Source organism: Blastococcus saxobsidens DD2, from assembly GCF_000284015.1.
Classification (GTDB): domain Bacteria; phylum Actinomycetota; class Actinomycetes; order Mycobacteriales; family Geodermatophilaceae; genus Blastococcus; species Blastococcus saxobsidens_A.
Genome location: NC_016943.1, coordinates 971,489 through 1,027,785, shown reverse-complemented (window position 1 = coordinate 1,027,785; position 56,297 = coordinate 971,489). Strand labels below are relative to the sequence as shown.

Annotated in this window: 55 protein-coding genes, 1 other RNA gene and 1 pseudogene (2 of these 57 running past the window's edge); 15 read left to right on the top strand and 42 right to left on the bottom strand. The window is 74.1% G+C overall.

The genetic code is table 11. The features are described from left to right. Window positions 1–41 carry the 3' end of a sulfite exporter TauE/SafE family protein gene (locus BLASA_RS04870; protein WP_014374917.1) on the top strand. It extends 928 nt beyond the left edge of the window, so the window shows 41 of its 969 coding nt (coding positions 929–969); its start codon lies off the left edge, out of view; it ends in the stop codon at window positions 39–41. A gap of 158 nt (window positions 42–199) precedes the next feature. Here BLASA_RS04870 and BLASA_RS04865 read toward each other — a convergent pair whose 3' ends face one another. From BLASA_RS04865 to BLASA_RS04850, 4 genes are all read right to left on the bottom strand, one after another. After that, window positions 200–688 carry a DUF5994 family protein gene (locus tag BLASA_RS04865; protein ID WP_014374916.1) on the bottom strand — a complete coding sequence of 163 codons (489 nt, stop codon included), beginning with the start codon at window positions 686–688 and terminating at the stop codon, window positions 200–202. Between the two features lie 277 nt (window positions 689–965). Continuing rightward, complete coding sequence (typA, locus tag BLASA_RS04860; RefSeq protein WP_014374915.1) at window positions 966–2,858, bottom strand: translational GTPase TypA; 1,893 nt, start codon at window positions 2,856–2,858, stop codon at window positions 966–968. A gap of 101 nt (window positions 2,859–2,959) precedes the next feature. Continuing rightward, entirely contained in the window at window positions 2,960–3,301 is a 342-nt protein-coding gene (locus BLASA_RS04855) for a hypothetical protein (RefSeq protein WP_014374914.1), read from the bottom strand. 161 nt (window positions 3,302–3,462) lie between these two features. After that, complete coding sequence (locus BLASA_RS04850; RefSeq protein WP_014374913.1) at window positions 3,463–4,023, bottom strand: YceI family protein; 561 nt, start codon at window positions 4,021–4,023, stop codon at window positions 3,463–3,465. An 86-nt stretch (window positions 4,024–4,109) separates the two neighbouring features. Here BLASA_RS04850 and BLASA_RS04845 point away from each other — a divergent pair, with 86 nt between their 5' ends. Further along, window positions 4,110–4,610: a MarR family winged helix-turn-helix transcriptional regulator gene (locus BLASA_RS04845; RefSeq protein WP_014374912.1), complete on the top strand. Its 501-nt coding sequence runs from the start codon at window positions 4,110–4,112 to the stop codon at window positions 4,608–4,610. Between the two features lie 7 nt (window positions 4,611–4,617). Here BLASA_RS04845 and BLASA_RS04840 read toward each other — a convergent pair whose 3' ends face one another. Then, complete coding sequence (locus BLASA_RS04840) at window positions 4,618–5,298, bottom strand: response regulator (RefSeq protein WP_014374911.1); 681 nt, start codon at window positions 5,296–5,298, stop codon at window positions 4,618–4,620. Continuing rightward, window positions 5,295–6,446 (bottom strand): sensor histidine kinase, encoded by a 1,152-nt coding sequence (locus BLASA_RS04835; RefSeq protein WP_014374910.1) that lies wholly within the window; start codon window positions 6,444–6,446, stop codon window positions 5,295–5,297. The genes BLASA_RS04840 and BLASA_RS04835 overlap by 4 nt, the downstream gene beginning before the upstream one ends. Window positions 6,447–6,629: 183 nt before the next feature. On the opposite strand from BLASA_RS04835, the gene BLASA_RS04830 reads away from it, so the two are divergent. From BLASA_RS04830 to BLASA_RS04815, 4 genes are all read left to right on the top strand, one after another. Continuing rightward, window positions 6,630–7,241, top strand: a complete 612-nt coding sequence (locus tag BLASA_RS04830) for a hypothetical protein (protein ID WP_014374909.1) — start codon at window positions 6,630–6,632, stop codon at window positions 7,239–7,241. A gap of 119 nt (window positions 7,242–7,360) precedes the next feature. After that, window positions 7,361–8,005 (top strand): hypothetical protein, encoded by a 645-nt coding sequence (locus BLASA_RS04825; RefSeq protein WP_014374908.1) that lies wholly within the window; start codon window positions 7,361–7,363, stop codon window positions 8,003–8,005. Between the two features lie 98 nt (window positions 8,006–8,103). Further along, entirely contained in the window at window positions 8,104–10,182 is a 2,079-nt protein-coding gene (locus BLASA_RS04820; RefSeq protein ID WP_014374907.1) for a sensor histidine kinase, read from the top strand. A gap of 1 nt (window position 10,183) precedes the next feature. Continuing rightward, window positions 10,184–10,822 (top strand): response regulator, encoded by a 639-nt coding sequence (locus tag BLASA_RS04815; protein ID WP_041775610.1) that lies wholly within the window; start codon window positions 10,184–10,186, stop codon window positions 10,820–10,822. A 3-nt stretch (window positions 10,823–10,825) separates the two neighbouring features. Here BLASA_RS04815 and BLASA_RS04810 read toward each other — a convergent pair whose 3' ends face one another. Genes BLASA_RS04810 through BLASA_RS04800 form a run of 3 tightly spaced genes read right to left on the bottom strand, consistent with a single transcriptional unit; the run spans window position 10,826 to window position 13,958 of the window. Next, window positions 10,826–11,737 carry an enoyl-CoA hydratase-related protein gene (locus BLASA_RS04810; RefSeq protein WP_014374905.1) on the bottom strand — a complete coding sequence of 304 codons (912 nt, stop codon included), beginning with the start codon at window positions 11,735–11,737 and terminating at the stop codon, window positions 10,826–10,828. Beyond that, on the bottom strand, window positions 11,734–12,726 hold the full coding sequence (locus tag BLASA_RS04805; protein ID WP_014374904.1) for an acyl-CoA dehydrogenase family protein: 993 nt from the start codon (window positions 12,724–12,726) through the stop codon (window positions 11,734–11,736). Before BLASA_RS04805 ends, BLASA_RS04810 begins: the two co-directional genes overlap by 4 nt. Beyond that, window positions 12,723–13,958 (bottom strand): acyl-CoA dehydrogenase family protein, encoded by a 1,236-nt coding sequence (locus BLASA_RS04800; protein ID WP_014374903.1) that lies wholly within the window; start codon window positions 13,956–13,958, stop codon window positions 12,723–12,725. The genes BLASA_RS04805 and BLASA_RS04800 overlap by 4 nt, the downstream gene beginning before the upstream one ends. Before the next feature lie 107 nt (window positions 13,959–14,065). Between BLASA_RS04800 and BLASA_RS04795 the strand changes: the two genes are divergently transcribed. Both BLASA_RS04795 and BLASA_RS04790 read left to right on the top strand, forming a co-directional pair. Then, entirely contained in the window at window positions 14,066–14,719 is a 654-nt protein-coding gene (locus BLASA_RS04795; protein WP_014374902.1) for a TetR/AcrR family transcriptional regulator, read from the top strand. A gap of 65 nt (window positions 14,720–14,784) precedes the next feature. Beyond that, a complete protein-coding gene (locus BLASA_RS04790; RefSeq protein ID WP_014374901.1) occupies window positions 14,785–16,356 on the top strand; it encodes a long-chain-fatty-acid--CoA ligase in 1,572 nt (523 codons plus the stop codon). An 88-nt stretch (window positions 16,357–16,444) separates the two neighbouring features. Here BLASA_RS04790 and BLASA_RS04785 read toward each other — a convergent pair whose 3' ends face one another. Next, window positions 16,445–17,110 carry a response regulator gene (locus tag BLASA_RS04785; protein ID WP_014374900.1) on the bottom strand — a complete coding sequence of 222 codons (666 nt, stop codon included), beginning with the start codon at window positions 17,108–17,110 and terminating at the stop codon, window positions 16,445–16,447. Then, complete coding sequence (locus BLASA_RS23300) at window positions 17,107–18,294, bottom strand: sensor histidine kinase (RefSeq protein WP_014374899.1); 1,188 nt, start codon at window positions 18,292–18,294, stop codon at window positions 17,107–17,109. The genes BLASA_RS04785 and BLASA_RS23300 overlap by 4 nt, the downstream gene beginning before the upstream one ends. 192 nt (window positions 18,295–18,486) lie before the next feature. Between BLASA_RS23300 and BLASA_RS04775 the strand changes: the two genes are divergently transcribed. Continuing rightward, the gene (locus BLASA_RS04775) at window positions 18,487–19,131 is read left to right on the top strand and encodes a hypothetical protein (protein WP_014374898.1); all 645 of its coding nucleotides are present in this window, start codon (window positions 18,487–18,489) and stop codon (window positions 19,129–19,131) included. Window positions 19,132–19,157: 26 nt separating this feature from the next. On the opposite strand, the gene BLASA_RS04770 is transcribed toward BLASA_RS04775, so the two are convergent. Then, the gene (locus BLASA_RS04770) at window positions 19,158–20,009 is read right to left on the bottom strand and encodes a patatin-like phospholipase family protein (protein WP_014374897.1); all 852 of its coding nucleotides are present in this window, start codon (window positions 20,007–20,009) and stop codon (window positions 19,158–19,160) included. Window positions 20,010–20,091: 82 nt separating this feature from the next. On the opposite strand from BLASA_RS04770, the gene BLASA_RS04765 reads away from it, so the two are divergent. Together BLASA_RS04765 and BLASA_RS04760 are read left to right on the top strand one after the other, a co-directional pair. Continuing rightward, window positions 20,092–21,834, top strand: a complete 1,743-nt coding sequence (locus BLASA_RS04765) for a class I adenylate-forming enzyme family protein (RefSeq protein ID WP_014374896.1) — start codon at window positions 20,092–20,094, stop codon at window positions 21,832–21,834. A gap of 74 nt (window positions 21,835–21,908) precedes the next feature. Then, complete coding sequence (locus BLASA_RS04760) at window positions 21,909–22,934, top strand: potassium channel family protein (RefSeq protein WP_014374895.1); 1,026 nt, start codon at window positions 21,909–21,911, stop codon at window positions 22,932–22,934. Here the strand turns inward: BLASA_RS04760 and BLASA_RS04755 are convergent. From BLASA_RS04755 to prfB, 23 genes are all read right to left on the bottom strand, one after another. Beyond that, complete coding sequence (locus tag BLASA_RS04755) at window positions 22,926–24,452, bottom strand: adenylate/guanylate cyclase domain-containing protein (protein ID WP_014374894.1); 1,527 nt, start codon at window positions 24,450–24,452, stop codon at window positions 22,926–22,928. The two genes, BLASA_RS04760 and BLASA_RS04755, sit on opposite strands and share 9 nt — an antisense overlap. Before the next feature lie 132 nt (window positions 24,453–24,584). Beyond that, window positions 24,585–25,022: a hydroxyphenylacetyl-CoA thioesterase PaaI gene (gene paaI, locus BLASA_RS04750; protein ID WP_014374893.1), complete on the bottom strand. Its 438-nt coding sequence runs from the start codon at window positions 25,020–25,022 to the stop codon at window positions 24,585–24,587. 120 nt (window positions 25,023–25,142) lie between these two features. Continuing rightward, the gene (locus BLASA_RS04745; protein ID WP_014374892.1) at window positions 25,143–26,357 is read right to left on the bottom strand and encodes an MFS transporter; all 1,215 of its coding nucleotides are present in this window, start codon (window positions 26,355–26,357) and stop codon (window positions 25,143–25,145) included. A 21-nt stretch (window positions 26,358–26,378) separates the two neighbouring features. Continuing rightward, entirely contained in the window at window positions 26,379–26,942 is a 564-nt protein-coding gene (locus tag BLASA_RS04740; protein WP_014374891.1) for a TetR/AcrR family transcriptional regulator, read from the bottom strand. Further along, window positions 26,939–27,529 carry a sugar O-acetyltransferase gene (locus BLASA_RS04735; RefSeq protein ID WP_014374890.1) on the bottom strand — a complete coding sequence of 197 codons (591 nt, stop codon included), beginning with the start codon at window positions 27,527–27,529 and terminating at the stop codon, window positions 26,939–26,941. The genes BLASA_RS04740 and BLASA_RS04735 overlap by 4 nt, the downstream gene beginning before the upstream one ends. 72 nt (window positions 27,530–27,601) lie before the next feature. Next, window positions 27,602–27,736 (bottom strand): methionine/alanine import family NSS transporter small subunit, encoded by a 135-nt coding sequence (locus BLASA_RS24000; RefSeq protein ID WP_014374889.1) that lies wholly within the window; start codon window positions 27,734–27,736, stop codon window positions 27,602–27,604. Beyond that, the gene (locus BLASA_RS04730; protein WP_014374888.1) at window positions 27,733–29,367 is read right to left on the bottom strand and encodes a sodium-dependent transporter; all 1,635 of its coding nucleotides are present in this window, start codon (window positions 29,365–29,367) and stop codon (window positions 27,733–27,735) included. Before BLASA_RS04730 ends, BLASA_RS24000 begins: the two co-directional genes overlap by 4 nt. A 435-nt stretch (window positions 29,368–29,802) precedes the next feature. After that, window positions 29,803–30,178, bottom strand: a transfer-messenger RNA (tmRNA) gene (gene ssrA / locus BLASA_RS23995). A 37-nt stretch (window positions 30,179–30,215) separates the two neighbouring features. After that, on the bottom strand, window positions 30,216–31,988 hold the full coding sequence (gene recD, locus BLASA_RS04725; protein WP_014374886.1) for an exodeoxyribonuclease V subunit alpha: 1,773 nt from the start codon (window positions 31,986–31,988) through the stop codon (window positions 30,216–30,218). After that, the gene (locus tag BLASA_RS25785; protein WP_269446700.1) at window positions 31,985–33,475 is read right to left on the bottom strand and encodes a 3'-5' exonuclease; all 1,491 of its coding nucleotides are present in this window, start codon (window positions 33,473–33,475) and stop codon (window positions 31,985–31,987) included. The genes recD and BLASA_RS25785 overlap by 4 nt, the downstream gene beginning before the upstream one ends. A 107-nt stretch (window positions 33,476–33,582) precedes the next feature. Next, on the bottom strand, window positions 33,583–35,241 hold the full coding sequence (locus tag BLASA_RS25780) for a UvrD-helicase domain-containing protein (protein WP_014374884.1): 1,659 nt from the start codon (window positions 35,239–35,241) through the stop codon (window positions 33,583–33,585). Continuing rightward, window positions 35,238–38,459, bottom strand: coding sequence for an exodeoxyribonuclease V subunit gamma (gene recC, locus BLASA_RS04715; RefSeq protein ID WP_014374883.1), 3,222 nt, complete (start codon window positions 38,457–38,459; stop codon window positions 35,238–35,240). Before recC ends, BLASA_RS25780 begins: the two co-directional genes overlap by 4 nt. 65 nt (window positions 38,460–38,524) lie before the next feature. After that, complete coding sequence (locus tag BLASA_RS04710) at window positions 38,525–39,658, bottom strand: magnesium and cobalt transport protein CorA (RefSeq protein ID WP_041776126.1); 1,134 nt, start codon at window positions 39,656–39,658, stop codon at window positions 38,525–38,527. Between the two features lie 473 nt (window positions 39,659–40,131). Continuing rightward, the gene (locus tag BLASA_RS04705) at window positions 40,132–40,671 is read right to left on the bottom strand and encodes a carboxymuconolactone decarboxylase family protein (RefSeq protein ID WP_014374879.1); all 540 of its coding nucleotides are present in this window, start codon (window positions 40,669–40,671) and stop codon (window positions 40,132–40,134) included. 7 nt (window positions 40,672–40,678) lie between these two features. Then, complete coding sequence (locus BLASA_RS04700; RefSeq protein WP_014374878.1) at window positions 40,679–41,557, bottom strand: SCO6745 family protein; 879 nt, start codon at window positions 41,555–41,557, stop codon at window positions 40,679–40,681. Window positions 41,558–41,566: 9 nt separating this feature from the next. Further along, a complete protein-coding gene (locus BLASA_RS04695; protein WP_014374877.1) occupies window positions 41,567–42,565 on the bottom strand; it encodes a GNAT family N-acetyltransferase in 999 nt (332 codons plus the stop codon). Between the two features lie 44 nt (window positions 42,566–42,609). After that, complete coding sequence (locus BLASA_RS04690; RefSeq protein WP_014374876.1) at window positions 42,610–42,990, bottom strand: VOC family protein; 381 nt, start codon at window positions 42,988–42,990, stop codon at window positions 42,610–42,612. Further along, window positions 42,987–43,880: an amidohydrolase family protein gene (locus tag BLASA_RS04685; protein WP_014374875.1), complete on the bottom strand. Its 894-nt coding sequence runs from the start codon at window positions 43,878–43,880 to the stop codon at window positions 42,987–42,989. The genes BLASA_RS04690 and BLASA_RS04685 overlap by 4 nt, the downstream gene beginning before the upstream one ends. Continuing rightward, a complete protein-coding gene (locus BLASA_RS04680) occupies window positions 43,877–44,800 on the bottom strand; it encodes an NADP-dependent oxidoreductase (RefSeq protein WP_014374874.1) in 924 nt (307 codons plus the stop codon). Before BLASA_RS04680 ends, BLASA_RS04685 begins: the two co-directional genes overlap by 4 nt. Further along, entirely contained in the window at window positions 44,797–45,273 is a 477-nt protein-coding gene (smpB, locus tag BLASA_RS04675; RefSeq protein ID WP_014374873.1) for an SsrA-binding protein SmpB, read from the bottom strand. The genes BLASA_RS04680 and smpB overlap by 4 nt, the downstream gene beginning before the upstream one ends. Window positions 45,274–45,423: 150 nt before the next feature. After that, complete coding sequence (gene ftsX, locus BLASA_RS04670; protein WP_014374872.1) at window positions 45,424–46,308, bottom strand: permease-like cell division protein FtsX; 885 nt, start codon at window positions 46,306–46,308, stop codon at window positions 45,424–45,426. 66 nt (window positions 46,309–46,374) lie between these two features. Continuing rightward, window positions 46,375–47,064, bottom strand: coding sequence for a cell division ATP-binding protein FtsE (ftsE, locus tag BLASA_RS04665; protein ID WP_014374871.1), 690 nt, complete (start codon window positions 47,062–47,064; stop codon window positions 46,375–46,377). A gap of 94 nt (window positions 47,065–47,158) precedes the next feature. Next, the gene (prfB, locus tag BLASA_RS04660) at window positions 47,159–48,271 is read right to left on the bottom strand and encodes a peptide chain release factor 2 (protein ID WP_014374870.1); all 1,113 of its coding nucleotides are present in this window, start codon (window positions 48,269–48,271) and stop codon (window positions 47,159–47,161) included. A gap of 46 nt (window positions 48,272–48,317) precedes the next feature. On the opposite strand from prfB, the gene BLASA_RS04655 reads away from it, so the two are divergent. Beyond that, window positions 48,318–48,605, top strand: a complete 288-nt coding sequence (locus tag BLASA_RS04655; RefSeq protein WP_041776123.1) for a DUF6343 family protein — start codon at window positions 48,318–48,320, stop codon at window positions 48,603–48,605. A 6-nt stretch (window positions 48,606–48,611) separates the two neighbouring features. Here the strand turns inward: BLASA_RS04655 and BLASA_RS04650 are convergent, their stop codons facing one another. Both BLASA_RS04650 and cutA read right to left on the bottom strand, forming a co-directional pair. Then, entirely contained in the window at window positions 48,612–50,423 is a 1,812-nt protein-coding gene (locus BLASA_RS04650) for a putative bifunctional diguanylate cyclase/phosphodiesterase (RefSeq protein ID WP_014374868.1), read from the bottom strand. A gap of 126 nt (window positions 50,424–50,549) precedes the next feature. Continuing rightward, window positions 50,550–50,876, bottom strand: a complete 327-nt coding sequence (gene cutA / locus BLASA_RS04645; protein WP_041775609.1) for a divalent-cation tolerance protein CutA — start codon at window positions 50,874–50,876, stop codon at window positions 50,550–50,552. A 71-nt stretch (window positions 50,877–50,947) separates the two neighbouring features. Here cutA and BLASA_RS04640 point away from each other — a divergent pair, with 71 nt between their 5' ends. Beyond that, window positions 50,948–51,184 (top strand): hypothetical protein, encoded by a 237-nt coding sequence (locus BLASA_RS04640; protein ID WP_014374867.1) that lies wholly within the window; start codon window positions 50,948–50,950, stop codon window positions 51,182–51,184. A 61-nt stretch (window positions 51,185–51,245) separates the two neighbouring features. On the opposite strand, the gene BLASA_RS04635 is transcribed toward BLASA_RS04640, so the two are convergent. From BLASA_RS04635 to BLASA_RS04620, 5 genes and pseudogenes are all read right to left on the bottom strand, one after another. Then, window positions 51,246–52,280 carry a lipase family alpha/beta hydrolase gene (locus BLASA_RS04635; RefSeq protein WP_014374866.1) on the bottom strand — a complete coding sequence of 345 codons (1,035 nt, stop codon included), beginning with the start codon at window positions 52,278–52,280 and terminating at the stop codon, window positions 51,246–51,248. 108 nt (window positions 52,281–52,388) lie between these two features. Further along, a complete protein-coding gene (locus tag BLASA_RS04630; protein ID WP_014374865.1) occupies window positions 52,389–53,063 on the bottom strand; it encodes a response regulator in 675 nt (224 codons plus the stop codon). Then, entirely contained in the window at window positions 53,060–53,239 is a 180-nt protein-coding gene (locus BLASA_RS24825; RefSeq protein WP_166486471.1) for a hypothetical protein, read from the bottom strand. Before BLASA_RS24825 ends, BLASA_RS04630 begins: the two co-directional genes overlap by 4 nt. A 149-nt stretch (window positions 53,240–53,388) precedes the next feature. Then, window positions 53,389–54,045 (bottom strand): annotated as a pseudogene (locus tag BLASA_RS26495) (histidine kinase); the annotation flags it as partial. A 141-nt stretch (window positions 54,046–54,186) separates the two neighbouring features. After that, window positions 54,187–54,810, bottom strand: a complete 624-nt coding sequence (locus BLASA_RS04620; RefSeq protein ID WP_014374863.1) for a hypothetical protein — start codon at window positions 54,808–54,810, stop codon at window positions 54,187–54,189. 231 nt (window positions 54,811–55,041) lie between these two features. Between BLASA_RS04620 and BLASA_RS04615 the strand changes: the two genes are divergently transcribed. Both BLASA_RS04615 and codB read left to right on the top strand, forming a co-directional pair. Further along, window positions 55,042–55,542: a nucleoside deaminase gene (locus BLASA_RS04615; RefSeq protein ID WP_041775607.1), complete on the top strand. Its 501-nt coding sequence runs from the start codon at window positions 55,042–55,044 to the stop codon at window positions 55,540–55,542. Further along, on the top strand, window positions 55,539–56,297 hold the 5' portion of the coding sequence (codB, locus tag BLASA_RS04610; protein WP_014374860.1) for a cytosine permease. The gene runs 534 nt beyond the window's last position; the window shows 759 of its 1,293 coding nt (coding positions 1–759); its start codon is at window positions 55,539–55,541; its stop codon lies beyond the right edge, outside the window. The genes BLASA_RS04615 and codB overlap by 4 nt, the downstream gene beginning before the upstream one ends.

The window sequence follows — 56,297 nt, the reverse complement described above, 5'->3', positions numbered from 1 at the left end:
AGCCCGTCGGCGCGGGCCGCCCCAGCGCACCCCGCGACTGACCCACCCCCGATCCGGGATCAGGGACCCTGATCATCGCGGCGACAGGTGGGCAGCCGCGGGTGGGTGGAATACCTCGTCGAGCCCGCCCGGCACCGCCCCATGCCACCGCGCCCGGTGGCTCGTGCGGCGATCGGAGGACTCCGGTACGACGGGCGTCCTATCCGGCCCGGGGGTACTCCGGCACCTGCGGCAGCGGGGTGGACCGGGCTGCGGCGAGCACCATCTGCGGCGACGGCGGCAGGCCACGCCGGGTGCACAGGCGTAGCGCCCGGGCGCCGGTGAGCACGTCGGTCTCCGGCGGGACGACGAGCAGGTCGGCCCGCCGGTTCCCTCCGGCCCAGGTGAGGCACACGACCTGGGCATCCATGCTGCGGAAGCCGCCCGCACGCACGGTGCGGCCCAGCACCTCGAGCTTGCGGGGGGCCGGCGCCCAGGCCTCGAGGGCGTAGGTGAACCGCTCCACCCGCACCCCCCGGCGCTCCAGGGCGGCGACGAGCTCGGGCAGCTCCACGGCGAGGTCACGACTGCGCGGGAACCAGGCGCCGTCGAACGCCGAGCCCCCGGAGCCGGCGTCGGCCCGCAGACTCACCCGGACGTCGATCCCACCCCGGAAGCCCTCGGACACCGGAACCGTGGTCGTCGCCATCAGCGCTCGGCCGCCTCTCGTCGTTCATCGTTCGGCAGAGGACAGGTGCCCCCGAGATGAAGCTAGGGGGCGTGGCGCGCGGTGCCCCTGGTGCACCCGGTGGGCGGGTCTCCGCCGCACGGCCGGTCATCACGATTCGTGACCTGCCGACCACGACGCCGGCGGGGTCGGAGACGCGAACGGCCGAGTGCGCAGCCGGCGCCGTCGAACACGGCGCGTCGCGGGATGTCGCGACCACCACTGCGCACTCGGCCGTCAGCGGGGCGAGCGGGGGAGATCAGACGGGCTTGGGCTTCCGGTTCTTGGCCTTGCCGCGCTCGGTCTGGTCGAGCACCACCTTGCGGATGCGCACGGTGGCCGGGGTGACCTCGACACACTCGTCCTCGGCGCAGAACTCCAGCGCCTGCTCCAGGTTCAGGATGCGCGGCGGGATCAGCCGCTCCAGCTCCTCGGAGGTGGACTTGCGCATGTTGGTGAGCTTCTTCTCCTTGGTGATGTTCACGTCCATGTCGTCCGGACGGGAGTTCTCACCCACGATCATGCCCTCGTACACCTCGGTGCCCGGCTGGACCATGAGCGAGCCGCGCTCCTGCAGCGAGAACATCGAGTACGTCGTCGCCACGCCCTGGCGGTCGGCGACCAGCGAGCCGGTCGGGCGGGCGCGCATGTCGCCCAGCCACGGCTCGTAGCCCTCGAGGTTGTGGTTGAGGACGCCGGTGCCGCGGGTCTCGGTGAGGAACTCGGTGCGGAACCCGATGAGCCCGCGGGACGGGACGATGTACTCCATCCGCGCCCAGCCGGTGTCGTGGTGCACCAGGTTCTCCAGGCGTGCGCGCCGGGTGGCCAGTGCCTGGGTCAGGGTGCCGACGTACTCGCCGGGGACGTCGATGGTGACCCGCTCGACCGGCTCGTGCAGCGTGCCGTCGATGGTCTTGGTGACGACGGTCGGGCGGCCGACGGTGAGCTCGAACTCCTCCCGCCGCAGCTGCTCGACCAGGATGGCCAGCGCCAGCTCACCGCGGCCCTGCATCTCCCAGGTGTCGGGCCGGTCGGTGGGCAGCATGCGCACCGACACGTTGCCGACCAGCTCCTGGTCGAGGCGGTTCTTGATCAGCCGGGCGGTGAGCTTCTTGCCCGACTTGCCCGAGATCGGTGAGGTGTTGATGCCGATGGTGATCGAGATCGACGGCTCGTCGACGGTCAGCGGCGGCAGCGGGCGCGGGTCGTTCGGGTCGGCGAGGGTGTCGCCGATCATGATGTCCTCGATGCCGGCGATGGCCACCAGGTCGCCCGGGCCGGCGCTCTCGGCCGGGGTGCGGGTGAGGCCCTCGGTGACGAGCAGCTCGGTGATCTTGACGTTCTTGATGGTGCCGTCGACCTTGCACCAGGCCACCTGCTGGCCGCGCTTCATCTCACCGGAGTGGACGCGCAGCAGGGCCAGCCGGCCGAGGAACGGTGAGGCGTCGAGGTTGGTGACCTGCGCGCGCAGCGGCTCCTCGGCGTCGTAGGTCGGCGCCGGAACGGTCTCCAGCAGCGTCTTCACCAGCGGGCCGAGGTCCGCGCTGTCCGGCACGGTGCCGTTCTCGGGACGGTTCAGCGACGCCTGCCCGGTGCGCCCGTTGCAGTAGACGATCGGGAACTCGAGGGCGTCGGCGTCCATGCCGGCGTCCTCCATCAGCTCCATGAACAGCTCGTAGCACTCGTCGACGACCTCGGCGATCCGGGCGTCGCCGCGGTCGGTCTTGTTCACCGCGAGGATGACCGGCATCCCCTTGGCGAGGGCCTTGCGCAGCACGAACCGGGTCTGCGGGAGGGGCCCCTCGGAGGCGTCCACCAGCAGGACGACGCCGTCGACCATCGACAGGCCGCGCTCGACCTCCCCACCGAAGTCGGCGTGGCCGGGGGTGTCGACGATGTTGACGACGACGGGGTTGCCGTTCTCGTCGGCCAGGCGGATCGCGGTGTTCTTCGCGAGGATGGTGATGCCGCGCTCGCGCTCGAGGTCCATCGAGTCCATCACGCGGTCCTGCGTGGAGTCGTTGTCCGTGCCCTCGCCCTTGGACCGCCCGAGGGCGCCCGCCTGGCGGAGGAGGGCGTCGACCAGGGTGGTCTTGCCGTGGTCGACGTGGGCGATGATCGCCACGTTGCGCAGGTCGTCGCGAGTGGGCATGCGGAAGGGCACCTCGGGAGTTCGGGAGCGCACCGCGCGGACGCGCGCGGGCATCAGGACAACAGCCGCAGCGGCCGCGACCTTCCCGCCACTCTAGGTGCTCAGCGGACGGGCACCGTCTCCCGCGACCGGTCGACCACCCCGAAGGTGACCCCTGCGGCGGCAACAGTGACCAGACTCACGGCGAACCAGGCCGGGAAACCGGCGCCGAGGGCCAGCACGTGGGCCAGGACGAAGGCCCCGACGTAGAGCACCGCCAGCCCCGCGGTCACCCCGGCCCCGCGCCGCCGGGACGCGATCCAGGCCGCACCCACGCCGCAGGCGGCGAACACCGCCCCGCCCAGCGCCCGGATCCCGGTGCCCTGGGCGATCCCGAAGCCGGCGGCGAGCCCGACGGCGACGAGAAGAGACGCGGGGACGCGGGCGAGAGCGGAGGTCGACATGTCCCCCAGTGTCCCTGTCGACGAGCGAGTCCTGATGCGCGAGAGCCCCGGACGCAGCGGCGTCCGGGGCCCTCGTGGGCGTTCTTCACACCGGACAGTGCGCGGAAATGTGCAGGTTCTTGGCCTTGACCTGCACATCCGTGCACACCGTTCCAGCGGTATTAGGCGGTGCGGAGCACGGCCTCGATCTCGAGCTCGACGGTGATCTTGTCGCCGACGACGACGCCGCCGCCGTCCATCGGCATGTCGATGTCCACGCCGAACTCCTTGCGGGAGATCTCGGTCTTGGCGCTGAAGCCGGCGCGCGTGCCGCCGTAGGCGTCGGGTCCGAAGCCGTTGAGCTCGAGTCCCAGGGTGACCGGCTTGGTGATGCCCTTGAGAGTGAGTTCACCTTCGACGGTCCAGTCGGCGCCGTCGGTCTTCACCGCGGTGGACCGGAAGGTCATCACCGTGTGGTTGCCGACATCGAAGAAGTCAGCAGACTTGATGTGCGCGTCGCGCTGCTCCTGGCGGGTGTCGATCGAGTCCATGTTGATCGTCGCGTCCACGCGGGACTGCGTCGGGTCCTCGGCGGTCGTGATCTCGCCGGAGAACTCGCGGAAGTAGCCCCGGACCTTGCTGACCATCATGTGGCGGACGGAGAAGCCGACCGTGGAGTGGCTGGCGTCGATGTCCCAGGTGCCGACGACGTAGCCGGGGATCTGGACGGTGCTGGCGGTCATGGTGTCTCCCAGTGGTTGAGCGTGTGACCTTGTCTCGGTGCCTAGCGTAGTTGAGCGCTTGACTATTCCGCCAGTATCCTGTGCCCATGAGCGCGTCGCTGTCCTCGGAGTCCCTCCCCACGGGTGAGCCCCGCTGGCTCGACGCGGAGGAGCAGAAGGCATGGCGCGCCTGGCTGTACAGCGCGCAGCTGCTGCAGCACCGGCTGGACCGGGAACTCACCCACCGCACCGGGATCTCGCACGCCTACTACGAGATCCTGGTGGCCCTCTCGGAGGCGCCCGAGCGGATGATGCGGATGAGCGAGCTCGCCGACCGGTGCCTGTCCTCCCGCAGCCGCCTCTCCCACGCGGTCTCCCGGCTCGAGGAGCGCGGCTGGGTGCGCCGCCAGGTCTGCACCGACGACGGGCGCGGACAGCTGGCCGTGCTGACCGACGACGGCTTCGAGGCGCTGGAGTACGCCGCCCCCATTCACGTGGAGGGCGTCCGCCGCGAGCTGTTCGACCGGCTCTCTCCTGAGCAGGTGACCGCCATGCGCGACTTCGGGGAGACGCTGCTGCGCCACCTCGACCCCACCCGCGTGCCCTGACGCCGGTTCACCCCGGGGGATCGCGGTCGACGGGCACCAGGCCCGTCCGGAACGCGACGATCACCGCCTGGACGCGGTCCCGCACGCCGAGCTTGGCGAGCACCCGCGCGACGTGCGTCTTTACCGTGGCCTCGCCGACGAACAGCCGGCGGCCGATCTCGGCGTTGGACAGCCCATCCGCGAGCAGCTCCAGCACTTCCACCTCCCGGGAGGTCAGGTCGGCCAGCCCGGCCGGTGGCGGACCGGTCGGGGCCGGCGCACGGCGGGTGAACGCGGCGATCAGCCGCCGGGTCACCGACGGTGCGAGCAGCGCCTCCCCCGCCGCCGCCACCCGGATCGCGTGCACGAGCTGGTCGGCCGGTACGTCCTTGAGCAGAAAGCCGCTGGCCCCGGCGCGCAGCGCCTCGTAGACGTGCTCGTCGACGTCGAAGGTGGTCAGGACGACGACCTTGCACGGGACGCCGTCCGGGTCGCCCAGGAGCCGGCGGGTGGCGGCCAGTCCGTCGAGTCCAGGCATGCGGATGTCCATGAGGACGACGTCCGGCCGGAACCGCCGGGCCGCGGCCACCCCCGAGCCGCCGTCCGGGGCGGTGCCGACGACGGTCAGATCGGGCTCGGCCTCGAGGATCAGCCGCAGGCCGGTGCGGACGAGTTCCTCGTCATCGACGATCAGCACGCGGATGGTCACGCCGGCGTCCCGTCGACCGCGAGCCGCGCCCGCACCCGGTAGCCGCCGTCCGGCAGGCGGCCCGCCTGCACGCTGCCGCCGTACAGCGCGGCACGCTCGCGCATGCCCACCAGGCCGTGCCCAGTGCCCGTTGCCGGTTCCCCGGCATCCTCGTGGCCGTCGTCGCAGACCTCCACGTCCACCACCCCGCCGACCGCACGGATGACCACCTGCGCGGTGGCCGGTCTGGCGTGCTTGAGCACGTTGGTCAGTGCCTCCTGCACGATCCGGTAGGCCGCGAGGTCGATACCCGCCGGCAGTGCGGCGAGGTCACCGGTCACGGTCAGCTCGACCGGCGTGCCCGCTCGCCGCACCCGGTCGACCAGGTCACCGAGGTCCTGGAGGCTCGGTTGCGGCGCCACCGTGCCGTCGTCCCCACCGGTGAGCAGGCCCAGCAGCCGGCGCATCTCGGCCATGCCCTGGCGGCCCGCGGTCTCGATCGACGACAGCGCGCTGCGGGCCAGGTCGGGGCGGTCCCCCATCGCGCGCTGGCCGGCCTGGGATTGGATCACGATCACCCCCATGCTGTGCGCGACCAGGTCGTGCAGTTCCCGCGCGATGCGGGCGCGCTCGTCGGACACCGCGCGGGCCGCCTGCTCGGCCATCTCCTGGTCGGTCAGGGACGCCCGCGCCTGGAGCTGCCGGGTCTCGCGGTGGCGGTGCCGCATCCAGCGGCCGAGGCCCACCAGTCCGGCGAGGATGAACCAGGCGGGCAGCACCTCGTCGAGCGGGTCACCGGCGAGCAGCCGCGGCACGTCGTAGGTGAGGATGCCCACCGCGACGACCACCGAGCCCGCAATGGCCGGCCACCGGTCGGCGTGCGCGCCGAGCGCGTACAGGGCCAGGCAGAGGCCGAACCACAGCAGGCCCGACGTGCCCCCCAGCTGGTCGTGCAGCCAGCCCGCGCCGAAGACGAGCAGCAGGGCGAGCAGGGGCCGGTAGCGGCGGACGAACAGCGGCGCCGTGGCCACGAAGGCCAGCAGGGCGTGCACCGGCCGGTCGGCGGCGACGGCGGGGACGTCGGTCACCCACACCGACGCCTGTCCCCACACGGCCAGCACCGCCACCACGACGGCGTCGGCCGCGCGGGCGGAGCGGGGCCAGTACATGCGGCGAACGGTAGCCATGCCAGGGCCGTTTCCGGGTCCTCCGCAGGACGGATCCGGCCAGCCGGATCCGCCGTCCGGAGGACGGCCGATTCGCCCGTAGGACCGACGACTGCCGGGCCGCGGCGGCTCAGGCTCGTCGCTGCCCGGACCCGCTCCGTGGGTCCATCCACCGAGGAGCTACCGATGACCGACCCCATCGCCGTCGACCGCCGTACCGGGGCAGCCGCGCTGACCGCCGGCGTCCTGCTGTTCGTCTCCGTCGCCACGGAACTGGTCTGGAACGTCCAGCGACCGGACGGCTCGGTGTCCGATCTGCCGGTGTTCGTCCTGTTCGCGGGTGGTTTCGTGCTGGGGTCGGTCGCTCTCGTGATGGCCGTGCACGGTCTGGGCCGCGGTCGCACCGGCGCGGCCCTCTCCCGGACCGGCCGGATCGGCCGCGGGGTCAGCCTGACCGGCGCCGGGCTGGTCACCGCGTTCGCCGTCGTCCACCTCGGCACGGGGCTGGCCACCGGCACGCCGCTCGAGGCGTCGTTCTGGGCCTTCTTCCTCGGCTTCCTGCTGTTGATCGCCGGCGCCGTCCCGCTGGCCCTCGGGTTGCGCCGCTCCTCCGCCGTCGGCGGCTGGTGGGGAGCCGTGCTCGTCGCCGGGATCGCGGCCGCCGTGGCGATGTTCGCTCAGGCGCCGTTGCACGAACTCGGCCTGTTCACCTTCGACGCCGCCTGGGCCGCACTCGGCCTGCGGCTGCTGTCCGGGCGCGACGCCACCGTGTCCGAGGACACCCGCGTCCGCGGCTGAGCGCATCGACAGGGGACGGACTTCCCGGTCGATCCGGGAGTCCGTCCCCTGTCGCCCGGGAGTTCCCGAGCCGGACCGTGGTCGGCACCAGCGAGGCCCGACCACGGAGGAGTTCTGCGATGACCACCACCACCGTTCCCGAGACCACCGCACACCGGCGCGCGACCGCCGGCCTCGTCGGCGGCGCCCTGTGGGCGCTGCTGCCCGTCGCCTGGGCCACCGCGCTGGCCGACGACGCCGGGTCCGGCACCGTCTCCCTGCTGGCCGCGGCGACCGCCTGGATCTTCCTGGTCCTGCCGCCGACACTGATCCTCGCCGGGCTGGCCGCGCTCCGCCGGGCCCTCGCCGGCGACGCGGGGCGGGTGGGTGCCGTCGGCACGGCACTGACCGCCACCGGACTGGCCGCCATGGCCGTCGGCAACGGCATCGAGGTCGCGTCGATCACCACCGGCGGCGCGGAGGTGGCGCTCGGGCACATCACCTTCCTCCTCGGGTTCCTCGTCTCGACGGTCGGCGGCGTGCTCCTCGGTGTCGTGGTGGCCCGACAGCGGCGCGACACCCTGTCCCGCGCCGGGGGCCTGCTGCTCGCCCTCGCCCTGCCGCTCGGCATCGGGATCGGCGCCCTCGGATCGATCGTGAGCCCGGAGAACGACGCCTGGTTCTGGGCCGCGATCAGCGTGCCCGCCGGTGTCGCCTGGGTGCTGCTCGGCCGGTCGCTGCAGGCGGCTCCCACCACGCACCACGAGCTGGTGACGGCGTCCTGACCGACTCCCCCGCGGAGGGCCGCGCCGAGCGGCGCGGCCCTCCGTTGACGTCCCGCCGTCCCGGCGCGCATGGTGCGCACGCCGAAGGGAGCGACCAGGTGACGACCCAGGTGACCGCACCCGTCCCCGCCCCGGCGCGGCGGCCGGCCGGTGCCCCGCGGTGGGTGGCCTCCGTGCTGCCCCGGCTGTTCGCCTGGGCGGTGCTCCCGGTCTACCTCGCCGGCGCCGTCGCCTACCTCGTGCTCGACGCCCGGCTCGGTGGCCCGGGCCTCGATCCGGCCCAGGGCGTGCCAGTGCTCGGCGGGCTCGGGCTGTTCGCGGCGCTGGGGGCGCTGCTGATCCTGCGCCGCCCGCGGAACCCGGTCGGCTGGCTCATGGCCTCGGCGGCGCTGCTCGTCGGCGTGGTCCCGGCCGGCGACGCCTACGCGGCATGGGTGCTGACGACCCGCGGCCGGCCCGACGCCCTCGCCGTGGTGGGCGCCTGGCTGCAGAGCTGGTACTGGTACGTGGTCCTCGGATTGCTCTTCGTCTACCTGCCGCTGCTGTTCCCGGACGGGCGGCTGCCGTCGCCCCGCTGGCGGCCGGTCGCCGTGCTGCCCGGTGCCGCCCTGGCAACCGCGTGCGTGCTGGGCATGCTGACCGGCACGCTGAGCGGGCAGGAGGTCGACTACCGGATCGACAACCCGATCGGCGTCGACGGTCTGGCGGCGGTCGAGGAGCTGCCCGTCTTCGCCGTCCTCAGCATCGTGCTGGCGGCCGGGATCATCGGCGCGGTAGCGGCCGTGGTCGTCCGGTTCCGGCGGTCCCGCGGCGACGAGCGGCTGCAGATGACGTGGTTCGTCTTCGCCGTGGCGCCCGCGGTGCTGGCGCCGCTGGACGGGGTCCTGCCCCTCGTCAGCGACCTCGTCTTCGCCTGGCTGCTGCTCGCCCTGCCGGTGTCGATCGCGGTCGCCGTCCTGAAGTACCGGCTCGACGGCATCGACGTCGTCCTCAACCGGACGCTGGTCTACGGCACGCTCACCGTCCTCGTCGTCGGCGGGTACGTGCTCGTCGTCGGCTACCTCGGGGCGGTCCTCCGCCGGGACGACGACCTGCTCGTCTCCCTGGTGGCGACCGGCCTGGTCGCCGTCCTCTTCGCACCGGCGCACGACCGGTTGCAACGGGCGGTGAACCGGCTGCTCTACGGCCGGCGGGCCGAGCCCTACGCCGCGCTGTCCCGGCTGGGCGAGCAGCTGGAGAGCACGCTGGCCCCGGACGCCGTCCTGCCGGCGATCGTCACCACCGTCCGGGAGTCCCTCCGCCTGCCGTACGCGGCCATCGTCCTGGGGGACGACGAGCCGGCCGTCGAGTCGGGCTCCCCGGTGCCGGACACCCGGTCGCTGCCGCTGCTGTACCGGACCGAGCAGGTGGGCGAGCTCCGGCTGGGCCTGCGCCCCGGCGAGACCGCATTTTCCTCCGCCGACCGGCGGCTGCTCTCCGACCTGGCCCGCCAGGCCGGGGTGGCCGTCTCCGCCGTGCGGCTGACCGCCGATCTGCAGCGGTCGCGGGAACGGCTGGTCACCGCACGCGAGGAGGAGCGACGCCGGCTGCGCCGCGACCTGCACGACGGGCTCGGTGCCCAGCTGGCCGGGCTCACCGTGCAGACCGGCGTGCTGCGCACCCTCATCCCCCGCGATCCGGCGCGCGCCGAGGCCCTGGCCGGGGAGCTGCGGGGTGAGCTGCGCACCGCGATCGCCGACATCCGCCGGCTGGTGCACGGCCTGCGGCCCCCCGCGCTCGACGAGCTCGGGCTGATCGGCGCCCTCCAGCGCCTCACCGAACGCTGCAGCGCCGACGGCGGTGGGCTCCGGGTGACCGTCGAGGTCGACGGCGAGCTGCCCCCGCTCCCGGCGGCGGTCGAGGTGGCGGCGTACCGGATCGTGCAGGAGGCGCTGACCAACGTCGTGCGGCACGCGGCCGCCCGCGCCTGCACCCTCCGGCTGGCGGCCGATGCCGCGGAGCTGACCGTCGAGGTGGTCGACGACGGCTCCGGTCTCCCGGCGGAGCTGGTCGCCGGCGTGGGGCTGTCGTCGATGCGCGAACGGGCAGCCGAGACCGGCGGCCGGTGCGACGTGCTGCCGGCACCGGGTAGTGGCACCCGCGTGCTCGCCCGGCTCCCGCTGACCGGAGGGGACTGACGTGGCTGCACGCGTGCTGGTGGTCGAGGACCATCCGCTGTTCCGCAAGGGTGTCCTGGCGCTGCTGGACACCGCGGCCGACGTGGAGGTCGTCGGCGTCGCGGTCTCCGGCGAGGACGCGGTGGCGCAGGCGGCGGAGCTGCGGCCCGACGTCGTCCTCATGGATCTGCAGCTGCCGGGGATGAGCGGCATCGAGGCCACCCGGGCGATCACCGCCGCCGCCCCCGACGTGCGCGTCCTGGTGCTCACCCTGTTCGAGGACGAGGACTCCGTGTTCATGGCGCTGCGGGCCGGCGCCCGCGGCTACGTCCTCAAGGACGCCGACGAGGAGGAGCTGACCGGCGCCATCCGGGCGGTGGCGCGCGGGGAGGCCATCTTCAGCCCGGTGGTGGCCGGCCGGGTGCTGGCGTTCTTCGCCCAGCCCCGCCCGGCCCCCAAGGTGTTCCCGTCGCTGACCGACCGCGAGCGGGAGATCCTGCGCCTGCTGGCCCAGGGGCATCCGAACCCGTCGATCGCCCGCGCCCTGTCGCTGAGCCCGAAGACGGTCGCCAACTACGTCTCGGCGATCTTCGCCAAGCTGCAGGTCACCGACCGGGCCGAGGCGATGATCCGCGCCCGGGAGGCGGGGCTGGGACGGTAGAGGTCAGGACGCCGGTGACGGCGTGACGTCGGCCGGAGGCAGGGGCCAGCGGGGCACGCCGGCGACGGCGCCGTCGGGCAGCCGCGCGGGGAACCGCGGCGGGCGCTTCTCCAGGAACGCGGCGACCCCCTCGGCCGAGTCCGGGCCCTCCCCCAGCTCCACCAGCGCCCGGGACTCGGCGCGGTGCGCGTCCCACGGGGACGGCGCACCGAGCATCGACCAGAGCAGCTGCCGGGCCGCACCCACCGCCACCGCGCTGGTGTTCTCGGCGATCTCGCGGGCCACCGCGTAGGCGGTGGGCAGCAGCTCGGCGTCGGGAACCACCCGGGAGACCAGCCGGCCGCGCAGCGCCTCGGCGGCGTCGAACACCCGGCCGGTGGCCACCCACTCCATCGCCTGGCTGATCCCCACCACCCGGGGCAGGAACCAGGACGACGCCGCCTCCGGCACGATCCCGACCCGGCCGAAGACGAACCCGAACCGGGCGGACTCCGCGGCGATCCGGATGTCCATCGGCAGGGTCAGCGTGGCCCCGATGCCGACCGCGGCACCGTTGACCGCGGCGATCACCGGCTTGCGGAGCGCCGCGAACGGCAGCGCCGCCACCCCGCCGGCGTCGCGGGGGAAGCCGCCGATGTCCTCGCTCAGCGGTCCGGGCGGGCGCTCGCGGGTGCGCCGGCCGGCGAAGGTGTCCAGCCCGCCGCCGAGGTCCGCGCCGGCGCAGAAGGCCCGGCCGGCGCCGGTCACCACCAGAACGCGGACGTCGTCGTCGGCGTCCGCGGCTGCCGCCACGTCGGCGAGCTCCCCGGCCATGGTCAGGGTGAAGGCGTTCATCCGGTCGGGCCGGTGCAGGGTGACCGTCGCGATCCCGTCGGCCACCTCGTAGCGCAGCTCGGTGAGGTCCGTGGTGCTCACCGCCCCAGTGCGCCGGCGACGGCGAGCCGGGCCACGGCGTCGAGGTGCTCGGACTCGTCGCCCAGCAGCAGCCGGTCGACCTTGGCCCGCCGCCAGAACAGGTGCGCGTCGTGCTCCCAGGTGAAGCCGACCCCGCCGTGCACCTGGATGAGCGTGCCGGCGGCCCGCTCGAAGGTGCTGGCAGCGCAGGCCTTGGCGGCCGAGGAGGCGAGCGGCAGCTCGGCGGGCGCGGAGTCGGCGGCCCACGCCGCCCACCAGACCAGCGAGCGGAGCTGCTCCACCCCGGCCCAGGCGTCGACCAGCATGTGCTTGACCGCCTGGTACGAGCCGATCCGCCGGCCGAAGGCCTCCCGCTCCTGGGCGTAGGCGACCCCGAGGGTCACCGCCCGGTCGGCACTCCCGAGGTCCTCGGCCGCCATGACGACGGCCGCCGCCTGGCGGGCCCGGGCCCAGAGCTCCGCGGCGTCGGAGGTGAGCACCCGGCGGGAGGTCAGCCGGACCGAGGCCAGGCCACGGGTGGCGTCCAGCGGGCGGCCGGGGACGACCTCGCCCTTCCCCACCACGAGGTCGCCGCCGTCCAGCCCGAAGAACAGCGTGGCGTCGGCCGCGTCGATCGACGGCGCGGACCCGTCCACGGAACCGTCGAGCACCGCGAAGGCCGTCGACCCGTCGGCCAGCTGCGCGGCCAGGTCGGGGGCGTCGGCCAGCAGCACGGCTGCACGCGCCGCCGTCACCAGGGACGGCGCGGCCAGCACCGCGCCGCCCTGCTCGGCGACCACCGCGAGGTCGAGGAGCGGCCGGCCGGACCCCCCGGCCGCCTCGGGCACGGTGATGCCCAGGAAACCGATCCCGGCCAGCGCCTTGCGGCCGGGCTCCAGGGTCCCGCCCTCCAGCCCGGCCCGGGCCGCCGCGGGAGAGGCGGAGCCGGTGAAGAACTCCCGCGCGCCCGCGGCGATGTCCCGCTGGTCGGTGTCGAGGTCGAAGTTCATCGCCGTCCTCCCGCGGGCCGGCCGGCCGAGAATGCAGCGGTCTTGTCGCTGCGCGGCTCCGGCGGCAGCCCGAGCACCCGCTCGCCGAGGATGTTGCGCAGCACCTGGTCGGTGCCGCCGGCGATGGCGATCCCGGGGATCCACGCCTGGGTGCGCGGCCAGCGGTCGTCGCCGTCGGAGGTGGCGGCATAGACCGCCTCGTCGCCGAGCAGCCGGACGCCGGCATCGGAGACCAGCCGCGCGGCCTCCGTGGCGGCGAGCTTGCCGGCACTGGCCTCGGGTCCCGGTATCCCGTTCTGGCTGAGCACCGTCAGCCGCCGGTAGCCGGTGTAGCGGGCAGCGAGCGCCGCCACCACGGCCCGGCCCACGGCCTGCCGGGCCAGCACCTGACGGTCGGCGGCGAGCTCCGGCAGCCGGTCCCGCGCGTGCGCCACGAGGGCCTCGACCGGCAGCCCGATGTCACCGCCGGCGCCGCCGATGGCGACCCGCTCGTTCATCAGCGTGGTGAGCGCGACCCGCCAGCCCTCGCCGGGCTCCCCCAGCCGTTCGCTGTCGGGGATGCGGACGTCGTCGAAGAAGACCTCGTTGAAGTCGGCCTGCCCGCCCATCTGGCGCAGCGGCCGCACGGTCACGCCGGGGGCGTGCATGTCGACGACGAACATCGTCAGGCCGGCGTGCTTGGGCCGCTCGGGGTCGGTGCGGGTGAGCAGGATGCCGTGGTCGGCGACGTGCGCCAGCGTCGTCCACACCTTCTGGCCGTTCACCACCCACTCGTCGCCGTCGCGGACGGCGGTGGTGCGCAGCGCGGCCAGGTCGGAGCCCGACGCCGGTTCGCTGAACAGCTGGCACCAGACGTCGTCGGCCCGCAGCAGCCGGGCCAGGTAGCGGTCGCGCTGGTCCTGGCTGCCGTGCGCGATGACGGTCGGCCCGCACATGCCGATGCCGATGTGGTTGATCAGCCCGGGCACCCGGGCGCGGGCCAGCTCCTGGGCGATGATCGCCTGCTGCACGAGCGTGCCGCCCTGCCCGCCGTACTCGCGTGGCCACGTGACCCCGACCAGCCCGGCCTCGGCGAGCACCCGCTGGGTGCGGCGCATCTCGGGCTCCTGTCGGCGCGCGTCCACCCCCTCCTGGCCCGGGGCCAGGTGGAGCAGCTCATCGGCGTGCTGCTCGAGGAGGTCGCGGACGCGGGCGCGGTAGGCGGCCTCGTCCGGGCTGTCGTCGAAGTCCACGGGCGGCACCTCTCGTCGATGAGCGGACGCGCGCAGCGTGACACCGGTCACCCGAAACGGTCAACGATGACTGTCGCCGGGGCCGCAGTCGCCCTACGCTCCGGCGGATGGTCGTCGAGCCCGCCTCGCCCGGCGGCGCCGCGCGTGCCCGCTCGCGCTCGGAGAAGACCGCCGACAGCCGGCTGCTGATCCTGGACGCGGCGGTCGCCTGCCTGGTGGAGGACGGGTACGCGGCCGCCTCGACGCTCGCCGTCCAGGCCCGGGCCGGGGTGTCCCGCGGCCGGCTGCTGCACCACTTCCCCTCCCGCGCCGAGCTCCTGGTGGCTGCGACCGCGCACCTGTCGACGACGCAGCTCTCGGAGGTCCGCCGCCGCGCCGCGACCCTCATGCACGACGAGCCGACCGGCCGGGAGCGGGTCGACCGGGCGGTCGACCTGATGTGGACGACGTTCCAGGAGCCGCCCTTCTGGGCGGCGATGGAGCTGTGGACGGCGGCCCGGACCGACCCCGACCTGCGGACGGCGCTGCGCGGGGAGGAACGCCGGCTGCGGGCGGCCATCGCGGCGGTGGCCGACGAGATCTGGGGGCCGGAGATCGCCGGCGCACCCGGCTACGCCGACCTGACCGAGCTGCTGTTCACGAGCATGCGCGGCGTGGCGCTGGTCTACGCCTTCGAGGACCGCCCGGCCGCCACCGACCCGCACCTCGGGCTCTGGAAGCGGGTCGCCGCCCGGATGCTCGCCCTCGACAGTCAGGGTTGACCGCCACCCCGGGGGCCGCGAGCATGACGCAGGTCACACCTTCGCCGGTCGCCCGAGGAGCACCCATGAGCACCGAGATCCCCGTCCTGCGCGGCCGGGGCATGACCATGAGCGACCAGTTGGCCCGGTGGAGCCGCACGCGGCCCGACGCCGCCGCGCTGCGCTTCGAGGGGACGGGGCGCAGCTACGCCCAGCTCGACGCCCGGGTCACCCGACTGGCCCGGGCGCTGCGCGCGCGGGGCGTCGGGACCGGCGACCGCGTCGCCGTGCTCGCGCTCAACGGCATGGAGACGTGGGAGGCGTACCTGGCCGGCGTCCGGCTCGGCGCGATCGTCGTCCCGGTCAACTTCCGGCTGGTGGCCGACGAGGTCACCTACGTGCTCGCCGACTCCGGCGCCGTCGCGCTGGTCGTCGACGCCCCGCTGGCCGAGGTCGCCGCGAAGGCCCGGGAGCAGGTCCCGTCGATCACGACCACGCTGGTCATCGGCGAGGACTACGAGCAGGCGCTCGCCGCGGCCGGGGACGAGCCGCTCGACGTCGTCGTCGACGAGGACGAGCCGGCGTTCATCATGTACACCTCCGGGACCACCGGCCGCCCCAAGGGCGCGGTGCTCACCCATCGCAACCTGCTGATGCACACGTTCAGCCAGATCACCACGCTCGGCTGGGACCCCGACGACCGGGTCGGCGTGCCGGGGGCGCCGCTGTTCCACATCGCCGGCCTGGCGGGCGGGCTGCCGCCGCTGCTGCTCGGCGGGACCAACGTGATCCTGCGGTCGGGCGCCTTCGACCCGGCCGCGACCCTCGACATGATGGAGCGGGAGCAGGTCTCCAGCATCTTCCTCGTGCCGGCCATGTGGGCCGCGGTCCTCGCCGTGCCCGACCTCGCCGCCCGCGACCTCTCGCACCTGCGCCGGGTCTCCTGGGGGGCGGCGCCGGCCTCCACCACGCTGCTGCGCGCGCTGATCGACGCGTTCCCGCAGGCGGAGGTGGTCACCGCGTTCGGGCAGACGGAGTGCAGCCCGGTCACCTGCCTCCTGCGCGGGGAGGACTCCGTGCGCAAGATCGGCTCGGTGGGCACCCCGATCCTCAACGTCGAGGTGCGCGTGGTCGACGACGCGATGGACGACGTCCCGCCGGGCGAGGTGGGCGAGATCGTCTACCGCAGCCCGATGGTGATGAAGGAGTACTGGAGCAAACCGGAGGAAACGTCGATCGCCTTTGCAGGTGGCTGGTTCCACTCCGGCGACCTGGTCCGCCAGGACGAGGACGGCTACTTCTACGTCGTCGACCGCAAGAAGGACATGATCATCTCCGGCGGCGAGAACATCTACTGCGCCGAGGTGGAGAACGTCCTCGCCGCGCACCCGAAGGTCGGCGAGGTGGCGCTGATCGGCGTCCCCGACACCCGCTACGGCGAGGCGCCGTTGGCCGTCGTCGCCCCGCGCGACCCAGCCGACCCGCCGACGCCGGAGGAGCTGGCGGCGTACTGCCGGGAGAAGCTGGCCCGCTACAAGAACCCGCGCGAGTACTCGGTGGTCGGGGCCCTGCCTCGCAACCCGAGCGGCAAGGTGCTCAAGACCGCGCTCCGCCAGGAGCACTCGGCCGGCTCGCTGGTCGCCGAGCCGGCGGTGTGAGCTGCGGCTGCCGGGCGACGGTGTGCGCGGATGTGCAGCAACCGCCCCCCGGGGAACTGCGCATCGGCGCACACCGTCACGCCTCAGGTCAGGGCGAGCCCGGTCGCACCAGGCCGGACTCGTAGGCCAGCACCACCGCCTGCACCCGGTCCCGCACACCCAGCTTCGCCAGCACCCGGGCGACGTGCGTCTTCACCGTGCCCTCGCCGAGCACGAGGGCGGCGGCGATCTCGGCGTTCGACAGGCCGCGCGCGACCAGCCGCAGCACCTCCTCCTCGCGCGGCGTCAGCAGGACGAGCCCGGGAGCGGCGGCCGGCGTCGTCCCGGCGCGGCCGACGAAGTCGTCGAGCAGCCGGCGCAGCAGCGCGGGAGCGAGCAGCGAGTCGCCGCTCACCGCCGACCGGACGGCGGTGACCAGCTGCTCGCGCGGCATCGACTTGAGCAGGAAGCCGGTGGCACCGGCCCGGATCGCCTCGACCAGGTGCTCGTCGGCGTCGAAGGTCGTCAGCATGACGACGGCGGTGCCGTTCCCGGGCTCGGCCGTGATCCGCCGGGCGGCCTGGATGCCGTCCAGCCGCGGCATCCGGATGTCGACCAGCGCCACGTCCGGGCGCAGTTGCCGGCACAGGGCCACCGCCTCGACGCCGTCGGCGGACTCGCCGACCACCTCCAGGTCGGCCTCGGCCTCCAGGATCATCCGCAGCCCGGCCCGGACCAGCGCCTCGTCGTCGGCCAGCAGGACGCGCACGGTCATGCCGGCGCGTGCTCCGTGGCGGGGACCGGCAGGACGGCACGGGTGCGCCAGCCCCGGCCGTCGTCCCGCGGGCCGGCCTCCACGCGGCCGTCGAACAGCGCGACCCGTTCCCGGATGCCGGCCAGGCCGAAGCCTGCGCCCGTCCGCGGGGTCGGTGCGACCCCGCCGTCGTCGGCGATCTCCACCTCCAGGGCCTGGTCGGCGTAGTGCACCCGGACGTCGATCCGGGCACCCGGTGCGTGCCGCATGGCGTTGGTGACCGACTCCTGCACGATGCGGTAGGCGGTCGCCTCCACGGCTGCCGGCAGGGGGCGGGGGCAGCCGTCCACCGCCAGCACGGCCGGGTGTCCGGCCGACCTCGCCGCCGCCACCAGCTCCTCGACGGCGGCGAGCGAGCCGGGCCGCCCGTCCGCGGGCCCACCGCCGGTGTCGTCGCGCAGCACCCGGAGCAGCCGCCGCAGGTCGTCCAGCGCCGCCCGGCCGGAGGCGAGCACGACGTCCAGCGCCCGCACCGTGGCGGGCTCCCGTCCACCGAGGCCCGCCTGCGCGGCGTCGGCGTGCAGCAGCATCAGCGTCACCGCGTGGCCGACGACGTCGTGCATCTCCCGGGCGATCCGCCGGCGTTCGGCCGCGAGCGCCGACGCCCGCGCGAGCTCCTCCTCCCGGGCGCGCTCGCGGGCCGCCATGACCTCGCGCTCGGCGGCCACCGCCCGGTCGAGGCGCTCCCGGGCCAGCCGGGCGAAGACCCAGACCACGATCGGGATCGCCGCGTTGGCGATCTCGTCGGCGACGCGGACGTCGTCGCCGACGAAGGCGTACAGCTCGATCGCCACGAGCACCGCCACCAGGCCGGCCAGGGCATCCCGCCGCCGGTCCGCGTACTGGGCGACCGAGTAGGTGACCACCAGGACGGCGACGAAGCCCGATACCGCGGGCGCGTTGCCGAGGACGGTCTGGAACGCCAGTCCGGCGGCGACGGCGACGGCCGCGGTCAGCGGGCGCAGCCGGCGGAGGACCAGGCTGCCGGTCATCACGGCGAAGGCCGCCATCTGCCAGGGCAGCCGCGCGACCGGGCCGTCGGCGAGCAGCAGCTCGGCCTGGCCGGCGAGCGTGAGCGCCACGGCCAGCAGCCCGTCGCGCGCCCACAGCGGCAGGCCTCGCCAGCGGGCTCCGGCTCCGGACATGGCCGCAGCGTAGGACCGCGGGCACCGGTACGGATCTGCCTCGCGAGCGATCCCGCGTCTGCCGTGCGGGAGATGCGGTCCGCAGCGGTTCCGTCGTCATCTCGGTCGCTCGGCAGACGACCCGGGGCCGATCCGGCGGTTGCCTGGGCGGTGCCCGGCGCGAAGGGCGCGCCGGCCCGAGGAGGACACGTCATGACCACCACCACGAGCTCCGGCGTCTCGGCGCCCCGCGCCTCCGACCGGCGCAGCCCCCTGCCCGCGCTCGCCGGCGTCGGCGCGCTGCTCGCGTTCGCGGCCGCCGCCGTCGTGTTCGGCGACCCGATGGGCGGCGCCGCCACACCCGCCGAGGCGGCGTCCGCCCTGGCGGGCGCCGACGTGACCCTCGCGGCGGTGCTCGTGGGCCTCTACGCGCTCCTGGCCATCGCCGTCGCCGGGCGGCTGGCCGTGCACCTGGCCCACCAGCGGGACGGCGCCGCCGTCCGGTTGCTGCCGCTGCTCGGTGCCGGGCACGTGCTGCTGATGACCGTGGCGACGGCGGCTCCGGCCGCGGCGGTGGCCGTCGGCACGCTGACCTTCGGCGACGGGGTGACGCCGACCGGAGCGGAGTTCGCCCTGCTGGTGATGAACCTGGCCCACCCGATGGCCGCCTGGGTGGGCCTCGGTTTCCTCGTCGCGGTCGCGGTCGCCGCGTGGACCGCCCGGGCCTCCCGGGTGCTGGTCGGTGTCAGCGCGGTGTTCGCCCTCGGCCTGGCGCTCCCGCCGGTGGGGTGGGCGGTGACCTACCTGATGGCCTTCTGGTTCGCCGGGGTCGGCATCTGGCTCTGGCGCCGCGGCTGACCCGCTCCCCGAGGGACGACGGCCGGTCAGCCGGTCCAGACCTCGGCAACCCGCTGCGCGACCGTCGCCGCCTGCGTGCGGCCGGCCCGCGCAGCGGGTTCCCGGGCCGCCGGGTCGAGGACGTTGCGGCCGATCGCCGTCCGGCTGCCCTCGTCCGGGGCGACCACGGCGACCCGCGCCAGCATGCCGCTGACCTGGGCGTCGACGCTCGCCATCGGCCCGACGCCGCGCGGGATGGGCGCGAGGACGACGAGCCGGTCGTACCCCTGCGCGAGGTCGGCGTTGGCCGCAGAGCGCATGCCGCCGTCGACGTACCGGTGGCCGTCGATGGTGACCGGCGGATAGACGCCGGGCACCGCGCAGCTGGCGGCCACCGCCTGCAGCAGCGGGACGCCGGACTCCCGGTCGAAGGGGTGGAACTCTCCGGTGGCGGCGTCGATCGCGGTGATCGTCAGTGCGCGGTCGGGCCACTCGCGGGCGACCAGCCGCGAGCCGATGACCTCCAGCCGCTCCTGCTCGGTCGGGGTGAGCCCGGCCGCCTCCGCGGCCAGCGCCAGCGCCCCCACCCGGCGGCGGAACTCCACGTCCCGGCCCCGGCTGACCAGCATCGCCCAGGCGTACCGCGCCAGGTTGCTGCGGGTCATCCGCGCGACCTTCTCCTGCGTCGGCGGCTCGAGCTGGCGGGCGTACATCTCCTCCAGCGTGGCGCCGCCGGTGAGCTGCGCCCCGACGACGGACCCGACCGACGTGCCGACGACGAGGTCGGCCGTGCCGAGGTCGACTCCCGCCTCCGCCAGCCCGGCGAGCACGCCGATCTCCCACGCGATACCGGTGATGCCCCCGCCGCCCAGGACGAGAGCGGTGCGCTGGTTGCTCATGACACCCATCCTCACAGACCCCTCGACAGGGGCTGTGAGCTGGGCCACCCTATGGCTCGAGGTCACCGACGAGAGGAAACGCATGACCACCGTGCAGTCCGCCCCGGCACCCACGACGGCAAGCTGGCCGCCGGGGCTGCCCCGGTCACTGGACTACCCGCAGGTCCCGGTGGGATCGATCCTGCGGGCGGCCGTGCGCCGGTGGGGTGACCGGACGGCGTTCCTCGACCACGACGTACCGCTGACCTTCACCGAGATGGGCGCCCGGGCGCACGCGGTGGCCGGGTGGCTGGCCGGCCACGGCATCGGGCGGGGCGACGTCGTCGCCGTGCACATCCCCAACTGCCGCCAGTACCCGTCGCTCTACTACGGGATCATGCTGGCCGGCGCCACCTTCTCCCCCACCAACCCGCTCCTCCCGGCGGCCGACCTGGCCGCCCAGCTCTCCGACGCGGGCGCGAAGGTCCTCGTCACCTGGGACCAGGTGCTGCCCTTCGTCCGCGGCGCGCTGGCCCAGACCCCGGTGCAGACCGTCGTCGTCACCGGGCAGGCGCACGTCCTCGACTTTGCGGCGCGTCTGGACGGGCTGGAGGACAGCGACGTCGACCTCGCCGAACTGCTCGCCGGCGACCCCACCGACCGGCACCTGGACGCCGGCATCGACGTGCACGCCGACCTGGCGCACCTGGCCTACACCGGCGGGACGACCGGCGTCAGCAAGGGCGTCGAGCTGCCGCACCGCCAGGTGGTCACCAACGTGCTGCAGTCGGGTTGCTGGACGTCGGGCTCGCTCCCGGTGCTCGACGAGCACGGCGACGTGACCCTGGAGCAGCAGCTGGGCGAGGACGAGTGCCCCACCCGGCTCGGCGAGGCCCGCATCATCAACCTCACCCCGTGGTTCCACGCGATGGGCGCCATCGGCTACCTCAACGGCATGGTGATGGGCGGCACCATGACCGTCATCCACATGCGGTTCGACCCGGTGAAGTACGTCGAGGACATGATCAAGCACGAGGTCACCTCGATCGGTGGCGCGCCGCCGATCTTCGTGGCCCTGCTGCAGGTGCCCGGGTTCGCCGACGCCGATCTGTCCCACGTCCGGGGCGTGTCCAGCGGCGCTGCCCCCCTGCCGGTGTCGCTGATCGAGAAGATGCGCGGACTCATGCCGAACGCCACGATCGGCGAGGGCTACGGCCTCACCGAGGTGACGATGATGGCCACCGGCGGCCCCTCGTTCCGGTCGGGCATCCGGAAGCCGGGCACGGTGGGCGTGCCGATCTTCGACACCGAGATCACCATCCGCCCGATCGGCGGCGGCGATCCGCTGCCGACCGGCGAGCGCGGCGAGATCTGCATCCGCGGCCCCCAGGTGATGCGCGGCTACGCGCACCGGCCCGAGGCCACGGCCGACGCGATCGACGCCGACGGCTGGTTCCACTCGGGCGACGTGGGCGTGCTCGACGAGGACGGCTACCTGTCGATCGTCGACCGCACCAAGGACATGCTGCTCTACAAGGGCTACAACGTCTTCCCGCGCGAGCTCGAGGAGATCCTGTTCGGCGTGCCCGGCGTCGGCGGCGCGGCGGTGGTCGGCCGGCCGGACGAGGAGGCCGGGGAGCTGCCGGTGGCCTACGTGGTGCGCAAGGACGACGCCGACGGCGCGGCGCTGACCGCCGAGGCGGTCATGGCCGCGGTCAACGACAAGGTGACGCCGTACAAGCGGCTGCGGGACGTGCGGTTCATCGACGCGATCCCGGTGTCGGCGGCCGGCAAGGTGCTCAAGCGGGAGCTCGCCGCGCGGGAGCGGGAGGCCGTCGGGGGCTGACCCGAGGCGCGCCGCCGCACCCGTTCGGGTGCGGCGGCGCGCACCCGCGCTCCCGGCTCACTATCGTCCGCGGGGTGGACGAGGAGCGGAACGGTCTGGAGACCGAGCACACCGGTGTGCAGATCGCGCACACGGAGCAGTCGCCGGTCCGCCAGGTGTGGCGCCGCGTCGCCATCGCCCTGGCCGTCCTCCTCGTCGTCGTGGTCGTGGTCTACCTGGACCGCGACGGGTACGCCGACAGCCGGGGCGACGAGATCTCGTTCCTCGACGCCACCTACTACGCGACGGTCAGCCTCTCCACGACCGGGTACGGCGACATCACCCCGGTCACCCCCGAGGCACGGCTGGTCAACGTCCTGCTGATCACGCCGTTGCGGATCATGTTCCTGATCGTCCTCATCGGAACGACCCTCGAGGCCCTCACCGCGCGCTCGCGCGAGGAGTTCCGCATCCACCGCTGGAGGTCCCGCGTGCGCCAGCACGTCATCGTGTGCGGCTACGGAACCAAGGGCCGCAGCGCGATCCGCTCGCTGCAGGCCAACGGGACGCCGCTGGAGAAGATCGTCGTCGTCGACCCCGAGCCCCGGGCGATCGACGAGGCCAACGCCGCCGGGCTCACCGGCATCGTCGGCGACGCCGGCCGCACGGACGTGCTGCGCCGGGCGGCCGTGGAGCGGGCCCGGTCGGTGATCGTCGCCGCCAACCGCGACGACGCCTCCGTGCTCATCACCCTCACGGTGCGGCAGCTCAACCCGAGCGTGCCGATCACCACCAGTGTCCGGGAGGAGGAGAACGCCAACCTGCTGCGGCAGTCCGGCGCCGACACGGTCATCACCACGTCGGCCACCTCCGGGCGGCTGCTGGGCCTGTCCACCGACGCCCCGCGGGTGGTCGCGGTGGTCGAGGACCTGGTCACCGGCGGGCAGGGCCTGGACCTCCACCAGCGCACCGTCACCACGGACGAGGTGGGCCTGGGCCCCCGTCAGCTGCGCGACATCGTGCTGTCGGTGACCCGGGGCGGGCGCACGCTGCGCTTCGACGACCCGCTGATCGGGACGCTGCAGCCGGAGGACGTGCTGGTCGTCGTGCGATCACACTGAGCTGCGGCGGCGCATCCACGTGGTCGTGGTCTCGCCGCGACCCCGCAGCTCGACCTCGCCGCCCCGGACCCAGTGGGCACGCTCCTCGGGGGCGGCCGCGAGCACGGTCGGCGCGCTGGCCACGGCACGGCCCGGGTGCTCCTTGGCCAGCTCGGTCAGGCGGGCCGCCTCGTTCACGGGATCGCCGATGACCGTGTACTCCAGCCGGCTCGCCGCGCCGACCTGACCGGCCCACACCCGGCCACAGGCCACGCCGACACCGACGTCGACCTCCCCGGCCTCCGCGACCGCGTCGCAGATCCGCCGGGCGGCGCGCAGGGCGGCGCCGGCCGGATCGGGGTGGTCGGCCGGCGCACCGAAGACGCACAGCGCGGCGTCGCCCCCGAACTTGTTCACCAGCCCGCCCTCGGCCTCGATGGTGTCGACGACGACGGCGAAGAACCGGTTGAGCAGGCCGACCATCTGCTCCGGACCGGTGCGCCGCACCAGCGACGTCGACCCGGCGATGTCGACGAACAGGGCCGCGACCGTGCGCTCCTCGCCGCCCAGCGCGACGCCGGTGGCGAGCGCCCGCTGGGCGACCGTCGTCCCGACGTGCCGGCCGAACAGGTCGCGCAGCCGCTCCCGCTCGGCCAGGCCGGCGGCCATGGAGTTGACCCCCTCCTGCAGCAGGCCGATCTCCCCGGCGTCGTCCACGACGACGTCGACGTCGTAGTGGCCCGACCCCACCTGCTGCACCGCGCGGCGCAGTTCACGCAGCGGCTGGCCGACGGCACGGGCGATGAGCAGGGTCGCCAGCGCACCGACCAGGAGGGCGACGACGACCAGGAAGACGACGACGGTCCTCCCCGGCCCGCGGGGGTTGCTCGGGTCGAGGTACAGCAGGACGACGCCGAGCATCGGGACGCCGCTGGTCAGGCCCCAGGTGAGCAGCAGGCGGATGCGGACGCCGAGAGCGAGCGCTCCCGCGGGCGGGTGCGCGGCCAGGGCTCGGGCGGTGACCGCCCGCGCGACGCGGGCGACCAGCAGGTAGGTGACGCCCGCGGTGACGATGCCGCCGAGCACCACCGCGACGCCGACGCGGGCACCCACCCGTGCGTCGGGGAACGCGACGGCGGACACGGCACCCATCAGCACCGCGCCCAGCAGCCAGACCAGCCCCGCGGTCGACGCGGTGTCCAGCGGCAGCCGCAGGGCGTGGGCCGCCTCGTCGCGGGTGGGTTCGCGGCCCGCCGTCAGCCACCGGTTGGTGACCCGCTGCCGGCGCAGCCCGGCGACCGTGGCCACCGGTAGCGCGACCGCCAGGTAGGCGGCGGCAGCCCACAGCACCTCCGCGCGGCCGGTGCGCCCGCTGCCGTCGTCGACCCCGATGAGCAGCAGGACGACGGTGCCCACGCCGATGAGGTTGGCCCCGATGACCAGCAGCACGATGACCGGCACCGCCAGCCGCCCGCTCGGCGCCCACTCCGCCCAGCCGGCCGGCCGGCGGACGTCCCCTCCGGTGCTGGCCGTGGTCACGACCGGCTCAACGAGAGGGCGACCGCCCGGAGACGGCCGTTCCTCCGATCGGGCGGCGGTGCGGTTCCCACCGGATCATGATCACCTGCGCCGGCCGAGCCGTCGTCGCGCGGCCGGGTAGGAACCCGCCGCTCAGGCGGTGCCGGGCGCGCTCGGGACCAGCCGGCTGTGCCCGCGCAGCTCGGCGAGCAGCCGGCCGTCGGCGTCCCGGGTGACCGCCACGTCGTAGATGCCGCCCCGCCCGACGACGGCGCGCTCGACCGCCGTCGCGGTGACCGCCTCGTCGGCGAATGCGGGTGCGAGGTACTCGATGGTGCAGGACCGCCCCACGGCCGGCGCGCCGTGCGAGTTGCACGCCATGGCGAAGGCGATGTCGGCGACCGCGAACAGTGCGGCGCCGTGCGCGCTGCCGTGGCCGTTGAGCATCTCCCGAGCGATCGTCATGTGCGCGGTGACGGCACCCGGGGCGACCTGGGACACGGTGATGCCGAGCGCCCGCGCCGCGGTGTCCGCAGCGAGGAACTCCCGGACGGACTGCTCGGCCACGGCCTGTGCGGTGCGGTCGGGCATCAGCTCCCCTTCGGTGGACGGCGGTGGGTGTGTCCCACGGCTGGTCAGCTGCACGGTGACGTCCGGGCCAGGATCGTCACCCGGGCCGCGCAACGCCACCTGCCGGCGCGCGGCTGCCGGTCACCCGCCGGGCGCCGGACGGAGCTCAGCGGGCGGCTGGCCCGGCAGGGCTCGCCCGAGCACCAGGGCGCCGATGCCGGCGAGCACCACCCCGATCAGCGCGACCCGCAGGCTCAGGGCGTCGGCCACGACCCCGATCAGCGGCGGGGAGAGCAGGAAGCCGATCCGCAGCAGCCAGTTGATCACCATCAGTCCCTGGCCGTGCGGCAGGCCGGGCAGCTGATCGGCGGCGTGGTAGACGGCCGGGATGAGGGTGGCGACGCCGAGCCCGGCCAGGGCGAACCCGGCCAGGGTGCTGGGCACCGACGGCAGGGCCAGCGCCACCCCGAGGCCCACCGCGGCGAGCGCACCGCCGGCCCGCGCCACCCGGCGCTCGCCGAACCGGTCGACGACGCGGTCACCGGTCAGCCGGCCCACGGTCATCGCCGCCGACAGCGCGACGAAGCCCAGTCCGGCGATGGCCGCGCCCGCCCCGAGCTCGGTGCGCAGGTAGAGGGCACTCCACGAGGCGCCGGCGTCCTCGATCAGCGCGCCGCAGGCGGCGAGCAGCCCGAGCACCGCGAGCGCCGGAAGGGCAGCCCGGCGGCGCGGGAGCTCCTGCGGCACCTCCTCGGCGACGGGCTCCGGCTCGTCCGTGCCGGGGAGGACGCCGCGGGAGATGGCCAGGGCGACCATCCCGAAGACGACGGCCGAGGCGCCGAGGTGCACGGTCAGCGGGATGCCCAGCCCGGCCGCGGCGGAGCCGAGCAGCCCACCGGTGACCGCGCCGATGCTCCAGACGCCGTGCAGCGAGTTGATGATCGAGCGGCCGTAGAGCCGCTGCACGCGCAGGCCGTGCGCGTTCTGCGCGACGTCGATGATCGCGTCGAGCGCGCCGACCACCAGGAACGCGGCGGCCAGGCCCAGCCAGTTCGGCGCCACGGAGACCGTCCACACGATCACGCCGAGCAGCGCCAGACCGTAGGAGGCGACGCGGCCCGAGCCGAACCGGCGGTTGAGCGCCGCCGACGACAGCCCGGCGAGCAGAGCACCCAGCGGCACGGCCGCCAGTGCGAGGCCCAGCGCGGTGCTGCTCAGCTCCAGCTCGGCCTTGACCGCCGGCAGCCGGGGCACGAGCCCGGCGTAGAACACGGCGTTGAGGAAGAAGCAGGCGGCCACCGCGACACGGGCACGGCGCAGCCGCGCGGGGTCGACGGTCGCAGGTATGACGGACACGGCGGGATCAGTACTTTCCGGTCAGCCGGCGAGCCGGTGGAGGGCGGAGCGGATCGCGGCGGAGTCCATCGGGTCGGTGGAGAGCGCGCTGTGCAGGACCAGGCCCTCCACCAGCGCGTCGACCTCCCGCGCGGTCACCGGGTCGAGGTGGCGCTCGAGGCTGCGGCGGCTGCGGGACATCCAGTCCTGGGTCACCGCCCGCAGCGCCGGATTGCGGGCCGCGGCGACGTAGAGCTCGACGGCGAGCACCAGGTCGCGCGGGGAGCCCAGCAGGTCGCCGGTGAGGTGCTCGACCAGCACCTCCATCGCCGCGGCCCGATCGGGCGCGGCGGCCATGCGCTCGTCGAAGCGGGCCGCGACGGTGTCGACGTGCCGGGTGAACGCCGCGGCCAGCAGGTCGGTCAGCGAGCCGAAGTGGTAGGTCAGCGACCCCAGCGGGACGTCGGCCGCCCGGGCGATCGACCGGTGCGAGGCGGCGGTGACGCCCTGGTCGGCGATGACGTCGAGCGTGGTGTCCACCAGCCGGTCCCGGCGTTCCGGGTCGTACCGGCGGGTCCGTCGCACCGGCGCGGCAGCGGCACTCACCGGCCGGACCCGTCCAGCGTGCGGACGACGCGGGCCGGGTTGCCGACGGCCACCACGTTCGCCGGCAGGTCCCGGGTGACCACCGCACCGGCGCCGACGACGGTGTCGTCCCCGATCGTCACGCCGGGCAGCACGATCGCGCCCCCGCCGAGCCAGACGTTGTCGCCGATGGTGATCGGCTCGGCCGCCTCCCACTTCGCCCGCCGCGGCTCCGGCTCGACCGGGTGGGTGGGGGTGAGCAGCTGGACGTTCGGCCCGATCTGGACGTCGTCGCCGATGGTGATCGGGGCGACGTCGAGGGCGACGAGACCGAAGTTCGCGAAGCACCGGGCACCGATGCGGATGTGGCTGCCGTAGTCGACGCGGAACGGCGGCCGGATCTCGGTGCCCTCGCCGATCGCGCCGAGCAGTTCCTCGAGCAGCTGCCTGCGCAGCGAACCCTGGCGGGAGGTCGTGACGTTGTAGGCGTCGGCAAGGTCCAGCGCCCGGGCGCCGGCCTCGGCCAGCTCCGGGTCGTCGGCGATGTAGAGATCACCGGCGAGCATGCGCTCGCGCATGGTCCGGCCGTCGTCCGCCTGGGTGCTCATAAGAACGACCGTACACAACGACGCCGGTGCTCGTGGCGCCGGCCGGGGCGCGTGGTGCAGCCGGCCCCCAGGTCAGACGTCCCGGCGCAGATCCTCGGTGCGGTCCTCGACGGCGCCGTGGCGCAGCAGGCTGGCGATGGCCAGGCCGAGACCGCCCCAGATCACGACCATCGCCACCACCATCATCACGATCGCGGCCGTGCTCATCGGCGTCCTCCCTCGTCGTGCCCGGTCCCCGGGCGGTTGTGGGGGGTCGGGTCCGTCGTGGGGGTCGCCTGCAACGGCGCCGCCGGATCGGAGCCGGGTGGCGGCCCGTCCAGGTGGGTCCCGGCGCGCCACGGCAACCGGGCGAGGAGGAAGCCGACCAGCGGCAGCGCCACGACCAGCAGCCAGCCGAAGGCCAGCAGCAGCCAGCCGGGGTAGTCCTCGTAGGGCGCGGCGAGGTCGTCCCGCAGCGCGAGGACCAGCACGACGGCCAGGCTCACCGGGGCGACGACGCTCGTCAGCACCCGCCAGCCGGCGCCGACCCGGGGACGGCCGTGGACGTTGAGGTGCTCGCCGAGGCCGGTCAGGGCCCGGATCGCCCAGGCGACGACCAGCATGCTGACCAGCGCGACGACGAGGATGCCGTACTGGTTGACGAAGTGGTCGACGACGTCGAGCACGTAGATGCCGCTCGTCGTGCTGAAGAGCACCAGGCTCAGCACTGCGGCGGGAACACCGACCATGAAGGTCGCGGTGAGGCGGCTGGTGTCGAGCTTGTCCCGGACGGCGGAGATCACGACCTCGATCACGCTGACCAGCGAGGTGATGCCGGCGATGACCAGCGAGCCGAAGAACAGGACGCCGAGGAGGGCACCGGCCGGGGCCTCGCTGATGATCGTCGGAAAGGCGATGAAGGCCAGCCCGATCCCGTCGCTGGCGACCTCGCCGACCGCGACCCCGCCGGCCTGGGCCATGAAGCCCAGGGCGGCGAACACGCCGATGCCGGCGAGCAGCTCGAAGCCGGAGTTCGAGAAGCCGACGACGAGGCCGGAGCCGATCATGTCCTCGCGACGGCCGACGTACGAGGCGTACGTGATCATGATGCCGAAGCCGATCGACAGCGAGAAGAAGATCTGGCCGAAGGCAGCGGCCCAGACGGGGGCCGAGGTGAGTGCCGACCAGTCGGGCGTGAACAGCGCGTCGAGGCCGCCGGTCGCGCCCGGCAGCAGCAGCGCCTGTACCACGAGGGCGGCGAAGGCGAGCACCAGCACCGGGATGAAGACCAGCGCGGTCGCACCGATCCCGCGCTGGACGCCGAGCGCCATGATCGCGAGAACGGCCAGCCAGACGAGCAGGAGTGGCACGAGCACCCCGGGCACCACGTCGGCGGTGACCTGGACATCCCCGGCCTGGAGGAACTCGCCGAAGAAGAACCCTTCGGGGTCGGCGCCCCATGCCTCATCGAGTGAGAAGAGGGTGTAGCGCAGCGCCCAGGCGATGACCGCCGCGTAGTAGACGGCGATGACGAAGCAGATGCCCACCTGCCACCAGCCGAGTCCCTCGGTGCCCCGGCGCAGCCGGGCGAAGGAGAGCGGTGCGGAGCCGCGGTGGCGGTGGCCGATCGCGTAGTCCAGCAGCAGGAACGGGATGCCTGCGGTCAGCAGCGCGACCAGGTAGGGCAGCAGGAAGGCGCCGCCACCGTTCTCGTAGGCGACGTAGGGGAACCGCCAGATGTTGCCGAGCCCGACGGCCGATCCGATCGCCGCGAGGATGAAGACGCGCCTGGAGCTGAACGCGCCGCGGCGGCGCTCCTCGTCAGGCTGTCCCGTCGCTCGCCCCGCCGTCGTGCTCATGCGACCTCCTGTGTCGTGATCCGCCGAGCCTGCGAGCACAGAGAGCACCGGTCGACGTCGCGCCGTTGGAGAGAGGATGGCAGGACTCCGGCGCCTCGGCTGTTCGGAGAGTCCTGGACCCCACGGTCGAGCCGTGGTTCGACGCCATGGGTATTCGTCACCTCGGCCTGGCCTCCCGACCGACCCGAACAGGGGCACGCGCACGCGGACCTCGCTGGGACGGGTCGAGACCGGGTGGCGCGGCCGGGGGTCCACCGTCAGTGCGCCGCCGAGAACTGTCGTGGCCAGGAGCACCACCTGAGTGGAGGCCGAACGCCCGTCACGGAGGTCGCCTGGCACCACACGAGACGACGAACCGCCCCGGACCTCACGGTCCGGGGCGGTTCGTCGATCTACGAAGGTCTCCACACAGTCTGCGAAGACCTCGGGGGGGTGGGGTGGAGGTGGCGGGAATCGAACCCGCGTCCTTCGACGCATCACCAGGGCTTCTCCGAGCGCAGTCTGCGGTGCCTCTGCTCGACCCCGTCGATCATGCAGACAAGTCGACGTGACGGGCCCAGTCGCTGTTCGATGTCCCGCACGTGCCCGCGACCGGCACGTGCGGTGAGTCATCTAGCTGATGCCAGGACCCGGGCCGATGACGAACCCGGACTGACAGACACGCCTAGCTACCGTCAGGCAGCGAGAGCGTAGTCAGCGCGATTGGAATCGGCGCTTGTGTTTTTTGCAACGGATGGTTAACGAGCTCATCGTTGCCTTCCTCGGCTCGCTTCCCCTGGTCACCCGACCGAAGTCGAGACCATTCACCCCCTGTGTAGTTGTACGGACAGCCTAACGGCACCCGGCCCTCAGGTGTTCCCGCCGCTCCCCCGGTCGGGTCCGCTCGCCCGGCGCAGACCGCTGGCACGCACCACCTGGCGGCCGACCGCCGCCCGCACCGACTCCGCCGACCCCACGACCCGGACCCGCCGCCGGGCCCGCGTGACGGCCGTGTACAGCAGCTCCCGGGTGAGCAGCGGTGAGGACGCCGGCGGCAGCAGCACGGCCACCTCCTCGAACTGGCTGCCCTGGCTGCGGTGCACGGTCAGCGCATGCGCCGGGCCGACCGCGGAGAGCCGGGAGAGCGGCACGAGATCGGGACCGGTCCCCCGCAGGAAGGCCGCCCGCACGCCGTCGGGAGTCCGGACGACGACGCCCGTGTCGCCGTTCCACAGCTCGTTCTCGTGGTCGTTGGCGGTGACGAGCAGCGGCAGCCCCGGCGCCCACTCCCCCGGCATGGCGCCGGTGAGCCGGCCGATCCGGTCGTTCCACGCCGAGATGCCGAACGGGCCGTGCCGGTGCGCGCACAGCAGCCGGTGCCGGCCGAGCAGCGCGAGGCACTCCGCGGCGTCCCCGCGCTCGGCCGCCGCGCGCATCTCCCCGGCCACCGTGCCGATCCGCTCCTCCACCGCGCCGGTGCCGGCGTCGAGCGCGAGCCCCTCTCCCGTGTCGAGCAGGTCGAGGACGCGGTCGGCGTCCCCTGTGCGCACCGCCTCCGCCAGGCCGGCGATGGCGGGGCCGTAGCGCTGGGACACCCGCAGCCGGACGACGCCGTTGCGCAGCTGCCGGCGCGCCTCGTCGTCCAGGTCGGCGCCGTCGTCGGCCGCCTCCGCGGGCACCGTCGCCGCGGCATCCGGCGGCGCCGGGCGGTGGACCAGATCGCTGAGGACGGCGCCGGCGTCGACCGGCGTGAGCTGGTCGGGGTCGCCGACGAGCACGAGCCGCGTGGTCGGCCGGAGCGCCTCCAGCAGCCGCGCCATCATCGTCAGCGAGACCATCGACGACTCGTCCACGACCACCACGTCGAAGGGCAGCCGGTTGGTGGCGTCGTGCCGGAACCGGCTGCGACTGTCGGGCCGCCAGCCCAGCAGCCGGTGCAGCGTGGATGCGGTGAGGTCCAGCGGCAGGCCCACGGCGGCCGCCTGCTCCAGCACCGACTCCTGCAGCCGGGCGGCGGCCTTGCCGGTGGGCGCGGCCAGCGCGATGCGGGGCCGCGGGCCGGGCTGGTCGAGCAGCACCTTGAGCAGCCGGGCGACGGTGTGCGTCTTGCCGGTGCCCGGCCCGCCGGTGATCACGCTGACCCACCGGCCGGCGACCACGGCCGTCGCCAGCCGCTGCAGGTCCGGCGCGGCGCCGTCGAACAGCGCCGGCAGCGCGGTGAGGTCCACCGGTGGCGCCGGCCGGGCAGCGCGCTCGTCGAGCTCCCGGCGGACCAGCTGCTCCTGCTGCCAGTAGCGGTCCAGGTAGAGCAGGCCGTCGACCAGGCGCAGCGGCCGCCACGGGGCGTCGGCGCCGACGGCGACCACGGGGCTGTCGGTGAGCGCCGTCCAGTCCTGCGGCCAGACGAGGTCGACCGGAGGCGCGTCCTCGTCGGGTACCACCGACTCGGCGACGGTGGCCAGCTCCACGCACACCGAGCCGGCGCGCACACCGCGCACCGCCAGCGCCGCGGCCAGCAGCACGGTCTCCCGCTGCTCGCCGCCCAGCCGCGCGAGTCGCAGGGCGACGTGCACGTCGGCGGCCGTCAGCACACCGGCCTCGGCGAACTCCCGCAGCAGCCCCTCGACCCGGACCGGGATCACGGCCGTCCTGCCAGCAGGTCGGACAGCTCGGGCACCAGACCGGGCGGCGGGGTCCACGAGAACACCCCGGCCCCGGCGGGGGTTGCCGGGCCGGCCATGCCGCGCACGAACAGGTAGAGCACCGGCCCGAGATGCCGCTCGGGGTCGTAGCCGGGCAGCCGCCAGCGCAGGTAGCGGTGCAGCGCGACGCAGTAGAGCAGGGCCTGCAGCACGTAGTGGGCGCGCTGCATCTCCTCGGCCATCGCCGCGGGCCGGTAGTGCCACGTGCTGAGCGGCTCGGTGTCGAGCCGGTTGGTCTTGTAGTCGACGACGGCGAAGACCGGCCCGGGCAGCCGGAGGACGGCGTCGATGCTGCCGGTGAGGAAGCCGCGCAGCGCCTGCGGCTCGAGGCCGGCCAGCAGGTCCGCGTATCCGGCCAGGGGGCCCAGGTCGTACCGCCGGAGCAGCGCGACGACGTCGGCCAGCGTGGCGTGCGGCACGGCGGCGTCCCCGCCGGCCAGCGGGAGCTCGAAGTCCAGCTCGGCGAGCCGGTCGGTCGCCGCCACGGCGGACAGCGACAGCCCGAACTCGCCGAGCGGGGTGGTCAGCACCGGCCGCAGCCCGTCGGCGAGCGCCTCGGCCGCCACCCCGGGCACCAGGTGGCGGGCGACCGCGTCGGCGCACCGCTCGTCCAGGGCGGCCGGGTCGAGGTCCTCCAGGACGGCGTGCACCAGCGTGCCGAAGGCCGCGCCACCGGGCAGGGCGCTCAGCGGCGACGGCAGCGCGTCCGCGGGCGGTGCCTCCGGAACGGGCACCTCCGCATCGCGCTCGTCGTCGGTGACCGGTTCGTCGGGTTCGCTGGCCAGGTGCTGCTCGTGCGCCGCGTCGTGCGCGCTGCGGGTGAGCGCGCTGTAGGACGTGCGCCGCCAGTCGTCGTCGAGCGTGCGCGTGAACCGGCTGACCGAGAGCTCGGGCGCGGGCGGCGCCGGCGGCTCCCAGCGCGGTACCGGGCGCCGGGCCACCTCCGCGACCTCGATCCCCCCGCCCGACCGCGCGGCCAGCACGTCGAGGGCAGCCGCCACGTCGTCGTCACCGGGGGGCTGCACCCGTGCGGGCGGCTCGGCGCCCGCACCCGCCGCTCCGAACAGCAGCCGGTGCAGGGGTGCAGCGGTGGTGTTGCCGCTCGGCGCCCAGTGTGCGACCACCTGGCAGCGGGCCCGCGTCAGCGCCACGTAGAGCAGCCGGAGGTCCTCACCGGACTCCTCGGCCTCGTGCCGCGCTCGCGCCGGCGCGTACCCGGCGCCACCCGGTCCGCCGACGTCGAGCACCCGCCGCCCCTGCTCGTCGTGCAGCCGGAGCACCTGCGGCTCGTCGGGCACCCACCGGTCCCAGGCGAACGGCACGTAGACGACGGGGAACTCCAGCCCCTTGCTGACGTGCACGGTCATGACCTGGACCGCGGCGGCGTCGGACTCCAGGCGCCGGCTGCGCTCGTCGGCGCCTTCCACCGACGACTGGGCGATCCGCCGGCGCAGCCACTCCACCAGGGCGGTGAGCCCCAGCGACTCCCGCTGCGCGGCGGCGTGCAGCACCTGGCCGATGTGCCGCAGGTCGGTCAGCACCCGCTCGCCGTCCGGTCGCGCGAGCACCCGCTCGGGCAGGCCCTCCTCGGCGGTGAGCACCTCGAGGAAGGCGGCCACGCCGCGGTCGGCCAGCAGGTCCGCCCACCGGCGCAGTCGCGGGCCGAGCCGGTCGGCGAGCTCGTCGCCGGCCGCGTCGAGGGTCTGCTCGTCGTGGCCGAGGAAGACCGAGAGCGCAGCCGAGCGCACCCGCCCGGCCCGATGCGGCTGCTCCACGGCCTCCAGCAGCCGGAGCCACGACCGTGCGCTGGGGGTGGCGAAGACGCTGCCGCCGCCGGCGAACACCGCCGGCACCCGGCGCGGCCGAGGGTCTCCCGCACCAGGGAGCCCTGGGCGTTGGTGCGCACGAGCACCGCGACGTCGCCCGGCTGGACCGCCCGCCCCGCGTACTCGGCATCCCCCGACAGCAGGTCGACGATGTCCGCTGCGACGTCGCAGGCGACGGCGTCCCGCAGCCGGCCGACCGCCGGCACCCCCCGCCACAGCCGGCCGTGGCCGGTGCGCGGCAGCCGACGCAGCCGCAGCGGCGCGCCCGCACCGGTCAACCGCGACCGGCCGTGGGCCGCCTCGACCGGCCGCACGACGATGCGCTCGTGCCCGAGCGCCGCCCCGCCGAACACCAGGTCCAGTGCCTCGATCAGCGGGGCGTCGCTGCGCCAGTTGGTGCCCAGGGTCGCCTCGGTGGTCGCCTCCGCGGCCGCGGCCAGGTAGGTGGTCACGTCCCCGCCGCGGAAGGCGTAGATGGCCTGCTTCGGATCGCCGATCAGCACCAGCGTCGTGCGGCCGTGGAAGGCACGGTCGAGGATCTCCCACTGCACCGGGTCGGTGTCCTGGAACTCGTCGACCATGACCACGCGGTAGCGGGCGGCCACCCGCTCGCAGGCCGCGGCGCCCGAAGCCGGGTGCGCGAGGGCGTCGCGGAGCAACGACAGCCAGTCGTCGTAGTCCACCAGCCCGACCAGGCGCTTGCGCCGCTCCGCCTCGCGTCGGACCGCCTGCGCGGCGCGGCGCCGCCGGCCGGGGTCGCCGTCGTCCGACAGCGGCCACAGCTCCGCCTGCCGGTCGCTGCCCACGGCCTGCCGGCCGAGCTGGAGCAGCTCGGCATGGGTGAGGAACGGCGGATCGGGCGCGCCGGCGAAGGTGCGCAGGTACAGGTCGTCGACCACCTCCCGCACGAGGTCGTCGATGTCCTCGACGAAGGCGGCGGCGGGATCGGCGTCGGCGGCCATGCCGAGCCCGGCCAGCATCCGGGAGCAGAACGAGTGGGTGGTGGCGATCGTCGCCTCGTCGAAGCCGGCCAGCGCCCGGGCCAGCCGCTCCCGTCGTCGCTGCACCTCCTCCGGAGGCGCGTCCGCGAGCAGCTGCAGCACCGCGTCGCGCTCGTCCACCCGCGCTGCGGCCGGGTCCCGCAGGCCGCGCTCCGCGGAGACCAGCCGCTCGCGCACCCGGTCGCGCAGCTCGCGGGAGGCGGCGTTGCCGAAGGTGACCAGCATGATCTCGGAGAGGTCGGCCGCGCCCTCGGCCACGTAGCGGGCCGTGAGGGCGGCGATGGTGAAGGTCTTGCCGGTGCCGGCGCTGGCCTCCAGGACGGTGGTGCCCGTCGGCAGCGGGCCGCAGACGTCGAAGGCCTTCACGAGAACTGCTCCGCGGCCCGGACCGGCGCCCACAACCGGCAGGCCAGCGCGCCGAACCGGGTGGTCTCCCCCGCCCACCGCTCCCCGTCGCCGGGAACCGCGGCGAGCAGCCCGTCGAACGCCGGCCGGTCGCCCCACACGTGCTGGTGGGAGCGGTCGTCCCGCTCCCCGCCCGGGTCGCGGTTCCACTCCTTGCGCGCGGCGTCCAGTGCCTGCTCCGGGGAGTTGCCGCCCAGCCGCCCCCCGGCATAGGCCCAGGAGGTCTTCACCGGGAGCGGCAGCGGCTCGCACATCCCGCGGTCGTACAGGTCGACGAGGTCGGCCAGAGCCGTTCCCGGGTCGGCGGGGGCGGTGATCGTCGACGTCCGCGCCCGGCTGCCCGACCGGCCGACGGTGACCGCCCGGCCGGCGCCCTCGGCGGCCGCCAGCGCCAGGGCGAGCACCCACGCCCGCGCCCGGTGCTTGGCCGACAGGCTCGAGTAGGTGACGGTCACGACTGCGCCGTCGCGCACCCCGTTGACCGTGCCGGAGAGCTCCCGGCCACCCAGGTCCAGGCGGACGTCGACCGTGCGGGGGCTGGCTGCGACGACCGGCCGCCCGACCGCGACGAGTGCGTCCACCCGCCCACCGACCCGCTGCAGCACCTGCTCACCCAGCCCCCGCGGTGGCAGCGTGCCGCGCAGCCACTCCGCCCGCCGGGCCTCCTCGGGCGAGGCGCCCCGCAGCCCGGCGGCGAGCAGCCGCTCGCCCACCGCCCACTCCTGCAGGGGGTCGAGGGTGGCGGCCAGGGCGTCGTCCACCTCGTCGTCCTCGCCGGGCAGCGTGATCCGGAGCCGCTGCCGCAGGTAGGCCCGGACCGGGTGCTCGACGAACGCGACCAGGTCGTCCAGGGCCACCGGGCCGGTGCGCGGGCCGAGCGGCCGGCGGTCGGGCTCGGGGCGGCGCGGCTGCACGGAGCGCCGGGCACCGGCGAGGCTCACCGGGTCGAAGCTGGCCGGCCGGGCGCCGGTGAAGCAGCGGACGTCGTAGGGCTGCAGCGGGTGCCGGGTGACGACGCCGGACCGGGCGCCGGGCGCCATCGCGTCGAGCACGTCGAGCAGCTCCCCCAGCGGAACGGCGGGTGGGCGGAGCGCACCGCTGACCGGGTCGTTCCCGGTGTAGAGGACGACCACCCGTTCGCCCGCGGCCATCAGGGCGTCGAGCAGCAGTTGGCGGTCCTCGCTGCGCACGTCGCGCTCCCCCACGCAGGGATCGCGGGCCAGCACGTCGTCGCCGTCCATCCCCGCCGTCCGTGGGAAGACCCCGTCGTCCAGGCCCAGCAGCACGACGACGCGGTGCGGCACCGACCGCATCGGCACCAGGGTGCAGACGGTGAGGTTGCCGGTGCGGAAGTTGGCCCGGGTGGGCCGGCCGCGGAGCCGGTCGGCGAGCAGCGCGCGGACGTCCGCCAGCCGGATCGGCGCACCTCCGCCCTCCGCCGCGTCGGCGAGTTCGCGGCGGGCCTGGGCCAGCTGCCAGGCATCGGCGGGATCGGTCTCGGTGAGCGAGTCCAGCGCGGCCGCCAGCGTGCCGATCCAGTGGCCGGCCGGGTGCTCGCCGTCCAGCGCCTCGAGCACGTCGGCGAGCCGGTCGAGCAGTTCGGCGAGCCGCCCGGTGAGGTCGATGTCGCTGCTGTCGACGTCGTCGAGCGGCAGCGCCCGGTCCAGCCACACCGGCTCGTCCTCGGAGGTCGTCACCCCCAGCAGCAGCCGGTCCAGCCCCGCCTGCCAGGTGTTCTGGACGATGCGTTCCAGGCCGTAGGGCCGCCGGGTGCTGGGATCGACGCCCCACCGCACGCCGGACTGCGCGACCCAGCCACGGATGCGCTCCAGCTCCTCGTCGGTGAACCCGAACCGGCGCCGCACCCCCGGGGTGGCGGCCAGGTCGAGGACCTGGCTGGCGGTGACCCGGCCCTGCGCGAGATCGAGCAGGGCCGCGACGGTGTCGAGCAGCGGGTTCGTCGCACGCAGGCTCCGGTCGGCCAGCCGGACCCGCAGCGCGCCGCCGGGGTGGGGCAGGTCGGGGCCGAGACCGAACGTCGCCGACACCAGGGGCGCAAAGCTCTCCACGTCGGGGCACATGACCAGCACGTCGCGGGGTTCGAGGGTCGGATCGTCCTCGAACAGGCGCAGGAGCAACTCCCGCAGCACCTCCACCTGGCGGGCCGGGCCGTGGCAGGCGTGCACCCGCAGGCTGTCGTCGAGCTCGGCCGCGCCCGGTGCCACGTCGTCGCGCAGGTCAGCCTGCAGGCGGCCCAGCAGCGTCGCGGGGCGCGCGGCGTCCGGGTGGTGCTCGCCCTCGTGCGGGGGCAGGCGCAGCTGCAGCTCGCGGACGTCGCGCGCGAGGCTGCGCAGCAGCGGGTGGCGCGGCAGCGTCACGGTGTCGTCGTCGCGGCGTCGCCCGGCGGTCCGACCGTCCAGACGCCGCCACAGCACCGGGCTCGGGTGCGGCAACCAGAGGTGGACGTCGCGGTGCGCGGCGAGGGCGTCGAGGACCGCCAGGCCGTCGGCGGCCAGCCGGGTGGGCCCGAAGACGCTGATCCGGTCGGGTAGGGCGGACAGCGCCGGATCGGTGCGCAGGGCGGCGCAGTCGGCCGCCAGCCGCTCGGCCGGGCTGGCGCCGAGGCGGTCGCGCAGCGTGCGCCACAGCTCCGCCTGCCACGTCAGGTCGGCCGGCAACGAGCCCTGCCCGTCGGTGTCCCGGCCCGAGGCCCAGTCCCGCAGCATCTGCGGGCGGTGCGCCCCGTAGGAGCGGAACAACCCGGCCAGGCGCGCGGCGGCGGCCCAGCGGCGACCGCGACGGTGGTCGTCGTCGCCGTGCCCGAGGTGCTGGGCGAGCACCGCGCACCACGGCTCGCCGAGGGATGCGTCGATGACCTCGAGCAGCGGCCAGACGGGGTCGGCCCAGGGATCATCACGGAGACCCGCCCCGCGAGCGGCGGTCAGCGCCTCGTCGACCAGCCGGCCGACCGGGGGGAACAGGATGCCGGAGCAGACGCCGTCGCCGGCCGCTCCCGCGCCGAGCGCGGTCGAGAGGCGCTGCGCGAGCCACCGCTCCACGCCCTTCGCCGGTACCGCGACGACCTCGGCCGCGAACGGGTCGGCGAGCGGCCTCGCCAGCACGTCCGCCAGACCGTCGGCGAGACGTGCCGTCCGTTCGGCTCGGTGGATGTGCAGCACCCGGCCTGTCTACCGGACGCCGGTGACAGAACCGCGCAGCGGACGGAGCCGGGCGCCGGCGGCGCTCAGATCCAGTCGCGGCGCTTGAAGACCAGGTACAGCGTGAGGCTCACCCCGGCCATCAGCACCAGCGCGAACGGGTAGCCCCACCACTCGTCGAGCTCGGGCATGTGGTCGAAGTTCATGCCGTAGACGCCGCCCACCAGACTGGGCGCGAACAGGATGGCCGCCCAGGCCGAGATCTTCTTGACCTCCTCGCCCTGGGCGATGCTCGTCTCGGTCAGCTCGCGGATCTCCTCGTTCTGCCGCTGCGCCACCAGGGTCGCGTTGACGGTGAGGATGTCGCGCAGCTGCAGCCGGAAGCCCTCGACCCGCTCGTTCACCTGCACCACGTGGTCGGCGACGTCGCGCAGGTAGCTGCGGAGTTCCTCGTCGACGCCGTACTTGTCGAAGCCCGCGGTGATCGCCGCCAGGATCCCGGTCAGGGGCCGCGCGGCCCGCTGGAACTCCAGCACCTCCTGCGACAGCTCGTAGATGCGCCGGGAGACGCCCGGGTCGCCACCGAAGACCTGGGTCTCGATCTCGTCGATGTCGTTGGCCAGCCCGTCGACCACCGGCCGGTACCCGTCGACGACCGCATCCAGCGTCGCGTAGAGCACGGCCTCGCTGCCCTTGGCCAGCAGCGCCGGGTCGCTCTCCAGCCGGCGGCGCACCCGGGAGAGGTCGGGCGACTCGCTGTGCCGGACGGTGATGGCGAAGTCCGTCCCGAGGAACAGGTGGAGCTCGCCGAACTCGACCTCCTCGGCCGCGTCCAGGTACCGCGCCGCCTTGAGGACGACGAAGAGCGTGCTGCCGTAGCGCTCGAACTTCGGCCGCTGGTGGGCCTTGATCGCGTCCTCGACCGCCAGCTCGGGCAGGTCGAACAGCTCCGCCACCGATCCCAGATCGCCGGGCTCCGGCCGGTAGAGCCCCAGCCACGCCAGCCGGCCCTCGCCCTCGGTCAGCTCCCGCCGGCTCTCCTCCGCCGATCCCGGGGTCGCCACCCGGCGGCCGTCGGAGTAGACGGCGTTGTCGATGATCCGGGAGGGCCGCTCGGGTGCCGGTTCGACCGGGCGGCGGGCAGGCGCGAACGGCTCGGCCCGCGGGCGGCGGGTGAGGGTGGAGAGGGCGGTCAACGGCGCGAGACGGCGCTCGGACATGACGGGCTCCCGGGGCGAGGGGACGGCGGTGGACACCGGAGCGGTCCTCGCACGCCCGAGCCGGGTCTCGGCCCCTGGAGGTCCCGCCGCGAGATGTGAGCGGCGGGGGGCAGGGGAACCTTCGTCAGGCGGTGAGGACCTCGGGATCGGTACTCGGAGGCTCGCTGCGCACCGCGTCCTCCTCCCGGTCCGGCCGCCACCTCGCGCCACGGCCGTCGTCCATGGTCGCACGCTGCTCGCCCTGCCCCAGGGGTGTCGTCGCCCACAGGGGTGAGGCCGAGCGGGGACCTAATACCCCGGCCGCCAACGTTCCCCCTGCCGATGCGGCGCGGGCAGCGGCCCTGGGGTGTCCCTGAGCGGCCCCTTCCGGCAGCCGAACAGTGTGCGCGGACGGGCAGTTTCAGGATTGAGAACTGCCCGTTTGCGCACATCGTTCCGTCGGCGCCCGTCACCAACCTCCGTGGTCAGTACACCTAGCCGGCGACCTCGCCGGCAGGGGGCGGGACCTCCAGTGCGACGAGGAACCGCGACACCATGGCGTAGCCCGCGACGGTGGCCACGAGCTCGACGACCTGGCGGTCGTCGAGGTGCTCGCGCAGCGCGGCGAACACGGCATCGGGAACAGCCACCGTGCGGGTGGAGGCATCGGCGAACACGAGGACGGCGGACTGCATCGCGGACCAGGCGTCCCCGGCCGGGTCCGTCCGGCGCAGCAGCTCGAGCTGGACGTCGGTGAGACCGGCCCGCCGGCCGATCGGCTCGTGGGCCGCCCACTCGAAGTCGGCGTCGTTCAGGACCGCCACCCGGAGGATGACCAGCTCCCGGAGGTCGCCGGGCAGCGTCGAGGAGCGCAGCGCGCCGAGGAGCGCGTTCCACCCCTCGGCCACGGGCGGGCTGTGCAGCAGCAGCCGGTCGAGTGCGCTGAGCCGCCCGCCGCGCCGAGCGCGCATGAGGTCGGCGACGGCGCCGTCCTCGGCGGCCAGCGGCAGGCGCGGGGTGCCGTTGTCGGTCATCGCGAGGTCAGCGACCGAAGATGCCCTGGCCGAACGCGCCGTTCGCGGTGATGGCGCGGGACAGCCCCTTGCCCAGCTCGACGACCCGCGCCGTCTTCTCCGCGCCCAGGGACAGCCACGGGTCGGCGGCCAGCGCGTCGGTCTGCATCTCGATCCGCGCGCGCAGTTCGGCGCCCTCCTCGGTCAGCCCGGCGTCGTCGAGCAGCCCGCGGTCGGCCAGCGCGGCACACGCTGCCTCCCACTGCTCGTCCTTCCAGCCGCGGGTCGCCTTGGCCGCGGCCACGGTGAAGCCGCGGCCGGTGGCGCAGTGGGTGACCAGCGCCTCGATACCGGTGAGCCCGGCGTGCACCAGGACGGCGACGTGCCCGTCGCCCCGGTGCTCGCGCAGCAGCGACGCGCCGTGCCACACGGCCAGCAGCGGCTCCTCCGGCCACGCCAGATCGGCGTGACCGGCGTAGATCGGGCGGCCCTCCGCGCTGAGACCGGCGCAGGCCTCCCGCAGCAGCCCGGCCAGCTCCGCGACCTCGGAGGAGGCGGCCGCCTCCTCGCCCAGCAGCCGGGTGAGGGACGCGCGGGCGGCGGCGAGGCGGGCGGCGAGCACCTGCTCCGGCGTGGCCAGCGTCCAGGCCCGCGGGATCATGTGCGCGACCAGCGAGGGCGCGAAGTTGTAGAAGGTCGCGGTCACCACCCCCGCACCGACGGCGCCCATCGGGGCGGCGCGGCCGGCGAAGTACGCCATCCGACCAGGACGCAGCCCCAGCGCGCTGAGGTACTCGTCCTGCTCCGGCGCGAAGTACAGCTGCGAGTGCAGCGGGTCGATCGCGCGGTGGGCGCGGCCGACGAGGGCGGGATCGAACGCGGGCGCGGGCTGATCGACGCTGACCATGGCCGGACCCTAGCGACTCGTCATGGGCGACCGCGCCACCGACCACGCGACGCTCGTGCGCACCGCGCCGAACCCGAGGCGCTCGTAGAGCCGCAGCGCCCCGGTGACGTTGTCGCTGTCGACGTCGAGAGCCGAGGTGCGGCACCCGTCCGCGGCGGCCTTCCGCAGCGCCTCGAAGATGGTCGCCGCCGCGATCCCACGGCCCCGGGCCACCGGCAGGACGCCGATCTGGCCGAGCACCACCTCGCGGTAACCGCGCGCCCGCGTGTCGGACTCGTAGACGTAGGCGAGGACGTAGCCGAGGACGGCGCCGTCGGCCACGGCCAGCACCGACAGGTCCGGCCGGAACGAGCGCTGCCCGGTGAACAGCGCCTGCCACGACGCCGCGTCGCGCTCGCTCGACCCGTGGTGCGCGGTGAACGACGCGTTGTGCGCGTGCCGGACCTCCTCGTCGCGGTCCGACGTGAACGGCACCAGCTCCACACCCGGGACCGGATCCAGTGCGGGCAGGTCGGTGAGCTGCCGCTCCATCACGCGGTACCAGCGCTCGGCCGCCAGCCCCCGGCGCTCGACCAGCCGCTCGAGCTGCGGCTGGGTGCCGAGCACGCGCGCCACCAGACGGGCCGGGGCCTCGGGGTGCCGTTCGGCGTGCACCTCCGCGCCGCGGGCCAGCTCCCAGTCCAGCAGCGCGGCGCCGATGCCGTGACCGCGGTGATCCGGGTGCACCCGGCCGTCGAGGTTGATCCGGAAGACGTCGCGGAACGTGGCGCTGGCGAAGACGATGGCGTACCCGGCCAGGGTGCCGCCGGCGTCGAGGACGGCGACCCCGTCTCGGGCCGGGTCGACGCCCCACCCGGTCCACTCGTCGGCGACGTCATCGGCGTCCGGGTACTCGCCGGTGTCGTCGACCTGCTCGGCGGCAGCGAGCAGGGCGGCGACGGCAGCGACGTCGTCGGCGGTGAGCGGGCGCCCGGTGAGACCCTCGGGCAGCGCGAGGAGATCGGCCACGGGCGCCGAGGCTAGAGAAACGCCCGCTGCCCGGCCATCCGATTTCAGGTACGGGCGAACAGGCAGAAAGGGTGACCGGCCGGGTCGGCGTAGGTCCGCACGTCCTCGTGCGGGTCGGTGTAGGCGTTGAGCAAGCGCGCGCCGGCTGCCTCTGCCACCGCCGACGCCGCGGCCAGGTCCTCGACCTGGAAGTCGAGGTGCATCTGCATCTGCTGGGTGCCCGGCTCCGGCGGCCACACCGGGGGCACGTGGCCCTCCTCCCGCTGGAAGGAGAGGCCGGGACCGCCGTCCTCCGGCCGCAGGGTGGCCCACGCGGTCTCGTCGTCCCCGATCGGCCAGCCCAGCAACCGCTGGTAGAAGCGGGCCAGCCCGCGTGGGTCGGGGGTGCCGAGGACGGGCGCGGCGAGGCGGATGCCGGGTATCACACCTCGATGGTGAACAGCCGGGCCCCGTTGTGCCACAGGACGGCGCGCAGCCAGTCCTCGCCGAGGTCGAGCCGGTGCAGCGCCTGCAACTGGTGGGCGTAGGGGTACGGGATCGACGGGAAGTCGCTGCCCAGGACCACCTTCTCCTGCAGTGCCGCCAGCCGCGGCCGGTCGGCCGGGTCGAAGGGCATCAGCCGCTCGGTGAAGTCGGTGGCGAACATCGTGGTGTCCAGGTGCACCCGCTCGTAGCGCTCGGCGAGGTCCAGGAACTCCCGGTACTCCGGCATGCCGAGGTGGGCGATCACCAGCTGCAGCCGCGGGTAGCGCTCGAGCAGACCTTCCATCGGCTCCGGCCCGGTGTGCTCACCGGCCAGGGGACCGGAGCCGCAGTGGATGACGACCGGGGTGCCCGTCTCCTCCAGGTGCGCCCAGACGTCGTCGAGCAGGCGGTCGCGCGGATCGAACGCGCCCACCTGAACGTGCACCTTGAACACCCGCGTGCCGCCGTCCAGTGCCTGGGCGACGTAGTCGGCCGCCCCCGGCTCGGGGAAGAACGTGGCCGAGCGCAGCACCTGCGGGCGGCCGGCCGCGAACGCGTGCGACCACTCGTTCAGCCAGGCCGCCATCCCGGCCTTGTGCGGGTACGGCAGCGTCGGGAACGCGCGGACGCCGAGCCGGTCGAGGACGGCGAGCCGCTCCTCCTCCGGCAGCCGGTAGGTGACCGGCCAGTCCGAGCCGTAGTGGGTCCCCGCTGCCTCGAAGTACTGCCAGACCTTCGCCTGCACGCGCTCGGGCAGGAAGTGCACGTGCACGTCGACCAGCCCGGGCAGGCCCAGCTCCCGCCAGTACCGCGGGACGTCGGCGTCGTCGGCCGGCGGTTGCACGCTCACGGGACCGTGACGACGACCTTGCCGCGGACGTGCCCGCCGGCCACCAGTTCGTGCGCCTGGGCCGTCTGCGCCAGCGGGAACGCCTTGGCGATCGCCACCCGCAGCTGACCGGCGTCAGCCATGCGGGCCAGCTCCTCCAGGTCGTGCCGCTCGGGCCGCACGAAGACGTACCGACCGCCCATGCCGTTGACCGACGGGTCGACCACGCTGGCGATGCGCGAGACGTCGCGTACCTGCGCCGGGGCGTCGGCCAGCGAGTTCCCACCGTTGAGGTCGAGGACGGCGTCCACCTTCTCCGACAGCTGTCCGCTGATCGGGCCGGCGTTGTAGTCCAGCACCTCGGCGCACCCGGCGTCGGTCAGGAAGCCGTGGTTGCGCGGGCTGGCGGTGCCGATGACCTGCGCACCGAGCGCGACGGCGATCTGCACGGCGAAGAACCCGACGCCACCCGCCGCCCGGTGCACCAGCACGCGGTCGCCCTCCCCCACGGCGAGCGCCTCGGTGAGCGCCTGGTAAGCGGTGAGCCCGGCCAGCGGCACCGCGCCGGCCTCGGCGAACGACAGCGAACCGGGCTTGTGCGCGACGCACCGCTGCGGGGCGGGCACCAGCTCGGCCGCCGTCCCCCACTGCACGTCGTCGCGCCGCAGGTAGCCGAACACCTCGTCGCCCGGGGCGAAGTCGACGACGGCGGGGCCGACGGCCTCGACGACCCCGGCGAGGTCCCAGCCCGGGACGATCGGGAAGTGGTGCGGGAAGAACCCGGCCAGGGCCCCCTCGCGGATGCCGATGTCCACCGGGTTGACGCCCGCCGCGCGCGTGCGGACGAGCACGGTGTCCGGGCCGACCGGGGGGTCGGGCAGGTCGTCGCGCAACTGGAGCACGTCGACGCCGCCGAACCGGTCGTAGGCGATGCCTCTCACCGGCGTCCCTTCACGTAGCGGCCGAAGGCCTTTTGGATCTCCCGGCGCGAGTCGCGCTCGGCGAGGTCGTGCCGCTTGTCGTAGGACTTCTTGCCCTTCGCCAGCGCGAGGGTGGCCTTGACCTTGCCGTCCTTGAAGTACAGGTCGAGCGGGACGAGGGTGAGCCCGCCCTCCTTGGTCTTGCCCAGCAGCTTGTCGATCTCGCTGCGGTGCATGAGCACCTTCCGCTTGCGGCGCGGGGCGTGGTTGGTCCAGGTGCCCTGCGTGTACTCGGGGATGTGCACATGCTGCAGCCACACCTCGCCGTCGTCGATGGAGGCGAAGCCGTCCACGAGGGAGGCCCGGCCGGCACGCAGGCTCTTCACCTCGGTGCCGGTGAGCACGAGACCCACCTCGTAGGTGTCGAGGATCGAGTAGTCGTGCCGCGCCTTCTTGTTCTGGGCGATGAACTTCCGCCCCTGTTCCCGCGGCATGGGAAGAGGTTATGCCACATCCTCACCCAGGCCGCCCCGCGAGGCGGTTCGAGGAGTGGCGGCCGGAGGCCTCCCCGACGAGGGCCGGGAAGGGCTCCACGCCGCTGGGGGACGGCACCTGACCGCGGTGTCGTCCGGAGGACGGCAGTGTCAGAGCCGTACGTACAACCGCAGGGTCACGTAGGCAGCGATGCCGGCCAGGGCGACGCCGACGCCGGAGACGATCACGCTGTTCCAGATGATCGCGTCCCACTCGACCGGCGGGATGATCCCGGCCTTGATCGGCCCCGCCAGGGTGCGCTCGATGAACAGCACCTTGGTGAGGATCAGGCCGCCGGCGGCCAGCAGGCCACCGATGAGACCGGCGATCGCCGCCTCGAGGATGAACGGCAGCTGGGTGTACCAGCGGGAGGCACCGACCAGCCGCATGATGTTCGTCTCGTTGCGCCGGTTGAACGCCGCCAGCTGGATGGTGTTGGAGATCAGCAGCAGGGCGGCGAGCGCCTGCACGACGGCGACGGCGATCGTGGCGTTCCGGGCGCCGTTGAGCAGGCTGAACAGCCGGTCGAGGAACTGCCCCTCGTCGCGCACCTGGTCGACGCCGTTCTCCCCGTTGGGGAACTCGGCCGCGATGACCTCGTACCGCTCCGGGTTCACCAGCTCGACGCGGAAGCTCTCGGGCAGGGCGTCCGGCGGCGTGTTCTCCACCAGCTCGGGCTGCTGGCTGAACTGCTGCCGGAAGCGCTCGTAGGCCTCCTCGCGCGACTCGTAGATGAAGCCGGCGACCTCGGGTGAGGCCTCCAGCTCCGACTGGATCGCCTGCCGCTGCTCGTCGGTGACGCCGTCGGCCAGGAAGATGGAGACCTGCACCTTGTCGTAGTAGATCTCCTTCATGTCGGAGATCATCCCGGCGATCAGCAGGCCGGTGCCCATGAGGCCGAGCGAGATGGCCGTCGTCAGGATCATCGCGACCGTCATGGTCAGGTTGCGACGAAGCCCGGTGGCCACCTCGGAGAGCACGAAGTTGACGCGCATGGATTCCCTGTCGTGGAGTGCGTGCGGACGCGATCGGCGGTGTCGGTGCGGCGGCGGCGGCCGCTGCTAGCGGCCCACGCCGTAGACGCCGCGCGACTGGTCGCGGGTGAGGACTCCCCCGTTGAGCTCGATGACCCGGCGGCGCATGGAGTCGACGATGTGGTAGTCGTGCGTCGCCATGATCACCGTGGTCCCGGTCCGGTTGATCCGCTCGAGCAGCAGCATGATGCCCTCGCTCGTCTCCGGGTCCAGGTTTCCGGTCGGCTCGTCGGCCAGGAGCACCAGTGGCCGGTTCACGAACGCGCGGGCGATCGCGACGCGCTGCTGCTCACCACCGGAGAGCTCACCGGGCAGCCGATTGGCCTTGCCCTCCAGCCCGACCATCTCCAGCACCTCCGGCACGACCCGCTTGATCGTCCGGTGCGGCTTGTTGATGACCTCGAGGGCGAAGGCGACGTTCTGGGCGACCGTGCGGTTGCGCAGCAGGCGGAAGTCCTGGAAGACGCAGCCCATGGTGCGGCGGAGCTTGGGCACCTGCCACTTGCTCATGCTGTTGAGCGTCTTGCCGTTCACGCTGACCGTGCCCGACGTCGGGTCGTCCTCCTTCAGCAGCAGCCGCAGGAACGTCGACTTGCCCGAACCGGAGGAGCCGATGAGGAAGACGAACTCGCCCTTGTCGATCTCCGTGGACACGTCGTCGAGGGCCGGCCGGCCACTTGCCGGATAGAGCTTGGTGACGTGTTGCAATTCGATCACGAGGCGCCACGGTACTAGTCCCGGCTCTGCGTCAGGCCCGTTCGCCACGGAACGCTCCGGACTCGTTCTCGCGGTCCGTGCGGACGGACCTGCCTCAGGAGGAGGGCACGGCCTCCTGCTGACGGCGCCACCGGATACCGGCCTCGACGAAGGAGTCGATCTCGCCGTCGAGCACCGCGGCCGTGTTGCCGGTCTCGTGCTCGGTGCGCAGGTCCTTCACCATCTGGTACGGGTGCAGGACGTAGGAGCGCATCTGGTTGCCCCAGCTGCTGCCCTCGCCCTTGAGCGCATCCATCTCGGCCTTCTGCTCCTGCTGCCGGACGACGAGCAGCCGGGCCTGCAGCACCCGCAGCGCGGCCGCCCGGTTCTGGATCTGGCTCTTCTCGTTCTGGCAGGACACCACGATGCCGGTCGGGATGTGCGTCATCCGGACGGCGGAGTCGGTGGTGTTGACGCTCTGCCCACCGGGACCGGAGGAGCGGAAGACGTCCACCCGGATCTCGTTCTCGGGGATCTCGACGTGGTCGGTCTGCTCGACGACCGGCAGCACCTCGACGCCGGCGAAGGAGGTCTGCCGGCGGCCCTGGTTGTCGAACGGCGAGATGCGGACCAGCCGGTGGGTGCCCTGCTCGACCGACAGGGTGCCGTAGGCGTAGGGCACCTTGACCGTGAACGTGGCCGACTTGATGCCGGCCTCCTCCGCGTAGCTGACGTCGTAGACCTCGGTCGGGTACTTGTGCCGCTCGGCCCAGCGCAGGTACATGCGCATGAGCATCTCGGCGAAGTCGGCGGCGTCCACGCCCCCGGCCTCGGAGCGGATGGTGACGAGCGCTTCCCGCGAGTCGTACTCGCCGGAGAGCAGGGTGCGCACCTCGAGCTCGGCGATCACCTTCTGCAGGTTCTCCAGCTCTCGCTCGGCCTCGGCGGTCGTCGCCTCGTCGTTCTCCTCCGCGGCCATCTCGTGCAGCAGCCCGACGTCCTCGAGCCGGCCGCGGAGCTCCTCGACCCGGCGCAGGTCGCCCTGCATGTAGGAGAGCTTGGAGGTCAGCGCCTGGGCGGCCTCGACGTCGTCCCACAGATCCGGGGCGCCCGTCTGCAGCTCGAGCTCGGCCACCTCCCGACGCATCCGGTCGACGTCGAGGACGGCCTCGATCGACGTCAGGGTCGTGTCGAGCTCGTCCAGGACGACGGAGAAGTCAGCGGCCACGTCTAGCCAGGGTAGTGCGCCGTGGGAAGGGGTAGACATGCGTGGCATGAGCGAACCGCGACGACCCCGTTCCCGGGAGGACTACGCACGCGGCCTCCCCGACCACCACGACCCGACGGCCGGGGTGGGCGGCGCGCCCCCCGCCCGGTCGGCACTCACCCTGCGGCTGGTGCTGGCTGCGTTCGGTCTCGTCGTCTGCGTGGGCGGCGGATTCCTCTGGCTGGCCGCCGACGTGCCCGCCTGGCCGGCCGTCGTCCTGTTCGTCCTGGGCGCGATCGCCCTGGTCGACATCGCCGTCATCCTCCGGCGCAAGGCCCGCGGCGAACCCGGCTGAACCCGGTCAGCCGCTCCCCACCGCGGAGCCGAGGCCGCGGGACAGCGACGCCGCATCGGTGAGCAGGGGCAGGGGGGCCGCTCCCCGGGTGCGCGCCGCCATCCACGCCGGGATGTCCTCGGCCGGCATGGGGCGGGCGATGTGGAAGCCCTGGGCGAAGGTACAACCCAGCGCCGTGGCCACCGCCAGCTGCTCTGCCGTCTCGACCCCTTCCGCGAGGCTGCGCATGCCGAAGGCGTCGGCCAGTCCGACGACGGCCTCGATGGCCGCGGCTGCCTGGCCGGCCCGGCCTGCGGCGCAGGTGACCAGGCTCCGGTCGATCTTCAGGAGACCGGCCGGCAGCGCGACCAGCTGGCTGATCGAGGAGAAGCCGGAGCCGAAGTCGTCGATGGACACCTCGACGCCGGTCACCCGCAGGCGGGCCAGCTGCGCCGCCGCGCTGGTCGGGTCCTCTGCCACGCTGGTCTCGGTGAGCTCCACGACGAGGCGCTCGGGCGGCAGCCCGGAGGCCTCCAGCGCGGCCGCGACGTCGTCGGTGAGCGTGCCGGCCGAGAAGTGCTCGGCGCTGATGTTCACGTTCATCACCAGTGACAGCCCAGCGGCGTCCCAGGCGGCGGCCTGGCCGGTGGCGGTGCGCAGCACCCAGCAGGTCAGCTGTGCCATGAGGTCGTGCTGGGCGGCCAGCGGCACGAAGTCCGACGGCGGCAGCAGCCCGCGCGCGGGGTGCTGCCAGCGAACCAGCGCCTCGACCCCGGTGCAGGCCCCGGTCGACAGGTGCACGATCGGTTGGTAGTGCAGGACCAGCTGCTCGCCGGCGATGGCGTCGCGCAGCTCGGCGGCCAGTTGCATCCTCGTCTCGGCCGCGACCCGCAGGTCGGGGCTGAACACCCGCACCCGGCCGCGCCCGGCGGCCTTGGCGGCGTACATCGCCAGGTCGGCGTCGCGCACCAGCTCGGTCGACCGGACCCTGCGCCGCTCCCGGCCGGCGATGCCGATGCTCGCACCGAGGGTGAGGCTGCGGCCGCCGAGCTCGAACGGCTCCGCGAAGGCGGCCTGGCAGCGCTCCGCCAACGCCGTCGCCCCGTCGGTGTCGCAGTCCCGACAGAGGACGACGAACTCGTCGCCGCCCAGCCGGCCGACGGTGTCCTGAGCCCGGGTGGCCCCGAGCAGGCGGGCCGATATCTGGCGCAGCAGCTCGTCACCGACCTCGTGTCCGAGGGAATCGTTGACGTCCTTGAAGCCGTCCACGTCCAGGAACAGCACCGACACGGCGGGGTGGTCCGGACGGTGCAGCTCGCGGTTGATCAGCTCGTGCAGGTGCGCCCGGTTGGGCAGCTCGGTGAGGTGGTCGTGACGCGCCTGCCAGGAGGAGGCCCGCTCGGCGAGCACCCGCGCCGTGACGTCGGTGTGCGTCACCACGACGTGCCCGGCGCTCCCCACCCGCGTGCCCTGCAGGTGGAACCAGAGGCGCCCGGTCCCGGACGGACTGGGCATCGAGCGGTCGATCGACATCTCCGAGCGCTCGCCGGCGATCAGCTCGCGCAGCTCGGCGACGAGCGTGCGGCCGTCCGGGTCGTCGGCCAGGCTCACCGCCTCGGCGAAGTAGTCGGCGCCCGGCCGGATGGCCTGCCCGTGCTTGCGACCGTCGGTCACCCAGGCGGAGTTGACCAGCACGATCACGCCCTGCGGATCGAGCACCACGGTGGGCGAGGGCAGCGCGTCGACGACGGCGGCGACCAGTTCGGCGTCCCGGCCGCGGGCCGCTGCACCGTCCTGCCCGTCGAACGGCAGCTCGGCCCGTCCCTGTCTTCCGTGCACATCTCCCCCGCCGGCCCTGGACGTCTCCCGCTGACGCCTCTCGCCCTCCATCGGCATGGGTGACGGGAGGCGCAGTGTGGTGGTGCCCAGACTCCCCGCACAGGATGAGTCCGCGCCACCCCGGGGTCAGCCGGCCCTGGTCTCCGCCGCGATCCAGGCCAGGTAGTCGGGGTTGCCGCCGACCAGCGGAAGCGCGATGACGCAGGGCACCTCGTACGGGTGGAGCTCCTCGGTGCGAGCCACGACTGCCGGGACCAGCGAGCGGCGGGTGTGCAGGGCCACCCGCGCCTCGGCCTCGTCGTGGACCGCGCCGTCCCACCGGTAGACCGACCGGATCGGCGTCACCTGGTGGCCGCAGGCGACCAGCCGCTCCTCGACCAGCGTGCGGGTGAACCCGGCCAGCCAGTCCCCGTCGGCGGCGGTCACGACGACCTCGCAGAACTCCTCGTCCATGGGTCGATCCTCCCCCGACCGATCACCGATCTCTTGCGTGGAACCGGCCGTCCTGCGGGTAGGGGGCGGGCATGAGCGACGAGATGACGATCCAGCTGAACAGCGAGGAGTACGTGGTCCGCCCGGACGGGAAGGGCATGCAGGTGGGCCGGCGGGTGGATGGCGACGTGGCCTGGCTGGAGACGGTCGACGGCGACCTGCTGCCCGACCCGGCGCGCGAGGCACTCGGCCGCGGGGACGCCTCCGACGAAGCGCTGCTGCGGGCGGTGCGCGGCGTCGTCCAGGCGGAGGTCGAGCGCGGCGGCTGACGGTCCGCGAGCCGGGCGGCCGTCCGATCGGACGGCTGCCCGGCTCGGCCGTGGCAGCGCCTCAGGGCTGTCGCGGGAAGACGTACGGGGCGAGCGGCGGCTCCTGCGGGGTGTCCGCCGCGTCGCCCTCGCTGCTCCCTGCGTAGGTCACCATCGCGGTGTAGTCCTGCGCGAAGGTGGCGGGATCCACGCCCGGCTGGTGCAGCTGCGCGCAGACGGTGAGCGGGATCCGGCTCCGCTCGGCGGGCCCGTCGTACGCGAGCGCGTCGACGACGATGGCGTAGCCCACGGGGTCGTAGCTGCCGATGGCGAAGTGGTCGGCGGTGTTGGTCGGGCAGATTTCCTGCAGCGCGATGTTCGCGATCCGGCCCTGCCCGGTGCGCAGCGCGGAGCTCGCGTTCGGCGGCGTGTTGGGGACGACGATTTCGTCGGTAGCCGTGTACGCGACGGTGTAGTCGATGCCGGGAAAGGACTCCGCCCCGCTGTTCAGCGCCTGCATGAACCGCGACAGCGAGGCCTGCTGGTGGTTGGCGGGTGTGCAGCTCTCCTGACAGGCCACGTCGGCGACGACCGTGCCGTGGTTGGACGGGCTGAGCCCGATCACGTCGTCGACCAGCTCGCGGGTGTCCGGCCAGTACCGGAGCGCCCAGCGGGGCACCATGCCGCCCTGGCTGTACCCGACGACGTCGACGTCCCGCCGCGACTCCTTGCTCATGGTGCGCAGCGCATGGACCACGTACTCCCCCGCGACCTGGATGTCACCGGTCGCGTCGGAGGGCAGGGTGACCGCGCACCACCGCAGGCCCAGCTGGTCGAACGCCCGCATGTAGTTCCACCCGAAGTTGACCTCCGGCGTGAGGGTCGTGCCCGGCACGAGCAGGACCGGGTCGCGGGTGAGCTCGCGCAGCGAACCGTTGCACTCCAGGGACGCGTCGAGTTGGTCCTTGTCGACGCTCAGCCGCGGCCCGTGCTGGTCCAGCGGTGCAAACTCACCGGTCGGCGACTCGGTGGACGGAGCCGCGGTGGCGACGCCACCACCGATCGAGACGGACAGCGCCGCTGCTGCCGCCAGCAGCCGGGATCGACGGATGCGCACGGGACCTCCTGGCTCAGGAGCGCGCCGTGTCGCCCGCTCCTGTCGCTCAACGAACCAGAGTCGGGCAGGTTGCGCACATCGATCCAGCGGCGAGCGGGACGCGGCCGGTCAGCCGGGGGCGGCTGCCTCGCCGGTGCGGAGCAGGCCGCTCTCGCAGGCGAAGATCACCGCCTGGACGCGGTCGCGCAGCCCGAGCTTGGTGAGGACGTTGCTCACGTGCGTCTTCGCCGTGGCGTCGCTGACGACGAGGTCGCGGGCGATCTCCGCGTTCGCCCGGCCGCGGCCGAGGAGCCGCAGCACCTCGACCTCGCGCGGACTCAGCACGGCCAGCCGGTCGGCCAGCCGGGGATCGGCCCTGGGGGCCGTCCCGAACGCCTCGATCACGCGGCGGGTGACCGACGGCGCGAGGACCGCCTCGCCTGCGGCGATCGTCCGGACCGCGGAGAGCAGTTCCTCGGCGGTGGCGTCCTTGAGCAGGAAGCCGCTCGCGCCGGCGCGCAGGGCGTCGAACACGTACTCGTCCAGGTCGAAGGTGGTCAGCACCAGCACCCGTGTCCGGGCTCCGTCGGCCACCAGCCGGCGGGTGGCCGCCAGCCCGTCCAGCACCGGCATGCGGATGTCCATGAGCACCACGTCCGGCTCCAGGCGGCGGATGCAGGTGAGCGCATCCTCGCCGTCCCGGGCGTCTCCCACGACGGCGACGCCGTCCTCCCTTTCGAGCAGCGAACGCAACCCGGCCCGCACCATCGGCTGGTCGTCGGCGACCACCACCCGCACGGTCATGCCGCGGCACCTTCCCGGAACGGCAGGCGGGCCCGGACGGCGAAGCCACCGCCGGGCTGGAGCCCCACCTCCAGCACCCCGCCGTAGAGCGCCACCCGCTCCCGCATCCCGACCAGCCCCAGACCGCCGCCGTCCGAGAGGCCGGCCCCGGTACCGCCGGTGTCCACGACTTCCACGTCCAGTTCCGCGTCCCGGCGCGGGTGTCGGTGACGAGCCGGTCGAGCTGGTCCAGCCCCGGCTGGGGCGCCAGCGCCGGCCGCTCGCCGTCGGCGCGGAGGACGCCGAACAACCGGCGCATCTCCGCCATGGCCTGCCGGGCCGTCACCTCGACGGCGCGCAGCTCGTCGATCTCCCGGCCCAGCGCGGGGTCGAGCCGGCGGCGGACGGCCTGGGTCTGGACGGCGATCACGCTGAGCGAGTGGGCGACGCCGTCGTGCAGTTCACGGGCGATGCGGGCTCGTTCCGCGGCGACGGCCCGCGCGGCGTCCTCCTTCCGGGTGCGCTCGGCCCGGTCGGCGCGCTCGGCCGCCTCGAGCGACCGGCGCGTCCGGTCGCGCACCGCCTGGCCCACGACCCAGCTGCCGCCGTAGAGCACGGTCACCGCGACGAAGTCGCTGACCTCGCCGCCGGTGACCGCGAAGGCGATGCAGAACGGGACGACGGCCAGGGCGAGCCCCACCCAGGCGCGCGGCGGGTCGAGCTCCGTCCCGGCGGTGAAGGAGACGATGACCAGGGCCGCGAAGACGGCGAACTGGCCGTCGGCGTCGATCACCATCACCCCGGCCACGACGAAGGCCAGCACCGCCAGCGGGAACCGCCGCCGCCAGGCCACCGCCCCCATCACCACGACGGTCAGCAGGGCGTGCAGCCAGGCCGGCCGGTCCAGCGGCGTCGTCGCCGCCTCCACCAGGCCCAGTGCGACGAGCGCACCGGCCACCAGCGCATCGACGATGGCCGGCCGCCCGGCCAGTCCCCGGACCATGGTCACGGAACGTAGTCCCGGCGGCGGGCGCACGGGCGGTCCGCCGTCGTCAGGAGCCGGCCGCGGTGCCCACGGAGCCCGGCGCCCCGCGGAGCCCCCGGCTGCGGGCGAGCGCCACCGACAGCACCGTGAAGCCCACCGTCATGTCAGCGCACCGGAGACGTTGGCGCCCACGACGACGAACCCGCCCCCGATGCCGGCGACCACCCCGACCGGTGCCCACCAGGGCACCAGCCCGCCACGCCAGGCGGCCAGCGCGGCGACCGGCAGGCAGAGCAGGAAGTCGGCGACGCCGCTGATCCGCATGACCTGCAGCGCCCACATGCCGCTCATCGCCTCCTCGACCGCCACGTTGCCCTCGACGCCGAAGGCCTGGCCGATGCCGGAGTCGTAGAAGTCGGCGAGCAGGAAGCCGGGCAGCGAGGTGGCCCCCAGGGAGGCCAGCAGCACCGCGCCGTGGGCCGGCCAGGCGCCGCGGCCCCGGACCGACCAGGCCAGCAGCAACGCCGCCACGCCCCAGAACGCGTAGGAGAAGTGATAGCTCAGCGACTTGAACTGCAGGGCCTCGGGGTTGTCCGCATACAGCCGGTAGAGCTGCCGGCCGTCGAGGTCCACCGCCGGGTCGGCGGCCGCGCCGGCGACCGCGAGCAGGCCCGCGAGCACCGGGGCCGCGACCAGGGACCAGCGTCGGGCGGTGCGGGCCGCACGACCGGGCGCAGCGCCCTCGCCGGCGGGGATGGGCGCGGTGATCGGGCTGTCGAGCACGGGAACCTCCGGGGCCGGGGACGGGCCTGAACGGTTCCGCGCCCGCCCGTCCGGGCACATCGGCCGAGCCGCCGATCCCCGCCTCCGCCGCGCGGCCGATCCGCGCCGTCCCGGGACCCCCGGTGGGCGAGGACTGCGACCCGTAACACGGCCGTGACCACGCGGAGATGGACAGGCGGCAGCGTGAAGGCCAAGGTCGGCGCAGACACCGGCCCCGGACCTGGAGAGACGATGACAGCCCCGCTGGACGAAACGACCGCACGCAGCTGGCTGGCCGTGGCGGTGGAAGAGGCCCGGGCCGGGCTCGCCGAGGGAGGCATCCCGATCGGGGCCGCGCTCATCGGCCGCGACGGCACCGTCCTGGGCCGGGGCCACAACCGCCGGGTGCAGGACGACGACCCGTCCGTGCACGGTGAGACCGACGCCTTCCGCAACGCCGGCCGGCAGCCCTCCTACCGGGGCACCACGATGGTCACCACCCTCTCGCCCTGCTGGTACTGCAGCGGCCTGGTACGCCAGTTCGGCATCACCCGGCTCGTCGTCGGTGAGGCGACCACCTTCTCCGGCGGGCACGAGTGGCTGGCCGAGCACGGCGTCGAGGTGCTGGTGCTCGACGACCCGGGGTGCGTGCAGCTGATGACCGACTTCATCGCCGCGAGACCGGCGCTGTGGAACGAGGACATAGGCGAGGACGACGACGCTCCCGCCCCGGCCGGTCAGGAGACCCGATGAGCACCGTCCGTCCCGAGGACGCCCCCGCCGCCGTCGACCCGGACTACCCGATCGACCCGGTTCCCCAGCACGCCCGCCGGTCGCTGTTCTCGCTGGCGATCGTGCTGCTCGGCTTCACCTTCTTCACCCCCACCATGCTGGCCGGCGCCCAGATCGGCGCCGCCTTCGACGTCACGTCGCTAATCTGGGTGCTGCTGCTGGGCAGCGCCGTGCTGGGCGTCTACGTCGCCGTCATCGGCGGCATCGGGGCGCGCACCGGCCTGACCACCGTGATGATGTGCCGCTACGCCCTGGGCCGCCGCGGCGCCAAGCTCGCCTCGCTGCTGCTCGGCGGTACGCAGGTCGGCTGGTACGGCGTCACCGTCGCCACGCTGGCCGGGCTCACCGCCAGCGCCCTGGAGTGGGAGGGCCGGGCCACCGAGATCGCGCTCATGATCGTCGGCGGTGCCCTGATGGGTGTCACCGCGTACTACGGCTACAAGGGCATGTACGCGCTGTCGGTGGTCTCGGTGCCGCTGATGCTGGTGCTGGCCGGCTGGGTCACCTGGCGATCGCTGGACGAGGTCGGCGGCTGGGGCGGGCTCGCCGACATCGAGCCGGCCACCACGATGCCGCTGGCCACCGCGGTCACCATCGTCGTCGGCACGTTCGCCTCCGGCGGCACCCAGGCACCCAACTGGACCCGGTTCGCCCGCACCCCCCTCAGCGGCTTCTGGGCCTGCCTGGTCGCCTTCCTGATCGGTGAGCTGCTGATG

Coding starts and splice junctions, on each gene's coding strand:
- BLASA_RS04865 (WP_014374916.1), bottom strand. CDS start 688: ATGGCGACGACCACGGTTCCGGTGTCCGAGGGCTTCCGGGGTGGGATC.
- typA (WP_014374915.1), bottom strand. CDS start 2,858: ATGCCCACTCGCGACGACCTGCGCAACGTGGCGATCATCGCCCACGTC.
- BLASA_RS04855 (WP_014374914.1), bottom strand. CDS start 3,301: ATGTCGACCTCCGCTCTCGCCCGCGTCCCCGCGTCTCTTCTCGTCGCC.
- BLASA_RS04850 (WP_014374913.1), bottom strand. CDS start 4,023: ATGACCGCCAGCACCGTCCAGATCCCCGGCTACGTCGTCGGCACCTGG.
- BLASA_RS04845 (WP_014374912.1), top strand. CDS start 4,110: ATGAGCGCGTCGCTGTCCTCGGAGTCCCTCCCCACGGGTGAGCCCCGC.
- BLASA_RS04835 (WP_014374910.1), bottom strand. CDS start 6,446: ATGTACTGGCCCCGCTCCGCCCGCGCGGCCGACGCCGTCGTGGTGGCG.
- BLASA_RS04830 (WP_014374909.1), top strand. CDS start 6,630: ATGACCGACCCCATCGCCGTCGACCGCCGTACCGGGGCAGCCGCGCTG.
- BLASA_RS04825 (WP_014374908.1), top strand. CDS start 7,361: ATGACCACCACCACCGTTCCCGAGACCACCGCACACCGGCGCGCGACC.
- BLASA_RS04805 (WP_014374904.1), bottom strand. CDS start 12,726: ATGAACTTCGACCTCGACACCGACCAGCGGGACATCGCCGCGGGCGCG.
- BLASA_RS04795 (WP_014374902.1), top strand. CDS start 14,066: ATGGTCGTCGAGCCCGCCTCGCCCGGCGGCGCCGCGCGTGCCCGCTCG.
- BLASA_RS04790 (WP_014374901.1), top strand. CDS start 14,785: ATGAGCACCGAGATCCCCGTCCTGCGCGGCCGGGGCATGACCATGAGC.
- BLASA_RS04785 (WP_014374900.1), bottom strand. CDS start 17,110: ATGACCGTGCGCGTCCTGCTGGCCGACGACGAGGCGCTGGTCCGGGCC.
- BLASA_RS23300 (WP_014374899.1), bottom strand. CDS start 18,294: ATGTCCGGAGCCGGAGCCCGCTGGCGAGGCCTGCCGCTGTGGGCGCGC.
- BLASA_RS04775 (WP_014374898.1), top strand. CDS start 18,487: ATGACCACCACCACGAGCTCCGGCGTCTCGGCGCCCCGCGCCTCCGAC.
- BLASA_RS04770 (WP_014374897.1), bottom strand. CDS start 20,009: ATGAGCAACCAGCGCACCGCTCTCGTCCTGGGCGGCGGGGGCATCACC.
- BLASA_RS04765 (WP_014374896.1), top strand. CDS start 20,092: ATGACCACCGTGCAGTCCGCCCCGGCACCCACGACGGCAAGCTGGCCG.
- paaI (WP_014374893.1), bottom strand. CDS start 25,022: ATGCCCGACCGCACCGCACAGGCCGTGGCCGAGCAGTCCGTCCGGGAG.
- BLASA_RS04735 (WP_014374890.1), bottom strand. CDS start 27,529: ATGAGCACCCAGGCGGACGACGGCCGGACCATGCGCGAGCGCATGCTC.
- BLASA_RS24000 (WP_014374889.1), bottom strand. CDS start 27,736: ATGAGCACGGCCGCGATCGTGATGATGGTGGTGGCGATGGTCGTGATC.
- BLASA_RS04730 (WP_014374888.1), bottom strand. CDS start 29,367: ATGAGCACGACGGCGGGGCGAGCGACGGGACAGCCTGACGAGGAGCGC.
- BLASA_RS04710 (WP_041776126.1), bottom strand. CDS start 39,658: ATGTCCGAGCGCCGTCTCGCGCCGTTGACCGCCCTCTCCACCCTCACC.
- BLASA_RS04705 (WP_014374879.1), bottom strand. CDS start 40,671: ATGACCGACAACGGCACCCCGCGCCTGCCGCTGGCCGCCGAGGACGGC.
- BLASA_RS04700 (WP_014374878.1), bottom strand. CDS start 41,557: ATGGTCAGCGTCGATCAGCCCGCGCCCGCGTTCGATCCCGCCCTCGTC.
- smpB (WP_014374873.1), bottom strand. CDS start 45,273: ATGCCGCGGGAACAGGGGCGGAAGTTCATCGCCCAGAACAAGAAGGCG.
- ftsX (WP_014374872.1), bottom strand. CDS start 46,308: ATGCGCGTCAACTTCGTGCTCTCCGAGGTGGCCACCGGGCTTCGTCGC.
- BLASA_RS04655 (WP_041776123.1), top strand. CDS start 48,318: ATGAGCGAACCGCGACGACCCCGTTCCCGGGAGGACTACGCACGCGGC.
- cutA (WP_041775609.1), bottom strand. CDS start 50,876: ATGGACGAGGAGTTCTGCGAGGTCGTCGTGACCGCCGCCGACGGGGAC.
- BLASA_RS04640 (WP_014374867.1), top strand. CDS start 50,948: ATGAGCGACGAGATGACGATCCAGCTGAACAGCGAGGAGTACGTGGTC.
- BLASA_RS04630 (WP_014374865.1), bottom strand. CDS start 53,063: ATGACCGTGCGGGTGGTGGTCGCCGACGACCAGCCGATGGTGCGGGCC.
- BLASA_RS04615 (WP_041775607.1), top strand. CDS start 55,042: ATGACAGCCCCGCTGGACGAAACGACCGCACGCAGCTGGCTGGCCGTG.